At 63.8% G+C, this 57671-nt stretch carries 58 protein-coding genes (2 of these 58 cut by a window edge); 46 read left to right on the top strand and 12 right to left on the bottom strand.

What is annotated here, in order from left to right:
* From mltG to aroQ, 8 genes are all read left to right on the top strand, one after another.
* Positions 1-1214 carry the 3' portion of an endolytic transglycosylase MltG gene (gene mltG / locus ACWF6P_RS10320; protein ID WP_452620944.1) on the top strand. 97 nt of this gene lie to the left of the window's left edge, so the window shows 1214 of its 1311 coding nt (coding positions 98-1311); the start codon falls outside the window, past its left edge; it ends in the stop codon at positions 1212-1214.
* Positions 1204-2043, top strand: a complete 840-nt coding sequence (locus ACWF6P_RS10315) for a shikimate dehydrogenase (RefSeq protein WP_452620943.1) — start codon at positions 1204-1206, stop codon at positions 2041-2043. Before mltG ends, ACWF6P_RS10315 begins: the two co-directional genes overlap by 11 nt.
* A 257-nt stretch (positions 2044-2300) precedes the next feature.
* Complete coding sequence (locus ACWF6P_RS10310; protein WP_452620942.1) at positions 2301-2765, top strand: prepilin peptidase; 465 nt, start codon at positions 2301-2303, stop codon at positions 2763-2765.
* A 225-nt stretch (positions 2766-2990) separates the two neighbouring features.
* Complete coding sequence (locus ACWF6P_RS10305; protein ID WP_452620941.1) at positions 2991-3689, top strand: S1 family peptidase; 699 nt, start codon at positions 2991-2993, stop codon at positions 3687-3689.
* 111 nt (positions 3690-3800) lie between these two features.
* Positions 3801-4988, top strand: a complete 1188-nt coding sequence (gene aroC / locus ACWF6P_RS10300; RefSeq protein ID WP_003944974.1) for a chorismate synthase — start codon at positions 3801-3803, stop codon at positions 4986-4988.
* A 13-nt stretch (positions 4989-5001) separates the two neighbouring features.
* Positions 5002-5511: a shikimate kinase gene (locus ACWF6P_RS10295; RefSeq protein WP_230815531.1), complete on the top strand. Its 510-nt coding sequence runs from the start codon at positions 5002-5004 to the stop codon at positions 5509-5511.
* Between the two features lie 25 nt (positions 5512-5536).
* The gene (aroB, locus tag ACWF6P_RS10290; protein WP_452620940.1) at positions 5537-6646 is read left to right on the top strand and encodes a 3-dehydroquinate synthase; all 1110 of its coding nucleotides are present in this window, start codon (positions 5537-5539) and stop codon (positions 6644-6646) included.
* Positions 6643-7071, top strand: coding sequence for a type II 3-dehydroquinate dehydratase (aroQ, locus tag ACWF6P_RS10285; protein ID WP_452620939.1), 429 nt, complete (start codon positions 6643-6645; stop codon positions 7069-7071). The genes aroB and aroQ overlap by 4 nt, the downstream gene beginning before the upstream one ends.
* An 87-nt stretch (positions 7072-7158) precedes the next feature.
* Here the strand turns inward: aroQ and ACWF6P_RS10280 are convergent, their stop codons facing one another.
* Entirely contained in the window at positions 7159-7767 is a 609-nt protein-coding gene (locus ACWF6P_RS10280; RefSeq protein WP_230815534.1) for a B-4DMT family transporter, read from the bottom strand.
* 111 nt (positions 7768-7878) lie between these two features.
* Between ACWF6P_RS10280 and ACWF6P_RS10275 the strand changes: the two genes are divergently transcribed.
* The 19 genes from ACWF6P_RS10275 (at position 7879) to ACWF6P_RS10185 (ending at position 28743) form a co-directional block, all read left to right on the top strand.
* A complete protein-coding gene (locus tag ACWF6P_RS10275; protein ID WP_452620938.1) occupies positions 7879-8961 on the top strand; it encodes a M24 family metallopeptidase in 1083 nt (360 codons plus the stop codon).
* A gap of 34 nt (positions 8962-8995) precedes the next feature.
* Positions 8996-9559 carry an elongation factor P gene (efp, locus tag ACWF6P_RS10270; protein WP_230815536.1) on the top strand — a complete coding sequence of 188 codons (564 nt, stop codon included), beginning with the start codon at positions 8996-8998 and terminating at the stop codon, positions 9557-9559.
* On the top strand, positions 9560-10057 hold the full coding sequence (nusB, locus tag ACWF6P_RS10265; protein ID WP_214886555.1) for a transcription antitermination factor NusB: 498 nt from the start codon (positions 9560-9562) through the stop codon (positions 10055-10057).
* Positions 10058-10217: 160 nt separating this feature from the next.
* Positions 10218-10856: a bifunctional pyr operon transcriptional regulator/uracil phosphoribosyltransferase PyrR gene (gene pyrR / locus ACWF6P_RS10260; RefSeq protein ID WP_378445940.1), complete on the top strand. Its 639-nt coding sequence runs from the start codon at positions 10218-10220 to the stop codon at positions 10854-10856.
* Positions 10853-11797 (top strand): aspartate carbamoyltransferase catalytic subunit, encoded by a 945-nt coding sequence (locus tag ACWF6P_RS10255; RefSeq protein ID WP_230815538.1) that lies wholly within the window; start codon positions 10853-10855, stop codon positions 11795-11797. The genes pyrR and ACWF6P_RS10255 overlap by 4 nt, the downstream gene beginning before the upstream one ends.
* A gap of 26 nt (positions 11798-11823) precedes the next feature.
* Positions 11824-13131, top strand: coding sequence for a dihydroorotase (locus ACWF6P_RS10250; protein WP_452620937.1), 1308 nt, complete (start codon positions 11824-11826; stop codon positions 13129-13131).
* A gap of 6 nt (positions 13132-13137) precedes the next feature.
* Positions 13138-13704, top strand: coding sequence for a PH-like domain-containing protein (locus ACWF6P_RS10245; protein ID WP_003944773.1), 567 nt, complete (start codon positions 13138-13140; stop codon positions 13702-13704).
* Complete coding sequence (carA, locus tag ACWF6P_RS10240) at positions 13701-14876, top strand: glutamine-hydrolyzing carbamoyl-phosphate synthase small subunit (RefSeq protein WP_378544355.1); 1176 nt, start codon at positions 13701-13703, stop codon at positions 14874-14876. Before ACWF6P_RS10245 ends, carA begins: the two co-directional genes overlap by 4 nt.
* Positions 14876-18232 carry a carbamoyl-phosphate synthase large subunit gene (gene carB, locus ACWF6P_RS10235; RefSeq protein ID WP_452620936.1) on the top strand — a complete coding sequence of 1119 codons (3357 nt, stop codon included), beginning with the start codon at positions 14876-14878 and terminating at the stop codon, positions 18230-18232. Before carA ends, carB begins: the two co-directional genes overlap by 1 nt.
* Positions 18229-19050 (top strand): orotidine-5'-phosphate decarboxylase, encoded by an 822-nt coding sequence (pyrF, locus tag ACWF6P_RS10230; protein WP_378445944.1) that lies wholly within the window; start codon positions 18229-18231, stop codon positions 19048-19050. The genes carB and pyrF overlap by 4 nt, the downstream gene beginning before the upstream one ends.
* 57 nt (positions 19051-19107) lie before the next feature.
* A complete protein-coding gene (locus ACWF6P_RS10225) occupies positions 19108-20307 on the top strand; it encodes a glycosyltransferase 87 family protein (protein WP_452620935.1) in 1200 nt (399 codons plus the stop codon).
* Between the two features lie 369 nt (positions 20308-20676).
* Complete coding sequence (mihF, locus tag ACWF6P_RS10220; RefSeq protein WP_003944825.1) at positions 20677-20997, top strand: integration host factor, actinobacterial type; 321 nt, start codon at positions 20677-20679, stop codon at positions 20995-20997.
* A gap of 33 nt (positions 20998-21030) precedes the next feature.
* A complete protein-coding gene (gene gmk, locus ACWF6P_RS10215) occupies positions 21031-21630 on the top strand; it encodes a guanylate kinase (RefSeq protein ID WP_230815545.1) in 600 nt (199 codons plus the stop codon).
* A gap of 98 nt (positions 21631-21728) precedes the next feature.
* Positions 21729-22028: a DNA-directed RNA polymerase subunit omega gene (rpoZ, locus tag ACWF6P_RS10210; protein ID WP_003944996.1), complete on the top strand. Its 300-nt coding sequence runs from the start codon at positions 21729-21731 to the stop codon at positions 22026-22028.
* Entirely contained in the window at positions 22025-23323 is a 1299-nt protein-coding gene (gene coaBC, locus ACWF6P_RS10205; protein WP_452620934.1) for a bifunctional phosphopantothenoylcysteine decarboxylase/phosphopantothenate--cysteine ligase CoaBC, read from the top strand. Before rpoZ ends, coaBC begins: the two co-directional genes overlap by 4 nt.
* 188 nt (positions 23324-23511) lie before the next feature.
* On the top strand, positions 23512-24726 hold the full coding sequence (gene metK / locus ACWF6P_RS10200; protein WP_230815546.1) for a methionine adenosyltransferase: 1215 nt from the start codon (positions 23512-23514) through the stop codon (positions 24724-24726).
* A gap of 25 nt (positions 24727-24751) precedes the next feature.
* On the top strand, positions 24752-26770 hold the full coding sequence (locus ACWF6P_RS10195; protein ID WP_378445946.1) for a primosomal protein N': 2019 nt from the start codon (positions 24752-24754) through the stop codon (positions 26768-26770).
* 190 nt (positions 26771-26960) lie between these two features.
* Complete coding sequence (locus ACWF6P_RS10190) at positions 26961-27629, top strand: PadR family transcriptional regulator (RefSeq protein ID WP_452621009.1); 669 nt, start codon at positions 26961-26963, stop codon at positions 27627-27629.
* A 94-nt stretch (positions 27630-27723) separates the two neighbouring features.
* A complete protein-coding gene (locus ACWF6P_RS10185; RefSeq protein WP_452620933.1) occupies positions 27724-28743 on the top strand; it encodes an esterase/lipase family protein in 1020 nt (339 codons plus the stop codon).
* Between the two features lie 27 nt (positions 28744-28770).
* Here ACWF6P_RS10185 and ACWF6P_RS10180 read toward each other — a convergent pair whose 3' ends face one another.
* Positions 28771-28977, bottom strand: a complete 207-nt coding sequence (locus ACWF6P_RS10180; protein ID WP_003944900.1) for a hypothetical protein — start codon at positions 28975-28977, stop codon at positions 28771-28773.
* A gap of 288 nt (positions 28978-29265) precedes the next feature.
* Here ACWF6P_RS10180 and fmt point away from each other — a divergent pair, with 288 nt between their 5' ends.
* From fmt to tpiA, 16 genes are all read left to right on the top strand, one after another.
* Entirely contained in the window at positions 29266-30189 is a 924-nt protein-coding gene (fmt, locus tag ACWF6P_RS10175; protein WP_452620932.1) for a methionyl-tRNA formyltransferase, read from the top strand.
* Complete coding sequence (locus ACWF6P_RS10170) at positions 30186-31634, top strand: RsmB/NOP family class I SAM-dependent RNA methyltransferase (RefSeq protein WP_283304634.1); 1449 nt, start codon at positions 30186-30188, stop codon at positions 31632-31634. The genes fmt and ACWF6P_RS10170 overlap by 4 nt, the downstream gene beginning before the upstream one ends.
* Positions 31635-31674: 40 nt before the next feature.
* Positions 31675-32022, top strand: a complete 348-nt coding sequence (locus ACWF6P_RS10165) for an MmcQ/YjbR family DNA-binding protein (RefSeq protein WP_283304635.1) — start codon at positions 31675-31677, stop codon at positions 32020-32022.
* A gap of 85 nt (positions 32023-32107) precedes the next feature.
* On the top strand, positions 32108-32791 hold the full coding sequence (gene rpe / locus ACWF6P_RS10160) for a ribulose-phosphate 3-epimerase (RefSeq protein WP_230815552.1): 684 nt from the start codon (positions 32108-32110) through the stop codon (positions 32789-32791).
* Positions 32792-32799: 8 nt separating this feature from the next.
* Positions 32800-33852 (top strand): bifunctional diaminohydroxyphosphoribosylaminopyrimidine deaminase/5-amino-6-(5-phosphoribosylamino)uracil reductase RibD, encoded by a 1053-nt coding sequence (gene ribD, locus ACWF6P_RS10155; protein ID WP_452620931.1) that lies wholly within the window; start codon positions 32800-32802, stop codon positions 33850-33852.
* Between the two features lie 5 nt (positions 33853-33857).
* On the top strand, positions 33858-34466 hold the full coding sequence (locus ACWF6P_RS10150) for a riboflavin synthase (protein WP_003944892.1): 609 nt from the start codon (positions 33858-33860) through the stop codon (positions 34464-34466).
* A gap of 110 nt (positions 34467-34576) precedes the next feature.
* Positions 34577-35851, top strand: a complete 1275-nt coding sequence (locus ACWF6P_RS10145) for a bifunctional 3,4-dihydroxy-2-butanone-4-phosphate synthase/GTP cyclohydrolase II (protein ID WP_378544332.1) — start codon at positions 34577-34579, stop codon at positions 35849-35851.
* Positions 35848-36345 carry a 6,7-dimethyl-8-ribityllumazine synthase gene (ribH, locus tag ACWF6P_RS10140; RefSeq protein WP_230815555.1) on the top strand — a complete coding sequence of 166 codons (498 nt, stop codon included), beginning with the start codon at positions 35848-35850 and terminating at the stop codon, positions 36343-36345. Before ACWF6P_RS10145 ends, ribH begins: the two co-directional genes overlap by 4 nt.
* Positions 36342-36815, top strand: coding sequence for a PH domain-containing protein (locus ACWF6P_RS10135; RefSeq protein ID WP_452620930.1), 474 nt, complete (start codon positions 36342-36344; stop codon positions 36813-36815). Before ribH ends, ACWF6P_RS10135 begins: the two co-directional genes overlap by 4 nt.
* Positions 36816-36889: 74 nt before the next feature.
* Positions 36890-39082: an excinuclease ABC subunit UvrC gene (uvrC, locus tag ACWF6P_RS10130; RefSeq protein ID WP_452620929.1), complete on the top strand. Its 2193-nt coding sequence runs from the start codon at positions 36890-36892 to the stop codon at positions 39080-39082.
* Complete coding sequence (gene rapZ, locus ACWF6P_RS10125; RefSeq protein ID WP_172436543.1) at positions 39079-39978, top strand: RNase adapter RapZ; 900 nt, start codon at positions 39079-39081, stop codon at positions 39976-39978. The genes uvrC and rapZ overlap by 4 nt, the downstream gene beginning before the upstream one ends.
* Complete coding sequence (locus tag ACWF6P_RS10120) at positions 39975-41057, top strand: gluconeogenesis factor YvcK family protein (RefSeq protein WP_452620928.1); 1083 nt, start codon at positions 39975-39977, stop codon at positions 41055-41057. Before rapZ ends, ACWF6P_RS10120 begins: the two co-directional genes overlap by 4 nt.
* Positions 41048-42031, top strand: coding sequence for a DNA-binding protein WhiA (whiA, locus tag ACWF6P_RS10115; RefSeq protein ID WP_230815559.1), 984 nt, complete (start codon positions 41048-41050; stop codon positions 42029-42031). The genes ACWF6P_RS10120 and whiA overlap by 10 nt, the downstream gene beginning before the upstream one ends.
* A 158-nt stretch (positions 42032-42189) precedes the next feature.
* On the top strand, positions 42190-43209 hold the full coding sequence (gene gap / locus ACWF6P_RS10110) for a type I glyceraldehyde-3-phosphate dehydrogenase (protein ID WP_003944851.1): 1020 nt from the start codon (positions 42190-42192) through the stop codon (positions 43207-43209).
* Between the two features lie 17 nt (positions 43210-43226).
* Positions 43227-44438 carry a phosphoglycerate kinase gene (locus tag ACWF6P_RS10105; RefSeq protein WP_283304640.1) on the top strand — a complete coding sequence of 404 codons (1212 nt, stop codon included), beginning with the start codon at positions 43227-43229 and terminating at the stop codon, positions 44436-44438.
* Positions 44439-44444: 6 nt separating this feature from the next.
* On the top strand, positions 44445-45230 hold the full coding sequence (gene tpiA, locus ACWF6P_RS10100) for a triose-phosphate isomerase (RefSeq protein WP_019748390.1): 786 nt from the start codon (positions 44445-44447) through the stop codon (positions 45228-45230).
* An 89-nt stretch (positions 45231-45319) separates the two neighbouring features.
* On the opposite strand, the gene ACWF6P_RS10095 is transcribed toward tpiA, so the two are convergent.
* Positions 45320-46120 carry a tyrosine-protein phosphatase gene (locus ACWF6P_RS10095; RefSeq protein WP_452620927.1) on the bottom strand — a complete coding sequence of 267 codons (801 nt, stop codon included), beginning with the start codon at positions 46118-46120 and terminating at the stop codon, positions 45320-45322.
* 209 nt (positions 46121-46329) lie between these two features.
* Between ACWF6P_RS10095 and secG the strand changes: the two genes are divergently transcribed.
* The 3 genes from secG to ACWF6P_RS10080 all read left to right on the top strand — a co-directional run bounded on the left by secG (position 46330) and on the right by ACWF6P_RS10080 (position 50344).
* Positions 46330-46563 carry a preprotein translocase subunit SecG gene (gene secG / locus ACWF6P_RS10090; protein WP_095970190.1) on the top strand — a complete coding sequence of 78 codons (234 nt, stop codon included), beginning with the start codon at positions 46330-46332 and terminating at the stop codon, positions 46561-46563.
* A 98-nt stretch (positions 46564-46661) separates the two neighbouring features.
* Positions 46662-49436 (top strand): phosphoenolpyruvate carboxylase, encoded by a 2775-nt coding sequence (ppc, locus tag ACWF6P_RS10085; RefSeq protein WP_452620926.1) that lies wholly within the window; start codon positions 46662-46664, stop codon positions 49434-49436.
* A gap of 122 nt (positions 49437-49558) precedes the next feature.
* Positions 49559-50344, top strand: a complete 786-nt coding sequence (locus ACWF6P_RS10080) for an oxidoreductase (protein WP_378533127.1) — start codon at positions 49559-49561, stop codon at positions 50342-50344.
* Positions 50345-50351: 7 nt separating this feature from the next.
* Here ACWF6P_RS10080 and ACWF6P_RS10075 read toward each other — a convergent pair whose 3' ends face one another.
* From ACWF6P_RS10075 to tal, 9 genes are all read right to left on the bottom strand, one after another.
* The gene (locus tag ACWF6P_RS10075) at positions 50352-50864 is read right to left on the bottom strand and encodes a hypothetical protein (RefSeq protein WP_452620925.1); all 513 of its coding nucleotides are present in this window, start codon (positions 50862-50864) and stop codon (positions 50352-50354) included.
* A 121-nt stretch (positions 50865-50985) separates the two neighbouring features.
* Positions 50986-51306: a TfoX/Sxy family protein gene (locus ACWF6P_RS10070; protein ID WP_230815565.1), complete on the bottom strand. Its 321-nt coding sequence runs from the start codon at positions 51304-51306 to the stop codon at positions 50986-50988.
* Between the two features lie 28 nt (positions 51307-51334).
* A complete protein-coding gene (locus ACWF6P_RS10065) occupies positions 51335-52057 on the bottom strand; it encodes an AAA family ATPase (protein WP_452620924.1) in 723 nt (240 codons plus the stop codon).
* 31 nt (positions 52058-52088) lie between these two features.
* Complete coding sequence (locus tag ACWF6P_RS10060) at positions 52089-52433, bottom strand: iron chaperone (RefSeq protein ID WP_452620923.1); 345 nt, start codon at positions 52431-52433, stop codon at positions 52089-52091.
* Positions 52434-52458: 25 nt separating this feature from the next.
* Positions 52459-53379 (bottom strand): SDR family oxidoreductase, encoded by a 921-nt coding sequence (locus ACWF6P_RS10055; protein ID WP_452620922.1) that lies wholly within the window; start codon positions 53377-53379, stop codon positions 52459-52461.
* A 327-nt stretch (positions 53380-53706) separates the two neighbouring features.
* The gene (pgl, locus tag ACWF6P_RS10050; protein ID WP_452620921.1) at positions 53707-54447 is read right to left on the bottom strand and encodes a 6-phosphogluconolactonase; all 741 of its coding nucleotides are present in this window, start codon (positions 54445-54447) and stop codon (positions 53707-53709) included.
* Positions 54440-55348 (bottom strand): glucose-6-phosphate dehydrogenase assembly protein OpcA, encoded by a 909-nt coding sequence (gene opcA, locus ACWF6P_RS10045; RefSeq protein ID WP_095970270.1) that lies wholly within the window; start codon positions 55346-55348, stop codon positions 54440-54442. Before opcA ends, pgl begins: the two co-directional genes overlap by 8 nt.
* Positions 55348-56892 (bottom strand): glucose-6-phosphate dehydrogenase, encoded by a 1545-nt coding sequence (gene zwf / locus ACWF6P_RS10040; protein WP_283304653.1) that lies wholly within the window; start codon positions 56890-56892, stop codon positions 55348-55350. The genes opcA and zwf overlap by 1 nt, the downstream gene beginning before the upstream one ends.
* Before the next feature lie 4 nt (positions 56893-56896).
* Positions 56897-57671, bottom strand: the 3' portion of a protein-coding gene (gene tal / locus ACWF6P_RS10035) for a transaldolase (RefSeq protein ID WP_378445962.1). Its footprint extends 350 nt past the window's final position; the window shows 775 of its 1125 coding nt (coding positions 351-1125); its start codon lies off the right edge, out of view — the gene reads right to left on this strand; its stop codon occupies positions 56897-56899.

Raw genomic sequence — 57671 nt, 5'->3', positions numbered from 1 at the left:
ACATCGATCCGCCGCACATGTCGCGAGCCGAGGCACGCAAGCAACGCGAAGCGCGCAACAAGCGCGCCAAGCGAGGCAAGAAGGTCGGTGTCCTCGCCCTGCTGGTGTTGGTGATCGCAGTCCTCGGTGTCGGTGCATACGGCGCTCTCTGGTACATGGATCGCAACAAGACCGCGGAGGATTTCGCCGGCCCCGGCGGCGCACCCGTGGTCATCCAGATCAACAGTGGAGAAACCGCATCGGAGATCGGTGCGACGCTCGAGGCGAAAAACGTCGTCGCGAGTTCCGCTGCTTTCTACAACGCGGCGATCGCCAATCCGTCTGAGATCCAGAAGGTGCAACCCGGCTTCTACCAGGTGCCGGTGCAGAGTAGCGCCGCGAGCGCTCTCGACACCTTGGTTGCCCCGGACTCCCGAGTCGGCAGTGTTGTCATCGCCGAGGGGCGTCAGCTGCACGACAGTTCGGACGCGCAGACGGGCTCACTCAAGAAGGGCATCTACAACCTCATTTCCGAGGCGAGTTGTGTAGGCCCGGTTTCCGCTCAGAAATGTGTCTCGACAGATGAATTGAACACTGCGGGAGCATCTTCCGATCTGGCTTCGCTCGGCGTCCCGGACTGGGCCGTGTCTTCGGTCAAGAGCGTGCCGGACAAGGATCGTCAGCTTGAAGGTTTGATCGCCGCCAGCAGTTGGGATTTCGACCCGACTGCGACGCCCACCGAGATCTTGCGTGCGTTGGTCGAGGGCAGTGCAGCCAAGTACGAGGCCACCGGGATTCTGACAGCCGGAAGCGGCGTCGGGATGTCGCCGTACCAGTTGTTGGTGGCAGCGTCGTTGGTCGAGCGTGAGGCATTGCCTGGCGACATGGCCAAGGTCGCGCGAGTGATCGTCAACCGACTCGCCGTCGATCAGCCGTTGCAGTTCGACTCCACGGTCAACTACTCACTCGACACCACCGAGGTCGCCACCACGGATGCCGACCGTGAGCGCGTCACTCCCTGGAACACGTACGCGATGCCCGGCCTGCCCGCGACGCCCATCGCTTCGCCGAGCATCGACGCTCTCAAGGCCGTGGAATCCCCGGCAGACGGTGACTGGTTGTACTTCGTCACGATCAACAAGGAAGGCCAGACGCTCTTCACCAAGAGTTACGAAGAGCATCTCGCCAACATCGAACTGGCACAGCAAAGTGGGATTCTCGACAGTGGACGGTAGTACCGCGGCAACATTCGAGACGCCGCGTAAGGCAGCTGTTCTCGGAAGTCCGATCGCTCACTCGAAGTCGCCGTTGCTGCACCTTGCGGCGTACGAGGCTTTGGGCCTGAGCGATTGGACCTACGAGAGGATCGAGTGCACCGGCGAGCAGTTGCCTGCCCTCGTAGATTCACTCGGCCCCGAATGGGTCGGACTCTCCGTGACGATGCCCGGCAAGATCGCGGCACTCGAGTACGCCACCGAACGCACACCGAGGGCGGTGACCATCGGCTCGGCCAACACCTTGGTTCGCATCGACGGCGGTTGGCGTGCCGACTGCACGGACGTCGACGGAGTCAGCGGTGCCCTGATCGCCGGCGGTGTCGGCGATCTGAGCGGGAGTTCGGCGGTAGTTGTCGGCGCGGGCGGCACCGCGCGGCCGGCACTGGTCGCGTTGGCCGACATGGGAGTTCGGGCAGTCACCGTGGTCGCACGTGATCCGGGACGCGCATCCGGTGCCATCGAATGCGGTGGTGCTGTCGGGTTGGACATTGATCTGGTTGCGTTCGACGACGCACGGCTCGGTGGGATCTGCGCCGAATCCTCGGTCTTGGTCAGTACTGTTCCCGCAGATGCGGCAACGCCCTTCGCCCAGCAATTGGGGAAGGCGCGGTTTGTCCTCGACGCGATCTACAACCCCTGGCCGACGCCACTCGCTTCGGCCGTCGAGGCGGCTGGTGGCACGGTGATCGGTGGCCTCGAGATGTTGCTCAATCAGGCCTTCGGACAGGTCGAGCAGTTCACGGGCAAGCCCGCTCCGCGAGAGGCGATGGCAGCCGCTATCGCCTAGCTCTGTTCACAGGGCCCAGGTAGTCCACAAGACGATTCGTAGTCTGGCTCTGGTGAACGCCAGACCCCAAGCTCGAAACTATGTGGACGTTGGTGGTCTTGGCAGGCGCTGGGGTCGTCGCAGGTGCCTGTGCTCGGGCGATCGCCGACAGTTGGTTGCGGCGACACGGTTATCGACCAGTCACGACTCGCTGGTGTGCGCCGCAGTGCGCCGTCGCAACAGGTTGGGTTGTCGTCGGTGCGCTGAATAACTCAGTGGTGCAGCTAATTTCAGGTCTCGCTGTGGTGTGGTGGTGCGTTGCGATCTCGACTGTCGACCTGGCTGTGCGCCGGCTACCCAACAGTTTCACCTTGCCGGGCTACGTAGTCGTGATGGTCTACGCGACGGTGTCGGGAACGGTGTGGGCAGCCGCGATGGGATCGGTACTGCTCGCCGGAATCCACCTCCTGGCGCACGTGATGTCGCCCCGTTCCATGGGTCTCGGCGATGTGAAGCTCTCGCTTCCGCTGGGTGCACTGACCGGATTGGTGGGAGCGGACGCCTGGCTGTGGTCGTTGACCTCCGCGTCGGTACTCACCGCAGCCCTGGGTATCGTGCTCGAACTTCGTCGAAGACTCGACCGTCGAAATTCCGGCCCGGTAGCCCACAATTCGCCCATCGCGCACGGACCCTCGATGTGCCTGGCAGCATGCGGTTCGATTGCGTTTGCCTGGTGGACGTGACGAGCGCAACGTTCACGACGAAAGCTCCGTCATTGAGGATTCAACGACGGATCGTGATCTGCAGGAAAGACGTAACCGTCGGTTTCATTTGTTCGGGCATCGTAAGCGCGCAGTCCCAGTATGCGGCGCGTCGGACTTGCCGAATGTCCACACACTGTCGTTCACTGTGGTTTCGGAAATGGGACAAAACGAATCTCGTTTCGCACTCGATTATCGGGGGAACCTATGCGCACAAGGCTTTTCGTCGCTGCGGCAGCCTGTTTGGCGGCTGTGGCTGCAGGGGCAGGCGTCGCCGGCGCCGCGCCTGCACCATCTTCGGTGGCACTGGGCGGGGGCTCAGGAATCCTGCTGCCGGACGTGGATCACTCCGATCCCGACCGAGTTGCGGCGTGCACGTTGACCGCGGTCGGCTATGACAACGCCGGTTCGCTCGTGGCACTCACCGCCGGACACTGCGGAGTTGTCGGGGACCGGGTGTTCGCCGAATACCTGCCCGAAGCTGGTCCTATCGGCCGATTCACCTACTCGAGTCCGGTCTCGGACATCGCCGTAATCGATCTCGACGACGCAAAGGTCGCTCCGCTGCGCACCGTCGGCGGCACGACGATCAACGGTATCGGCGCCCCGCCGGCACCGGGCACGATCGTGTGCAAGGAAGGCCGTTCGACCGGCAACACGTGCGGCATTACATGGGGCTACGACTCCGTCTACGGAGAGATCGTCGAGCACACGTGCTCGATTCCCGGTGACTCCGGTGGACCACTCGTCGTCGGCGATCGCCTGGTGGGCTTGATCAGCAACGGCTTCCCGCCGTACTGCTTCGAGCCGCTCCCGCCGCCGTTCCATGCTCCCGACAACTCGGCGGACATCAACATCGGTTTGGCTGACATCAACGCCAACGGTGGAGGATTCCGCCTTCTCTAGACCCACAGGTACCGCTGAGATGGCCCACACGCATCGTGCGTGTGGGCCATCTGCGTTCGCCTGGAGGGCCACTGTGACAACTGAGGTCTGCGACGTGGAAAGATGGTCGGCGTGCTGCGTTGGATAACTGCCGGAGAATCCCATGGTCCCGCCCTCGTCGCGATGCTCGAGGGCATGGTCGCGGGGGTCGAAGTGACCTCTGAGGCCATCTCGTCCGAACTTGCCCGTCGTCGACTCGGTTACGGCCGTGGCGCGCGGATGAAGTTCGAGGCCGACAAGGTCACCATCATCGGCGGTGTCCGCCACGGATTTACGCTCGGTGGCCCCGTGGCTATCGAAATCGGCAACACCGAGTGGCCCAAGTGGGAAACCATCATGTCCGCCGACCCGGTCGACCCGGACCTGCTTGCCGATCAGGCTCGCAATGCCCCGCTGACGCGTCCGCGTCCCGGTCACGCCGATTACAGCGGCATGCTCAAGTACGGCTTCAATGACGCGCGTCCCGTCCTCGAGCGCGCCAGCGCTCGCGAGACCGCAGCTCGGGTAGCCGCCGGAACCGTCGCACGGTCGTTCCTGCGTCAAGTATTCGGTGCCGAGGTCGTCTCACACGTCATTTCCATCGGTGCTTCCGAGCCTTACGTCGGTCCCGTGCCGGAGGGCAAGGATCTGGACGCGATCGACGCGAGCCCGGTCCGCGCATTCGACAAGGCCGCCGAAGAGTCGATGATCGCCGAAATCGAATCGGCAAAGAAGGACGGCGACACCCTCGGTGGCGTCGTCGAGGTCGTCATCCACGGCCTGCCGGTCGGACTCGGCACCTTCGTCAGCGGCGCCGAGCGTCTCGATTCACGACTTGCCGCTGCCCTCATGGGAATTCAGGCCATCAAAGGCGTCGAGGTCGGTGACGGCTTCGAAACCGCGCGTCGTCGTGGCAGTGAGGCTCACGACGAAATCCGTCCGGGCCCGGACGGCATCGTGCGCTCCACCAACCGCGCAGGCGGTATCGAAGGTGGCATGACCAATGGCGAGGCTCTGCGAGTTCGCGCCGCGATGAAGCCGATCTCGACGGTTCCGCGCGCTCTGGCGACGGTCGACATGGAGAGCGGCGAAGAGGCCGTGGCCATCCACCAGCGCAGTGACGTGTGCGCGGTTCCGGCCGCCGGCGTCGTCGCCGAGTCGATGGTTGCACTTGTCGTCGCTCAGGCCGCACTCGAAAAGTTCGGTGGTGATTCCATTGCTGAAACCACTGCCAACTACCGTCGTTACGCCGAGGGCATCGCAGCCCGACCGCCTCGATAGGACTCACGTATCGATGAAGCCGAAGGCTGTACTCATCGGTCCGCCCGGCGCCGGCAAATCGACCATCGGTCGACGCCTTGCGCAGGCCCTCGAACTCGAATTGGTCGATACCGACGCCGAGATCGAACGGACCACGGGTAGGACCATTCCGGAGATCTTCACCCACGACGGAGAGCCTCGGTTTCGTGAGATCGAGGAAGCGGTGGTCCGCGACGCGTTGCAGGCGACCGACGGAATCGTCTCGCTCGGCGGTGGTGCGATCCTCTCCGATCGCACCCGCGAGTTGCTTCAGGGTCACACGGTCATCTACCTGGAGATCAGTGTCGCCGAAGGGCTTCGCCGCACGGGGGCGAACAATCATCGTCCGCTGCTGGCCGGTGGAGATCCCAAGGTCAAGTACCAGGAGCTGATGAGGCGCCGTCGTCCGCTGTACCGGCGTTCGGCCACGATTCGGATTCGGACCGACGGCCGCAGTCCGGCGCGTGTCGTCGGGCAATTGGTGTCGAAACTTCAAGACAAATGAACAACCGGAGCGGAGTAGTGGAGCAGTGACCGAACCCGTACGTGTAGAGGTGAAGACCGCAAGTCCCTACCCGGTCGTGATCGGCCGCGGCCTACTCGGCGATCTTGTTGCCGAGTTCGACGGCGCGCGCACTGTCGCGATCTTCCATCAGCCGCCGCTCGCAGAGACCGCGGAGGCAGTACGGGCTGCGTTGGCGGAGAAGGGAATCGACGCTCACCGTATCGAAATTCCCGACGCCGAAGACGGTAAAGATCTTGCCGTCGCCGGCTTCTGCTGGGACGTACTCGGCCGGATCGGTCTGACTCGCAGCGACGCGATCATGAGCTTGGGTGGGGGAGCGGCGACCGACCTCACCGGCTTCGTGGCTGCCACCTGGATGCGCGGCGTCAAGGTTGTTCACGTGCCGACCACGTTGCTCGCGATGGTCGACGCAGCGGTGGGCGGCAAAACCGGTATCAACACCGAAGCGGGCAAGAACCTCGTCGGTTCGTTCCACGAACCCGGAGCGGTGTTCATCGATCTCGCGACGCTCGAGACGGTGCCGCACAACGAGATCGTTGCCGGCATGGCCGAGGTCATCAAGACCGGATTCATCGCCGACCCGGCGATCTTGGATCTGATCGAAGCAGATCCCAAGGCGGCTCTCGATCCGTCGGGAACTGTTCTGCCCGAGCTGATTCGGCGCTCCGTCGAGGTCAAGGCCAAGGTCGTGGCCGCGGATCTGCGCGAGTCGGATCTGCGCGAAATCCTGAACTACGGCCACACGCTCGGCCACGCGATCGAACGTCGTGAGCGGTACAAGTGGCGCCACGGTGCCGCTGTTTCCGTCGGCCTGGTCTTCGCAGCCGAACTCGGACGGCTCGCCGGTCGACTCGACGACGCCACCGCGGATCGTCACAAGTCGATCCTCGACCTCGTCGGCCTGCCGACGTCGTACGACGGTGACGCGTTCGGTGATCTGCTGAAGGGAATGCAGACCGACAAGAAGAACCGTGCCGGGCTGCTTCGTTTCGTGGTCCTCGACGGACTGGCCAAACCGGGCCGCCTCGAAGGGCCGGATCCGAGCTTGTTGGTCGCGGCGTACTCCGCGATTGCCCGCGACCCGAGGCCCGCCGGCGGAACGGTCCTGTTGTGAGGATCAACGTCGTCAACGGACCCAATCTGGGGCGTCTGGGTAAGCGTCAGCCCGAGGTCTACGGGGCGACCACACACGATGATCTGATCGAATTGTGTGTCGCGGCGGGCAAGGATCTCGGCGTCGAGGTGGTCGTTCGTCAGAGCGATCACGAAGGTGATCTGCTCGGCTGGATCCACGACGCAGCCGACGCGGGGGAACCGGTGATTCTCAACGCCGGTGGCTTGACCCACACATCGGTGGTCCTGCGCGATGCGTGTGCCGAACTGACCGCCGGACTGGTCGAGGTGCACATTTCGAACGTTCATGCGCGAGAAGAGTTTCGGCACCATTCCTACCTGAGCCCGATCGCGACCGGTGTGATCGTCGGACTCGGCGTCGCCGCGTATCCGCTGGCGATCAGGTTCCTCGCCGAGCGGGGCTGACCGAAGCGAAGTCGAAAGTACAGCCACACGAATGCGGCCCCGAGGAAAATTTCCTCGGGGCCGCAGTCGGTTGTGTAGACGGTGGCGTTACTGCTCGCGCTTGCCCAGATCGATCGCCGGGAAGACCGCGGTATCGGCGTCGGATTCCTCGACGGACATGGCGGCTCCGCTGTATGCGTGCTGCTCGGTGGGGGAGTCGTAGCCCTCGCTGACAGGCACTGGTTCGCGATGACGCTCGTGGGTCGGGGTCTGCGGAGCTGTTCCGTTCTTGCGCTGTTCACGGCTGACGAAGAAGCGTCCGACGGTGATGGCGACCATGGCGGGGACGAAGATGAGAAGGATCGTGAACGCCGCACCAGAGGTCACCTCGAAGAACAAGCCCTGCTGGGTCAGCTCGAGGGAGGGGACCAGGCTGAGTGCCCAGCTGGCAGCGCCGGCGACGAATCCGCCGACCAGTGCAGCCTTGAGCCACAGCATGGTCAGATCGGCGCCGTCTTCGGGTTCGGGGAAGTCTCGGCGGTCACGAATGCCGTCGATACCACCCCAGATTGCAGCGAAGACGATGACGATCAACAGGGAGAGCCAGCGCAGGGTGGACCCCTGAAGTGGCCACTGTGCGATTGCTGCACCGAGCAACGCACGAAACACAACATGTATCAGGGCCATGCCGAGGCCACGTACCAACCACGCGTTCATGGGTACAGCCTAACTAGAACCCATTACACCTTGTGGCCTAACCCACACTTATTGCTGTAACCGTGAGTTTCGAGTTGATCGGCAGGTCTGCGCGGGCGGTAGGTTCGAGGGATGCCGGTCGACTTCAGAACACGCCGTGAATCCCTCAGACGCCTCCTCTCGGAGCGCGAACTCGACGCGATTCTCGTCACAGATCTCCTCAACATCAGATACCTCACCGGATTCACCGGTTCGAATGCGGCGCTCGTCGTCAGTGTGTCCGACGAACGCGAGACGGTGATCTGCACCGACGGTCGTTACGTGACGCAGGTGGCGGAGCAGGTGCCGGACCTTCGTGCCGAAATCGCCCGTTCGAGTGCTGCGCACTTGATCGAGACGTCCACGGTGCCCGTTCTCGCGTTCGAGTCACATGTGGCGACATTCGCCGAACATCGGGCATGGACCGAGGCAGCGCCGAAGATCAGGTTCGAACCGGTGAGCGGACTTGTCGAACAATTGCGCATGGTCAAGGACGAGCACGAGGTGGAGTTGTTGCGCGCGGCGTGCACCGCAGCCGATGTCGCGTTGGCGCAGTTGATCGCTCGCGGTGGCCTGCGACCTGGCCGAACGGAACGAGAGGTCGGCCGCGAGCTGGAAAACCTGATGCTCGACAACGGTGCAGACGGTATTTCCTTCGAGACGATCGTGGCGGCCGGTGCCAACTCGGCAATTCCCCATCACCGGCCGACCGGCGCGATTCTTGCGTCGGGAGACTTCGTCAAACTCGACTTCGGAGCTCAGGTCGGCGGGTATCACTCCGACATGACCCGGACCTACGTGCTCGAGTCCGTTTCCGATTGGCAACGGGAGATTTACGAGCTCGTCGCGCGTTCGCAAGCTGCCGGTTGCGACGCCCTCGCTCCGGGTGTCGAATGTGCGGCAGTCGACGCCGCTGCCCGTGCGGTGATCGACGATGCAGGCTACGGCGAGTTGTTCCTGCACGGCCTCGGCCACGGTGTGGGCCTCGAAATCCACGAAGCACCGGGGATCGGCAAGCTCGGCACCGGTACACTTCTTTCCGGCGCGGCGGTGACCGTCGAGCCGGGCGTGTACTTCTCCGGGCGCGGAGGTGTACGGATCGAGGACACGCTCGTTGTTCGTGAGCAGGGGCCAGAGCTGCTCACACTGACCGCAAAAGACCTTACCGTCGTCTGAGACGGTTTCCCGACCCCTAGGAGACGCGAAGCAAGTGGCTTCCACCAGTGATTTCAAGAATGGTCTGGTTCTGCAGATCGAAGGCCAGCTGTGGACGATCATCGAGTTCCAGCACGTCAAGCCCGGCAAGGGCCCTGCCTTCGTGCGCACCAAGCTCAAGAACGTGCTCTCGGGCAAGGTAGTGGACAAGACGTTCAACGCCGGTGTGAAGGTCGAGACCGCCACGGTCGACCGTCGTGACATGACCTACCTGTACCACGACGGCAGCGACTACATCTTCATGGACGGCGACACCTACGACCAGGTGTCGATCAGCGAAGCCACCGTCGGCGACCAGTCGCGTTTCCTGCTCGAGAACATGGCAGTCCAGGTCGCTACCCACGAAGACGTTCCCCTCTTCGTCGAGCTTCCGGTCACCGTCGAGCTCGTCGTCAAGCACACCGATCCCGGCCTGCAGGGCGACCGCTCCACCGGCGGCACCAAGCCTGCCACCCTCGAGACCGGTGCCGAGATCAACGTCCCGCTCTTCATCAACACCGGTGACAAGCTCAAGGTCGATTCCCGTGACGGCAACTACCTCGGGCGTGTGAATTCCTGAGTGTCCGGCACACATAAGAAACTCGGTGCACGCCACAAGGCGCGCAAGCGTGCTGTCGACTTCCTCTTCGAAGCCGAAGCACGTGACCTCGATCCGGTCGCACTCGCATCGGAGCGTTCAGACCTGGCCGTCAAGGACGATGCGGTAGCGCCCGTCGCGGCCTACACCGTCACGTTGGTCTCCGGAGTTGCGGAGAACCTGGATCGCATCGATCAGGTCATCTCCTCGCATCTGCAGGATTGGACGCTCGAGCGTCTGCCTGCGGTGGACCGCGCGATTCTGCGTATCGCAGTGTGGGAGCTCTTCCACGCGACGGACGTTCCGCCGGTTGTCGCCGTGGACGAGGCTGTCGAACTCGCGAAGCAGCTTTCGACGGACGACTCTCCGGGATTCGTCAACGGAATCCTCGGGCAGGTCGTTCTCGTTGCGCCGCAGGTCCGATCAGCTGCAGCTGCGACATCTCAGCGCGCGCAGGAATCGGATTCGGGTACCGAGTAGCAAGTTTTGTTCCACCACCCGCCGTGCGAGTTGTGTGTCTGCACACAACCGGTTCGAGTGACTGCTCGCACGGCGGGATCAGGTCTGTCGGCTGATAGGGTGGGGACCGTCAGACATCCTTTAACGATCCGTCCAGTGAGGCGGAGAAGGAGGTCGCTGCATGAGCGTGCCCGAAGGGTCTCGCCCATCCGATCTTGCAGGTCCAGATAACGCGAAGGCACCCGGTGCCGAGGCAAGTAGCGAGACCCGCGAATTGTTGTCCGCCCAGGATGTGGGCCGGACCATCGCGCGGATCGCTCACGAGATCATCGAGAAAACCGCACTCGACGGACCAGAGGGAACAGCCCCGCGTGTAGTCCTGATCGGTATTCCGACGCGCGGCACTACTCTCGCCACGCGACTGCGGGCCAAGATCGAAGAATTCTCCGGTGTGCGTCTTCCCATCGGATCTCTCGACATCACGCTTTACCGTGATGATCTCCGGAACAAACCGCACCGCCCGCTCGAGCGAACGTCCGTCCCTGAAGGCGGCGTCGACAATGCGCTGGTCGTTCTCGTGGACGACGTCCTCTTCTCCGGTCGCACCGTGCGTTCCGCCCTCGATGCGTTGCGTGATCTCGGCCGCCCACGTGCGGTGCAACTCGCGGTGTTGGTCGATCGTGGTCACCGTGAACTGCCGCTGCGCGCCGACTACGTCGGCAAGAACGTCCCGACCGCGAGGTCCGAGGACGTCAAGGTTCTCCTCCAGGAGCACGACGGCAGGGAAGCGGTAGTCATCTCCGGAGGTAAGAGCGCGTGAAGCACCTTCTTTCCATCGCGGACCTCAATCGTGAGTCCGCGGTTGAACTTCTCGACGAGGCAGAACGGTTCGAGCAGGCGCTTCTGGGACGCGAGGTACGCAAACTCCCGACGCTGCGCGGACGCACGGTCATGACGGTGTTCTTCGAGAACTCGACGCGCACCCGGGTGTCTTTCGAGGTGGCGGGCAAGTGGATGAGTGCCGACGTCATCAACGTCAGCGCGTCCAGTTCCTCGGTGTCCAAGGGTGAATCCCTGCGCGATACGGCGATGACCTTGCGCGCGGCCGGTGCCGACGCACTCATCGTGCGCCACCCGGCGTCGGGCGCCGCCCATCAGATCGCCAAGTGGACCGGAGCGGCCGACGACGGTGGCCCGGCAGTCATCAACGCAGGTGACGGCACCCATGAGCATCCCACCCAGGCGCTTCTCGACGCTCTGACCCTCCGCCAGCGTCTCGGCGACATCGAGGGCAAGCGGATCGCCATCGTCGGCGACATTCTGCACAGCCGTGTGGCGCGCTCCAATGCGCTGCTGCTCTCGATGCTCGGCGCCGAGGTTGTTCTTGTCGCCCCGCCGACACTGCTCCCGGTCGGTGCGCACACGTGGCCGGTCACGGTCTCGCATTCACTCGACGCCGAACTGCCCGGCCTCGACGCGGTGCTGATGCTCCGTGTTCAGGCCGAGCGAATGAACGGCGGCTTCTTCCCGTCGCAGCGCGAGTACTCGATCAACTACGGCCTGTCCGAGAAGCGACTGGCGATGCTGGCCGATCATGCGGTGGTCTTGCACCCCGGACCGATGCTGCGCGGCATGGAGATCGCATCCGCCGTCGCCGATTCCTCGAAAACTGCTGTACTGCAACAGGTTACCAACGGTGTGCACATGCGCATGGCTGTCTTGTTCCGGCTTCTGGTCGGTTCAGAAGACGGTGCGCTGTGACGAGAAACGAGAACGGAGAATCACCCGTGAGTGTCCTGCTCCGCGGAGTCCTGATCTACGGAGAAGGGGAGCCCACCGACGTACTCGTCGGCGAGGGCACCATCCTCGAGATCGGCGTGAACCTCGATCCGGCCACGGCGTCCGAGGTGATCGACGCCGGCGGGCAGGTCCTGCTTCCCGGCTTCGTGGACCTGCACACACATCTGCGTGAGCCCGGTCGTGAGGATACCGAGACCATCGAAACCGGCAGCTCGGCAGCCGCTCTGGGTGGATACACCGCGGTCTTCGCGATGGCCAACACGAGCCCTGTCGCCGATTCGGTGGTCATCACCGACCATGTGTGGCGACGTGGGCAGGAAGTCGGCCTCGTCGACGTCCACCCCGTCGGCGCAGTCACTGCGGGCCTGGAGGGCAAGCAACTCGCCGAGATGGCGACGATGGCGGCCGGCGTCGGCAAGGTCAAGATGTTCTCCGACGACGGTCACTGCGTCTACGACCCACTGATCATGCGTCGCGCGCTCGAATACTCCAGCTCGCTGGGCGTTCTGATCGCGCAGCACGCCGAAGAGCCGCGCCTGACGGTCGGTGCGGTTGCGCACGAGGGTCCCACCGCTGCACGTCTCGGCCTGGCCGGGTGGCCGCGAGCAGCCGAAGAATCGATCGTCGCACGCGACGCACTGCTCGCGCGTGACGCCGGTGCCCGCGTTCACATCTGCCACGCATCCACCGCCGGAACGGTCGAGCTCGTGAAGTGGGCTCGCAGCCAAGGGATTTCGATCACCGCCGAGGTCACGCCGCATCACCTGCTCCTCGACGATTCACGCCTCGAGACGTACGACGCGATCAACAAGGTCAACCCTCCTTTGCGTGAGGCCAGCGATGTTGCTGCCCTGCGCAAGGGACTGGCCGAGGGCATCATCGACTGCGTCGCGACCGACCATGCTCCGCACGCCGAGCAGGACAAGTGCTGCGAATTCGCAGCAGCTCGCCCCGGAATGCTCGGCCTCGAGACAGCGCTCTCGATCATCGTCGAGACGATGGTTCAGCCTGGCCTGCTGGACTGGCGCGGTGTTGCCCGGGTCATGAGTGAGCGCCCCGCGGCAATTGTGGGCCTCGATGATCAGGGCCGCCCGATCGAGGTGGGGGAGCCCGCCAACCTGACATTGGTCGATCCTTCGGCCGAGTGGACGGTCCACGGCCCCGACCTGGCGAGTGTCGCGCATAACACTCCGTACGAGTCGATGACATTGCCCGCTCGGGTCACGACCACACTGTTACGTGGCCGCATCACCGCACACGACGGGAATGTGCGGCTGCGGAGTAGCGAGGAGTAGCGCGTCATGGACAGAGCACTGTGGATCATCGGTCTGGCGATCTTCTGGGTCGCGATGATCGGCCTGATGTACGTCGGCTGGCGTGGACGCGCTCGACGCCAGAAAGACAAGATCGGCGAGTTGCCGACGGTACCGGCAACCCTGGGTGAACTGCTCGTCCTGCCGACCACCGGCCTGTACGTCGGCAGCACCATTGCGCCCAGCTGGCAGGACCGCATCGCCGTCGGCGACCTCGGTTTCCGCGCCACCTGCGAGATCAGCCGCTACAGCGGCGGAATTCTCGTCGAGCGTGACGGTGCGTCGGCGATCTGGATCCCGGAGAAGTCGATCCGCGCGATCCGCACGGAGAACGGTCTTGCCGGCAAGGTCATGAGCAAGGACGGCGTCCTGGTGATTCGCTGGGAATTGCCGAGTGGAACCGAGATCGACACGGGCGTGCGCGGTGACGACAAGACGGTTTATCCGGACTGGGTCAAGCCGGTAACTGCTTCGAACAAGACCGCTTCGAACAAGACGAATGACAATGAAGACGCAAGCTCTGGCGACATCGAGCAGAACGGAAAGAACGCATGAGCGGCTTTGACAACAGCCCCGCAGTACTGGTCCTCGAAGACGGACGGGTGTTCCGCGGAACCACCTTCGGTGCGGTTGGACAGACCCTGGGCGAAGCGGTGTTCAGCACCGGCATGACCGGCTACCAGGAAACGCTCACCGATCCCAGCTACCACCGCCAGATCGTGGTTTCCACAGCGCCGCAGATCGGCAACACCGGCTGGAACGACGAAGACGACGAGTCGGTCGGACCGACAGGCGAGCGTGCCGGCGCCAAGATCTGGGTCGCCGGCTACGTGGTCCGCGATCCTTCTCGGGTTACTTCGAGCTGGCGTGCAACGGGCTCGCTGCAGGCCAAGCTCGAAGAGCAGGGAATTGTCGGAATCGCCGGTATCGACACCCGCGCCCTCGTTCGCCATCTGCGCACCCGCGGCTCGATGAAGGCCGGTGTCTTCTCGGGTGAGGCAATCGCCGCCGATGACGAACTGGTCCGACGGGTTCAGGATCAGCCGACCATGCTCGGCGCCGATCTTGCCGGTGAGGTCAGCACCACCAGCGGCTACGTCGTCGAGCCGAAGGGCGGGGAGGCGCTCTACACCGTTGCCGCCATCGACCTCGGTATCAAGACCAACACCCCGCGCATGTTCGCCGAGCGTGGCATCCGCGTGCACGTGTTGCCGTCGAACGCGAGCCTCGAGCAGATCCTCGACCTGAAGGCCGACGGAGTGTTCCTCTCCAACGGTCCGGGCGACCCGGCCACCGCGGACGGCGCCGTCCACCTCACCAAAGAGGTCATCGGGCAGGGCTTGCCGCTGTTCGGTATCTGCTTCGGCAACCAGATCCTGGGCCGCGCCCTCGGCCTGAGCACGTACAAGATGAAGTTCGGCCACCGCGGCATCAACATCCCGGTGATCGAGCATCAGACGGGTCGCATCGCGATCACCGCGCAGAACCACGGCTTCGCGCTCGAAGGCGAAGCCGGTCAGGAATTCGACACACCGTTCGGCCGCGCCGTGGTCAGCCACACCTGCGCCAACGACGGAGCTGTCGAAGGTGTTCGCCTGCTCGACGATTCGGCCTTCTCGGTGCAGTACCACCCGGAAGCCGCAGCAGGACCGCACGACGCTGCGTACCTCTTCGACCGCTTCACCAGCCTGCTCTCCGCACGGAAAGAAACCGGAGTCAAGAACTAATGCCACGCCGTACAGATCTCAAGCACATCCTGGTAATCGGCTCCGGTCCGATCGTCATCGGTCAGGCCTGCGAGTTCGACTACTCGGGGACCCAGGCCTGCCGCGTCCTCCAGGAGGAGGGCCTGCGCGTCAGCCTGGTCAACTCCAACCCCGCCACCATCATGACGGACCCCGAGTTCGCCGACGCCACGTACGTCGAGCCGATCACGGCCGAGTTCCTCGAGAAGGTCATCGCCAAGGAAGCCTTGCAGGGCAACAAGATCGACGCCGTCCTCGCGACGCTCGGCGGTCAGACTGCTCTCAACGCCGCCGTGGCGCTTCACGAGCAGGGAATCCTCGAGAAGTACGACGTCGAACTGATCGGCGCCGATTTCGACGCCATCCAGCGCGGCGAGGATCGCCAGAAGTTCAAGGACATCGTCGCCAAGGTCGGTGGCGAATCCGCGAAGTCCGCAGTGTGCTACACGATGGACGAAGTACACGCCACGGTCGCCGAACTCGGTTACCCGGTTGTCGTGCGCCCGTCCTTCACCATGGGCGGCCTCGGTTCCGGCATGGCGTACGACGTCGACGATCTCAACCGGATCGCCGGTGGCGGTCTGGCTGCCTCGCCGACGGCGAACGTCCTGATCGAGGAATCCATCCTCGGTTGGAAGGAATACGAACTCGAACTCATGCGTGACAGTCGCGACAACGTCGTGATCGTCTGCTCCATCGAGAACGTCGACCCCGTCGGTGTCCACACCGGTGACAGCGTGACGGTCGCCCCGGCGATGACGCTGACCGACCGCGAGTACCAGGCGATGCGCGACCTCTCCATCGACATCCTGCGTGAGGTGGGCGTCGACACCGGCGGCTGCAACATCCAGTTCGCGATGGACCCGGCCGACGGCCGCCTGGTTGTCATCGAGATGAACCCGCGCGTGTCCCGCTCGTCGGCTCTGGCGTCCAAGGCGACCGGCTACCCGATCGCGAAGATGGCCGCCAAGCTGGCCATCGGCTACACGCTCGACGAGATCGTCAACGACATCACCAAGGAAACCCCGGCCTGCTTCGAGCCGACACTCGACTACGTCGTCGTCAAGGCTCCGCGGTTCGCTTTCGAGAAGTTCCCGGGAGCCGACGGAACACTGACCACCACGATGAAGTCGGTGGGCGAGGCCATGAGCATCGGCCGCAACTTCACCGAGGCATTCGGCAAGGTCATGCGCTCGCTCGAGACCAAGCGTGCGGGGTATTGGACCGGGGCCGACGTCGAGGCGGAGAGCCTGGACGCACTGCTCGTCGATCTGAGCGTTCCGCAGGACGGCCGCATGTACGGCATCGAGAAGGCATTCGCCCTCGGCGCAACTGTCGAGCAGCTCTTCGACGCCACCAAGATCGATCCGTGGTTCCTCGACCAATTCCAGCAGATTCACGAGCTCGGCGAAAAGCTGCGCGCTGCAGAGGCTTTCGACGAGGCTGCCCTCCGTCAGGCCAAGTACCACGGCATCTCGGACCGCCAGATCGCGGCTCTGCGCCCCGAACTCGGTGGTGACACGCACGCAGGTGAGGACGCCGTTCGCGCTCTGCGTGATCAGCTGGGCGTGCGCCCCGTCTACAAGACCGTCGACACCTGCGCCGCAGAGTTCGAGGCCAAGACGCCGTACCACTACTCGACCTACGAGCTCGACCCCAACGCCGAGTCCGAAGTTGCTCCGCAGACCGAGCGACCCAAGGTTCTGATCCTCGGATCGGGCCCCAACCGCATCGGTCAGGGCATCGAGTTCGACTACTCGTGTGTCCACGCGGCGCAGACGCTGTCCGAAGCCGGGTACGAGACCGTCATGGTCAACTGCAACCCCGAGACCGTCTCGACGGACTACGACACCGCTGATCGCCTGTACTTCGAGCCGCTCACGTTCGAGGACGTCTTCGAGGTCTACCGCGCGGAGGCGCAGTCGGGCACCGTTGCCGGCGTCATCGTCCAGCTCGGCGGCCAGACCCCGCTCGGATTGGCGAAGCGTCTCGAAGCTGCCGGTGTCCCCATCGTGGGAACCAGCCCCGCAGCCATCGACCTGGCCGAGGACCGCGGCGAATTCGGCCGAGTGCTGACCGAAGCCGGTCTGCCCGCACCGAAGTTCGGCACCGCCACCACGTTCGACGGCGCCCGCGAGATCGCAGCCGGTATCGGCTACCCGGTGCTGGTGCGCCCGTCGTACGTGCTCGGTGGACGCGGCATGGAGATCGTGTACGACGAGGCGTCCCTCGCCGACTACATCTCGCGTGCCACGGAGATCTCCGACGACCGCCCGGTTCTGGTCGACCGCTTCCTCGAAGACGCAGTCGAGATCGACGTCGACGCTCTGTGCGACGGCACCGAGGTGTATCTCGGCGGCGTCATGGAACACATCGAGGAAGCCGGTATTCACTCCGGTGACTCGGCGTGCGCGCTCCCGCCCATCACCCTGGGCCGGGCGGATCTCGAAAACGTTCGCCGTTCCACCGAGGCTCTCGCGAAGGGCATCGGCGTCAAGGGTCTGCTCAACGTCCAGTACGCCCTCAAGGACGACATCCTCTACGTGCTGGAAGCGAACCCCCGCGCCAGCCGCACGGTTCCGTTCGTGTCCAAGGCGACCGCCGTGCAGCTGGCCAAGGCATGTGCCCGCGTGATGCTCGGCGAATCCATCGCCGATCTGCGCGCAAGCGGCATCCTGCCGGCGACCGGCGACGGTGGAAACACCCCGGCCGGTGCACCGATCGCGGTCAAGGAAGCTGTGTTGCCGTTCAACCGCTTCCGTCGCGCCGACGGTACCGGCGTGGATACCTTGCTCAGCCCGGAGATGAAGTCCACCGGTGAGGTCATGGGAATCGACTTCGACTTCGGTACGGCTTTTGCCAAGTCGCAGACCGCTGCCTACGGATCGTTGCCCACCACGGGCGCGGTGTTCGTCTCGGTCGCCAACAAGGACAAGCGTTCGCTGATCTTCCCGGTCAAGCGCCTGGCGGATCTCGGATTCACCATCCTTGCTACCGAAGGAACCGCAGATGTCTTGCGGCGCAACGGTATCGAGTGCAAGCAGGTCTACAAGCAGTCGGGTGAAGATGTTCCGGCCGGTGCCGAGACCATCGTCGACCAGATCCGCAGCGGTGAGGTCGCCATGGTCATCAACACGCCGTACGGCAACAACGGCCCGCGCGTCGACGGCTACGAGATCCGAAGCGCAGCAGTCGCGTCGAACATCCCGTGCATCACGACGGTCCAGGGCGCCTCGGCGGCTGTGCAGGGCATCGAAGCGGCCATCCGCGGCGACATCGGAGTTCACTCCCTGCAGGAACTGCACGCAGGTCTTCGTCAGCCGGCACAGCAGTCGTGAGTCACAGTTGGGGGCATCGTCTCCGGTCCGCGATCGCGGACCGGGGGCGGCTGTGCGTCGGTATCGACCCGCATCCCGCGCTTCTCGACGCGTGGGGACTGCCACGTACGGCTGAAGGCCTCGAGACTTTCGCCGAGATCTGCGTCGAGGCGTTCACCGGTGAGGTGGGGCTCGTCAAACCTCAGGTTGCGTTCTTCGAGGCGTACGGCAGCGCCGGATTCGCCGTCTTGGAGCGGACCATTTCGGTCCTTCGCGATGCGGGAACGCTTGTCGTCGCGGACGCCAAGCGTGGTGACATCGGGTCGACCATGGACGCGTACGCGCAAGCCTGGTTGGGCGATTCGCCGTTGACCTCCGACTCGGTCACCGTCTCGCCGTACCTGGGGTTCGGGGCGCTGGCTCCCACACTCGAACTGGCAAGACAGAACGCACGCGGGATCTTCGTGCTGGCACGAACGTCCAATCCCGAAGGTGGCGTACTTCAACAGTCGTCGGCCGACGGTGTGAGTGTGGCTCAGTCGATCGTCAACGCTGCGGTCGACGCGAACGCAGACGGCCGCGACACCGTCGGACTCGTGGTCGGTGCCACTCGGGACCACGGACTTGACCTGTCCGACTTCAACGGCCCGATTCTCGCTCCGGGGCTCGGCGCGCAGGGCGCGACGGCAGCGGATCTCGCAGACATCTTCGCGGGATCGACGGAACTCCTGCTGCCGAACACTTCCCGTGGAGTGCTCCAGCATGGTCCTTCGGTATCGGCACTTCGGGAGGCAGCAATGCGTGACCGGGACGAGATCGAAGCCGCATTGGCGAACTGATCCGTGAGTGACCTCGAGGCTCGTTCGAGCGGTGGAACCCGGTGGTACCGTCCGTCGGTGAATCGTTGGTGGCGGATCGGACTTCTCATCGCGGCGTGTGCGCTGCTGGCCACCGGGTTCCAATCCGTCACCGGCGTACACGGCGACGATCTCGCCGTGTACCGGACGGCGGGCCAAGCCGTCCTCGACGGCTCGAACCTGTACGACGAGTCGTTCAACGCGAGATTGCCGTTCACGTATCCGCCTTTCGCTGCGCTCGTCGCCGTTCCGGTCGCCTTGGGTTCCTGGGGTGCGGTCCAGTGGGGATGGAGTTTTGTCAGCCTCCTGATGCTGGCCGCGATCATCGTGCTCAGCTATCGCGAAGTCCCGTTCACACGTCGGCGGCCCGTCGTCGTCTACGTGGGTTTCCTGGTCCTGTGGACGGTGGCATCGCCGATCTCCGATCACCTCGGGTACGGGCAGGTCGGATTGTTCCTGACGCTCCTGTGCCTGGTCGACGTGCTGGCTCGGCCACGGTGGATTCCCGAAGGTGTGCTGGTGGGGATCGCCGGGGCAGTCAAACTGGTGCCACTCGTCTACATCGGCTACTACGTGATCACCGGGCGTTGGAAAGCAGTTGCGGGCGGCCTCGCCGGCTTCCTGGGCGCCACGGCGCTCGGCTTTGCCGTTCTCCCGCGCCAGACGATCGACTACTTCGGTGACATCGCCTCACTCTCGGGGCGCGTCGCGGTCGGTGACCCGTCCGTGTTCGGCAACCAGTCCGTGCGTGGGATGGCCTTGCGGCTACTTCCCGAGGGCCTGGTGGGTCCCGCATGGCTCTTCGCCTGTGCAGTGTTGGGTGTCCTCGGAATCGTCGCAACGCGGCGTGCTCAGCGCCTGCGGGGTGATCTTGCCGGTTTCACGGTGGTGGCTCTGCTGGCGGCGATCGTGACGCCCATTGCCTGGACCCACCATTTCGTGTGGTTGGTGCCTGCGGTGGGCGTGCTGCTGGTGCCGATCAAGTCGGGCATGGGGGAGGGCACTCGATCGGTGCCCGTGTGGTCCTGGATAGCGATCGCCCTCACCGCTGCCGTCGTGCTGTTTCGGCTTCCTCGCGTCGGCGCGGACATGGATGTCCGGGTCTTCGGCTTCGTTCTGGAGAATTCATTGCTCTGGGCGAGTCTCGCGGTGGTTCTCGCTCTGGCTGCCCCCGGCGTGAGCCGCACCGAACCCGAGACGGTCGACGCCGACGATCCGAAATCGTCGCTGCAGACCTGAAAACAGGCCGCGACACGCGCATAGGCGCCGAAAATGCTCGAAAATTTTGAATGTGTCAGCGACCACGTTCATTCCCGCAGGTAACGATTTCGCACACATACACGGGGCCGTCGTGCCGCAATTGTCGAAATACTTTGTGTTACAGTCTATTTCGGTACTGTACGCACGTTCATGTTGCGCCGAATCCGTCTCGATCTCGCTGAAAATGGCGACGATCCGTGACATCGATTCGTCGCGCATAACCCACCGCGATCCGCATCGGACCGCGGGGGGTGGGTTAGCAATTCGCGCCAGGCGTGAGTACGGTCGCTATCGCTGCTGGTTATCAGCGGAATAGACAAAATTTGCACACGACGAGACGGAGGAACCGTGGCCCTTCCCCAGTTGACTGATGAGCAGCGCGCTGCTGCTTTGGAGAAGGCAGCTGCTGCCCGCAAGGCCAGGGCTGAGCTCAAGGAGCGCCTGAAGCGTGGCGGCACCGACCTCAAGCAGGTCCTCAAGGACGCCGAAGACAACGAAATCTTGGGCAAGATGAAGGTTTCGGCACTGCTCGAGGCACTGCCCAAGGTGGGCAAGGTCAAGGCTCAGGAGATCATGACCGAGCTGGAGATTGCACCGACCCGTCGCCTTCGTGGCCTCGGTGATCGGCAGCGCAAGGCTCTGCTCACCAAGTTCGACTTCGAGGCCTGAGCCGACAAGTGATTGCTGACGCAACAGTGTCTGATGATTGCTGACGCAACAGTGTCAGAGAGCAAGACCGCAGTGCGGAGGGGTCGGCTGGTTGTACTGGCCGGCCCTTCGGCTGTCGGTAAGTCCAGCGTCGTTCGCGAGCTGAGAACTCGGTTGCCCGAACTTGTCTTCAGTGTTTCGGCGACCACTCGCGATCCCCGTCCGGGTGAAGTGGACGGCAAGGACTACCGATTTACCTCCCGCGAAGAATTTCAACGGATGATCGACTCCGGTGAACTTCTCGAATGGGCGGAAATCCACGGCGGCCTGCAGCGCTCAGGCACTCCCGCAGTTCCGATCGAAGAAGCACTCGAAGCTGGAAAGCCCGTTCTCGTCGAGGTCGATCTCGCCGGAGCACGAGCTGTCCGGAAAGCGATGCCCGAAGCTTTGTTGGTGTTCATGGCACCGCCGAGTTGGGACGTTCTGGTTCAACGGCTGACCGGACGGGGCACCGAAACGGAAGACGTCGTGGCGCGCCGACTCGAGACGGCTCGAGTGGAATTGGCCGCACAGGACGAGTTCGACACGGTCATCGTGAACGAGGATGTAAGCCGTGCTTGCGATGAGTTGGTATCCTTGTTGGTCGGGAACTGATTCCGCAACCTTCGGAAACCGATTTCCGCCCCGTTTCTCAGATATCCGGAACGATAAATCTAGTTCTTCAACGAAGATCTAATTCAGGAGACACAAGAGTGAGCAGCACTTCAGCCGCGTCCGCAGCAGGTCAGGGCGCTCTGCCTGCCTACGACACCCCGCTCGGCATCACCAACCCGCCGATCGACGAGTTGCTCGAACGCACCTCTTCCAAGTACGCCCTGGTCATCTACTCGGCCAAGCGTGCGCGCCAGATCAACGACTACTACAACCAGCTCGGTGACGGCATCCTCGAATACGTCGGACCCCTGGTCGAGCCCGGTCTGCAGGAAAAGCCGCTGTCCATCGCGTTGCGTGAAATCCACGCTGATCTCCTCGAGCACACCGAAGGCGAGTGAGCGCCACGTCTGCCGCACCCGAACCTCGTTCGGGTGTCGGGGGAGTGTCCGACGCACCCACATCGATACGTAAGCGCATCGTCGTCGGTGTCGGTGGGGGTATCGCCGCGTACAAAGCGTGCTCGATCATCCGCAGCTTCACCGAGAGTGGTCATCACGTCCGCGTGATTCCGACCGAATCCGCTCTGGAGTTCGTCGGCCGCGCCACGTTCGAAGCACTCTCCGGCAACCCGGTTCACACCGGCGTCTTCAACGACGTCCCGCAGGTTCCGCATGTCCGTCTCGGGCAGGAAGCCGACCTCGTCGTCATCGCGCCGGCTACAGCTGATCTGATGGCGCGAGCCGTCATGGGCCGCGCAGACGACCTGTTGACGGCCACTTTGCTGACTGCTCGCTGTCCGGTCGTCTTCGCCCCCGCAATGCACACCGAGATGTGGGAACACCCCGCAACGGTGTCCAATGTCGCGACACTGCGCTCGCGCGGCGTCCACGTGATCGAACCTGCCTCCGGGCGTTTGACCGGTAAAGACACCGGAGCGGGGCGACTTCCCGAGCCTGACGAAATCGTCGGTTTGGCGTCGTTGCTCCTCGAGCGCTCGGATGCATTGCCGCGAGACCTGGAAGGTCGCCGCATTCTGGTCACCGCCGGCGGTACTCGCGAGCCCCTTGATCCCGTGCGTTTTCTCGGTAATCGCAGCTCGGGCAAACAGGGGTACGCACTCGCCCGTCTGGCCGCACAACGCGGCGCGCACGTCACACTGATCGCCGGCTACACGGCCGATCTCGCCGACCCTGCTGCCGTCGACGTCGTGCACATCAAGACGGCCGAAGATCTCCGACTGGCAGTGGAGAAGCACGCGCCCGGACACGACGGAGTCGTCATGGCTGCGGCTGTCGCGGACTTCCGCCCCACCACCGTCGAAGGCAGCAAGATCAAGAAGGGCGCAAACGAACCCGACTCGATCAGCCTCACTCGGAATGCCGACATACTTGCCGGCCTCGTCGAAGCGCGTCGTGACGGCGATCTGGATGCTCGAACGGTCATCGTCGGATTCGCCGCAGAGACCGGTGACGCTCACGGTGACGTCCTCAGTTACGCCCGTTCCAAGCTTGCCCGCAAAGGCTGCGACCTTCTCGTCGTCAATGCTGTCGGCGAGGGCAAGGCATTCGAGGTCGATCACAACGACGGTTGGCTGCTCGGTTCGGACGGTTCGGAGTCCGCTCTCGAGCACGGATCCAAGGCCTTGATGGCCAGCCGAGTGCTCGACGCCCTGGTCAAGCTCTTCCCCGAGTAGCGACACGCGCCCGGTGGTGAGAGTTACCCCACGATAATCGGGTGAGTGCAAGGGTGTTGCGCAGGCGGTCCAACCGTTATCGTCGGCTCAGCCCCCAGCTAACAAAGCATGACAAAACGGTCACCGAACGGTGATTCGGATACTTCAATAAGCTGTAGTCAAGAACTCAGTCGTCGAGAGGGAGATCTGTGAGCAAGTCCGGCAGTCGGCTATTCACCAGCGAGTCCGTCACCGAGGGGCACCCGGACAAGATCTGTGACGCGATCAGCGACTCGATCCTCGACGCGCTGCTCACCCAGGACCCGCGCGCTCGCGTGGCCGTCGAGACGCTGGTCACCACCGGCCAGGTTCACGTAGCCGGCGAGGTCACCACCACTGCGTACGCGGATATCCCGAAGATCGTGCGCGACACGGTCCTCGAGATCGGCTACGACAGCTCCGCGAAGGGTTTCGACGGAAACTCGTGCGGCGTGAACGTCGCGATCGGCGCCCAGTCGCCCGAGATCGCGCAGGGTGTCGATCACTCGCACGAGGCTCGCGTCGACGGAATCAGCGACGACGAGATCGACCGTCAGGGTGCAGGCGACCAGGGCCTGATGTTCGGCTACGCCACCACCGACACCCCGGAACTGATGCCGCTGCCCATCGCGCTGGCGCATCGTCTTTCTCGCCGGTTGACCGAGGTCCGCAAGTCCGGCGTGCTGCCGTACCTGCGCCCGGACGGCAAGACCCAGGTCACCATCGAGTACGACGGCGACAAGGCCGTTCGTCTCGACACCGTGGTCATCTCCACCCAGCATGCAGCGGACATCGATCTCGACAACCTGCTGACGCCGGACCTTCGCGAGAAGGTACTCCACTCGGTGCTGACCGACGTGAACCTCACCGACCTGGACACCTCCGACGTTCGTCTGTTGGTCAACCCGACGGGCAAGTTCGTCCTCGGTGGGCCGATGGGTGACGCCGGTTTGACCGGTCGCAAGATCATCGTCGACACGTACGGCGGAATGGCTCGTCACGGCGGCGGCGCGTTCTCCGGCAAGGATCCGTCAAAGGTCGACCGCAGTGCTGCCTACGCCATGCGCTGGGTAGCCAAGAATGCGGTTGCCGCAGGTCTGGCCGATCGCATCGAGGTGCAGGTCGCCTACGCCATCGGCAAGGCAGCTCCGGTCGGCCTCTTCGTCGAAACCTTCGGCACCGAGAAGACCGATCCGGCACGGATCCAGAAGGCGATCACCGAGATCTTCGACCTGCGTCCGGGAGCGATCATTCGCGACCTCGACCTGCTGCGCCCGATCTACGCGCAGACGGCGGCGTACGGTCACTTCGGTCGCACCGATATCGAGCTTCCGTGGGAGAGCACCGATCGTGCCGACAAGCTGCGTAGCGCAGCTGGTCTCTGATCACTGACGTACAGACGGGGCGCGGGTGGGCGCGGAAAGAGTAGCGGCAGAAGTCGATCCGGTCGCCCGGGTGCTGCCGATGCTCCCGCTCGCTCACCTCGACCGTGAATTCGACTACCTCGTTCCTCGTGAACTCGAAGCGGATGCGCAGCCCGGAGTCCGGGTGCGTATCCGCTTCGCTGGTCGGTTGGTGGACGGCTTCATCGTCTCGCGCGAGGCAACCAGTGACCACCAGGGGAAGTTCGGCTGGCTCGAACGCGTCATCTCGTCCGAGCGGGTCCTGACGGCCGAAATCGCGCAGGTAGTCGACCGCGTGGCCGAACGCTACGCCGGAACCCGTGCCGATGTTCTCCGCTTGGCGGTACCGCCGCGCCACGCGAAGGTCGAAGCCGAAGTGTGGGAGCCTGCCGAGCCGCCGTCCGCTCCGGAACCGATCGAAAATGGTTGGCATCTCTACAGATTCGGTGACGCATTCCTGACCGCGATTCGCGAATCGAAAAGTCCGCGCGCAGTCTGGCAGGCGTTGCCCGGCGAAAACTGGCCCTTGCGTCTGGCCGAACTCGCCGGCGCTGTAGCGGCAAGCGGGAAATCCGCGATTCTGGTTGTGCCCGACCAACGCGACCTGGACCGCGTCGTCGCCGCATGCACCGAACTCTCCGGAGCTGATGCAGTGGTGGGTCTGTCCGCGGGACTGGGACCGGCCATGCGATACCGAAAGTGGCTCGCTGCGCTGCGCGGGACCGCCCGGATCGTCGTCGGCACGCGGAGCGCTGTTTTCGCGCCGACCCCCGAGACCGGTCTGGTTGTCGTCTGGGACGACGGCGACGACAATCTCTCCGAGCCGCGGTCGCCGTATCCGCATGCCCGTGAAGTTGCCGTCCTGCGTGGCTACGTCGCCGGGTGCGCGGTTGTGATCGGCGGGTTCTCACGAACGGCAGAAGCCCAAGTCCTCGTCGATTCGGGGTGGGCGCACGATCTGGTCGCCACGCGGGACGTCGTTCGGGCCCACGCACCCAAGATCACGGCGCTGGCCGACAGCGATCAAGCCTTGGCCCGCGATCCGGGAGCCAGAGCGGCTCGTTTGCCCGCTATTGCATTCGCGGCCGCCCGGCGCGCTCTGGGTGAGGGCAACGGAGTCCTGGTGCAGGTGCCTCGGCGGGGGTACGTACCGACCTTGGCCTGCGGAAAGTGCCGTGCCCCGGCACGGTGCCGTCGGTGCAACGGCCCATTGGCGCTTCCCGCTGCGGCTGGCCCGGACGGCGCCGGGACGCCGGCGTGCCGCTGGTGCGGGGTTGCCGATGCCGCCTACCGTTGTCATGCGTGCGGCGCGAAAGCACTGCGCGCAGTGGTGGTCGGCGCCGGCCGCACTGCAGAAGAGCTCGGGCGCGCGTTTCCCGGAGTGAAAGTCGTGCTGTCCGGGGGCGGTGACGTGGTCAAGGAACTGCCGCACGGGCCCGCGTTGGTGGTTTCGACGGTCGGTGCGGAGCCGGTGATGACGGGCGGCTACGGCGCCGCGCTTCTGCTCGACGGTTGGGCGTTGCTCGGTCGGCCGGACCTTCGCGCCGCCGAGGAAACGCTCAGACGCTGGATGTCGGCTGCTGCCATGGTGATTCCGCTCTCCGAAGGCGGGGAAGTTGTGGTTGTCGCGGACTCGGGTATCCCGACGGTGCAGGCATTGGTCCGGTGGGATCCGGTGGGGCACGCACAGTCTCAATTCGAGGAGCGAGACGAGGTCGGCTTTCCTCCGGCTGTGCACATGGCTGCGATCGACGGTGGATCCGCCGCGATCGCGGAGCTGGTGGAGTCGGCTGAACTACCGGCGAGTGCTGTGCTGCTCGGCCCGGTGGAATTGCCTGCGGGGGAGCGGCTTCCGTATTCCGGCGAGGACGAGAGCGGTGTCGCGCCGGAGCGAATGCTGGTCCGCGTCCCACGCAAGGACGGTCGCGGCCTTGCGGACGCTCTGGCACATGCGAGGGCCGCGCGCAGTGCGCGGAAGTCTTCGGGTCCGGTCCGCATTCAGATCGACCCACGCCGCATCGGCTGATTTTCGAGTTCTCCAAGGCATGCTTGTGTGCAGCAAAAATCTTGCGCAACCCGATATGGCGATATATCGTCGAACTATCAACGATAGTGATGGAGGTTCGACGATGGATGCAAGTTTCCCGAACGAGGGGATGTTCGGCCGGCGCGGTTTCTTCGGCGGTTTCGGCCGTGAGCAACGGCCACCATTTGTGATGTGGGTGCCGACGGACGACGGCGCGTCGGGTGATGGTCCCGGCGATCGAGACGGTGGACGACGCGGTCGACCGCACGAGCGTCCGGGCTTCGGCGACATGCCACGCAGAGGCCACCGACGAGGGCGATTCGGTCCCGACGGCGGACCCGGCCCCGGCTTCGGTCCGGGCGCACAGTTCGGTCGTGGGCGAGGACGTGGTGGCCGCGGTCGTCGCGGAGACGTGCGCGCTGCGATTCTGCTCTTGATCGCCGAAGAGCCGATGCACGGCTACGAATTGATTCAACAGATCGTCGAGCGCAGCGGCGGCGTCTGGAAGCCGAGTCCGGGCTCCATCTATCCCGCCCTGTCCCAGCTCGAGGACGAAGGTCTGGTGATCATCGACAAGGTCGCCGGTCGCAAGACCGCGAAGCTGACCGAAGAAGGGGTCGCGTACGTCGAGGAGCATCGCGCCGATCTCGGAGCGCCGTGGGATGACGTTCGTCTCAGTGTGGGAGAGCCGGAGCAGGACCTTCGTGAGCTGATCGGTCAGCTGATGGGCGCAGCCGGTCAAGTGGCCGCTGTAGGCACGCCCGCGCAGGTCAAGGCCGCAGCTGACGTGCTGGTCGAGGCACGCAAGTCGCTGTACCGAGTGCTTGCCGGTGACGATGCCGGTGAAGGCGGCAATTGAGACGTCAGATACCTACTGTTCGGTAGGGTATGCGCCCCGAACTTTCTGGTGTTACGGTCAGCTCCCTCGTAGGATCAGAGCAGGAGCAGGAACAATGTCTGGCGTCAAACGGTCTGTGGGACTGACATTTTCGGTAGCGGTGGCGCTGCTGATCGGAGCACCGCCCGCGATATCGGCTGCCGCACCGGCGCTCCCGTCCGCGAGTGCCGACGCGATGGACGTTCCCCTCGACATCGGCCCAGGCCAGGTGTCCCGTTCCGTGGCCACCGCATTCGCGCATGCGCATCCCGGATCTGCCCCAGCCGGGTCGAATGATTTCGGATGTGCGCCCTCCGCAGCGCATCCCCGGCCGGTTGTGCTCGCCCACGGGACCGACACCGAGGCGTACGCGGATTGGGCGGCGCTGTCACCCGCACTCGCCGAGGACGGCTATTGCGTCTTCGCCCTCAACTACGGCGGTGCGATCAAAGAAGAACACGGGGACGTCGCACACGAGACCTACGGCGTCGGCGACATCGTCGGTAGTGCCACCGCGTTCGGCTCCTTCGTCGATCAGGTACTGAGTGCGACAGGCGCGGACAAGGTCGACGTGATCGGCTACTCCCAAGGCGCGACGGTGACGCGGTACTACGTCAACAAGTTGGGCGGGAACCAGTACGTCGACCATTGGGTCGGGTTGGCATCGCCGACGTACGGCGGCGTGATGTTCGGGTTGGTTCCGATCGTCCGCGCGATCCCTGGCGGAGAAGACTTCGTCGAAGAAGTCTTCTCCCGAGCTGTCCGCGAGCAGATGCAGGGTTCCGATACGTTGAACGCCCTCAACGACGGCGGCGACACCGTGCCCGGTGTGCGCTACACGACAATCGGGTCGACTGTCGACGAGATGATCCAGCCGTCCTCGAACATCGCACTGCGCGACGCCGGTTCGGAGAACATCGTCCTCCAGGATCTGTGCCCGTCCAACCTGACCGGTCATTTCCGCATGCCGTACGACCCCTACGTGATCGACGTCATCCGGTCGGTCCTCGACCCCGATGCCGAGCGGCACGCTTCGTGCAGCGCGGTGCCGCTCGGCACGGATATTCCGCAAGTGGTCATCGACGCCAATTCGTGAGCGCCGAGTTCACGTGGGTTGGAATCTTTACTCGGCGAGCTTGGCAGTGGCCTGTGCCCAGAGGAAGAACTTGTTGGTTCCGAGATCGCGGACGGTCTTGATGTTGAACGCTGCCTTCAAATGCTCTGCATCCGAATCGCTTACACCGTTGAGTGCCGCGACCGGGGCATCCGCCAATTCTTCGACGGACTTTCCTGCGTAGGCCTTGTCGAACTTACTGTCGATGCCTGCCATCTAAGTTCCTCCGTGTGATCGGTGTATCCCGTATCAGCCTTCGCCGAGTGGCGACGACAGAGACAGTCAATACCGACAACCGGTGAATCTGCAGGGTTCTGATCAAAGAAATTCTCGAGAAAGTGGTTCGGTGTGGCGCGAGGTAGGTCGCAGCTCGTGCAGTCCTTAGACTGAGAGTTCCATCCACCGACACATCCGGGAGCATTTTCGTGAGTTGCAGTCCACCGCGTTCGACAGGCCGATCGGCTGATCAGAGTCCGAAGAGCCCACCGAAACGGGAGAGCTGACATGCGCGTCGTGTTCGCCGGGACGCCGGAACCCGCTGTTCCCTCCTTGCGTCGGCTGATCGAGTCGGCCAACCACGAAGTCGTCGCTGTCGTCACGCGTCCGGACGCCGTTGCCGGTCGAGGCCGAAAAGTCACCCGATCGCCGATCGGATTGCTCGCCGACGAGCACGACATCCCGGTGCTGACACCGGCCAAGGCGTCCGATCCCGACTTCGCGGCCGAACTCGCACGGCTCGAACCGGACTGCGCACCCGTCGTCGCCTACGGAAACTTGTTGCCGCAGAACGTACTCGACATCCCGAAATTCGGCTGGGTCAATCTTCATTTCTCCCTGCTCCCCGCCTGGCGCGGTGCCGCGCCTGTGCAGGCCGCGATCAGTGCCGGTGACGAGGTGACCGGAGCCAGCGCGTTTCGTTTGGAAGCCGGCATGGATACCGGCCCGGTGTACGGAGTGATGACCGAGCGCATTCGTGACACCGACACCGCAGGCGACCTACTAGGGCGTCTGGCGGAAAACGGCGCCGCTCTGCTCGAATCGGTACTCGACGGGCTCGAAGCCGGCGAGATCAACGCCGTTCCACAGTCTGCCGACGGCGTCTCGTACGCCCCCAAGGTGACGGTGGACGCTGCCCGTGTGAAGTGGGAATTGCCCGCGCGCACCATCGACCGTCACATCCGGGCCGTCACCCCCGCGCCCGGGGCGTGGACGATGATCGGTGACCTACGGGTCAAGGTCGGGCCGGTCACCGTCACGGACGAGACCCTGCCAATCGGTGAGATCTCGGTACGCAAGGATGGTCTGTACATCGGTACCGCAACCACCGCGGTACGACTCGGGCAGATTCAGCCCCCGGGCAAGAAATTGATGTCGGCAGGGGACTGGGCACGCGGTGCCCGACTCGACGCGGAGGTACGAGCACAGTGACCGAATCACGACGACCGGCACGACGGACACAGGGTCCCGGAGCCAAGAACGCGGCCGGCGGAAAGAACACCAAGCCGAAGCAGGCCAAGCGCCCGGATCCGGCCACCGCCGGGCTCGATCAGCCGCGCCTGGCTGCGCGCGACGTACTGCGCGCGGTCCGTGAGCGTGACGCGTACGCCAACCTGGTGCTGCCCGGACTGCTTCGCGATCGCAAGCTCGACGCGCGCGACGCTGCGCTGGCAACCGAACTCGCGTACGGCGCCGCACGCGCGCAGGGTCTGTTGGACGCGGTCATCGCGCACGCAGCGGGTCGACCGATCGAGGAGATCGACGGGACCCTGCTCGACGTTCTCCGTCTGGGCTCGTATCAACTGCTGCGGACCCGCGTTGCCCCACACGCCGCTGTTGCCACCTCGGTCGACCTCGTTCGCGCCGAAAACGGTCAGGGCCGAGCAGGATTCGTCAACGCAGTCCTGCGTCGTGTCTCCGAACGCACCCAGGACGAGTGGGTCGAGTTGCTGGCCCCGAAGGACCCGATCGGCCGACTCGCCTTCGAGCACGCTCACCCTCTGTGGATCGCGCAGGTGTTTTCGGATTCGCTCGGCGCCGCAGCCGGAGAGCTCGAAGACGTCCTGATCGCCGACGACGCCCGCCCCGCCGTGCACCTCGTCGCCCGCCCCGGTGAGATCTCCGCCGAGGAGCTCGCGCTGGTGACCGGCGGCGAGATCGGGCCGTACTCGCCGTACGCCGTCCATCTCGACGGCGGTGACCCCGGACAGCTCGAGGCGGTTCGCCAAGGCTTGGCGGGCGTGCAGGACGAGGGCAGTCAGCTGGTTGCCCGCGCCCTCAGCATTGCTCCTCTCGAAGGTGAAGACGCCGGCCGCTGGCTCGACCTCTGCGCAGGTCCAGGAGGTAAGGCGGCGCTTCTGGGCGCTCTGGCCGGCATCGAAGGCGGACGGCTCGACGCCGTCGAGCCCGTCGAACACCGTGCCGAACTGATCCGCAAGACCACTCGCGAGCTTCCCGTGGACGTGCACGTGGCGGACGGCCGCGAATCCGGACTCGAACCCGGATACGACCGCATTCTCGTCGACGCTCCCTGCACCGGCTTGGGCGCCCTGCGTCGGCGCCCGGAAGCTCGTTGGCGTCGCCAGCCGTCCGATGTCGCGCCGCTCGTGAAGTTGCAGCGCGAATTGCTCGCCGCTGCAATCGAACTGGTACGCCCCGGCGGAGTGGTGCTGTACTCGACGTGTTCGCCGCACCTGTCGGAAACGCTGGCAGTCGTCGCCGACGCAGTGCGGCGTCACGGCGTCGTGGAACTCGACACCAAGGAATTGGTGCCCGGTGTTCCGGACGTCGGAGACGGGACTTCGGTTCAGTTGTGGCCGCACCGGCACGGCACGGACGCGATGTTCATGGCCGCTTTGCGCAAGCCGCTGGCCTGATCGGATGACTTCTGAGCATCGGTAGTCGTATGGTGCCTACATGGTTACGTGGGAACAGGTTGTAGTACTGGGTTCGGCTCTTCCCTCCGTGGAGGAGTCGACCTCGTACAACACCCCGGCACTCAAGGTGGCAGGCAAGACTTTTGCGCGACTCCGCACCGAAGCGGAGGGCGCTTTGGTTTTGATGTGCGGTCTGGACGAGAAGGAAGCGCTACTCGCCAGTGGTGAGGCGCCTTTCTTCACGACAGATCACTATCACGGGCACGGCTCCATCCTCGTGCACCTCGAACTGATCGACGAGGTGCAATTGGCGGAGATGCTCGAAGATGCGTGGCGAATCAAGGCTCCGGCCAAGGTGCGCAAGCTTCGCAGTGTCGTGAAGAACTGATCGGAGTGCGCCTGTCCAACGGTGTGGCCGTTCTCTGATGACGGGCATGCACGGTCGGCAATGAAGCACAGCTAAACTCGGCGTCGTGGCTTCCCCGATGATTGCACCGTCCATTCTGTCCGCAGATTTTGCTCGACTCGCCGATGAAGCGACTGCCGTGTCCGGCTCCGACTGGCTTCACGTCGACGTAATGGACGCGCATTTTGTTCCCAATCTCACGCTCGGTCTGCCCGTCGTCGAGAGTCTGCTGAAGGCGACGGATATTCCGCTCGACTGCCACCTCATGATCGAGAACCCGGAGCGCTGGGCACCGCCGTACGCCGAGGCCGGCGCGTACAACGTCACGTTCCACGCCGAGGCCACCGACGATCCGCGTTCGGTTGCCCGCGACATTCGCGCGGCGGGCGCAAAGGCCGGGCTGAGCGTCAAGCCGGGAACCCCGATCGACGACTACCTCGAAATCCTCAAGGACTTCGACACCCTTCTGATCATGAGCGTCGAACCCGGCTTCGGCGGCCAGTCCTTCATGCCGCAGGTGCTCGACAAGGCACGCGCAATTCGCAAGCTCGTCGATTCGGGTGAGCTGACGCTGCTCGTCGAAATCGACGGCGGCATCAACGCTTCCACGATCGAGCAGGCAGCGGAAGCCGGTATCGACTGCTTCGTCGCCGGTTCGGCGGTGTACGGAGCCAGCGATCCCGGTGAGGCGGTGCGCAAGCTCCGTGCGCAGGCTGCCTCGGCGTCGCCGCACCTGACGCTGTCGGTCTGAGCCGCTCGATGGCAAAGGGTGGACAGGCGTCGACGGCTGATCTCGACGCCGCGATGCAGATCGCGCTGGCCGCAGCTGATTCCGCGCGCGGATTCACCAGCCCCAACCCGCCCGTCGGCGCGGTCATCCTGGCGGCCGACGGCACCATCGCGGGCGTCGGTATGACGCAACCGCCCGGCGGACCGCACGCGGAGGTCGTGGCTCTCGACGAGGCCGGCGATGCAGCGCGTGGCGGTACGGCAGTGGTGACACTGGAACCGTGCAATCACCAGGGACGAACCGGACCCTGCTCACAGGCGTTGATCGACGCCGGAGTCTCGGCAGTTGTCTACGCAGTCGGTGATCCCAATCAGGAAGCCTCCGGCGGCGCAGCGACGCTCATGCGAGCCGGCATCAGCGTGACGGCCGGCCTGCGAGCACCCGAGGTGGAAGCTGGTCCACTGCGATCCTGGCTGCACAAACAGCGCACCGGTCGCCCGCACATCACGTGGAAATACGCGGCCAGTCTGGACGGACGCAGCGCCGCCGAGGACGGAACGAGTCAGTGGATCACCGGTCCGCAGGCGAGAGCGCGCGTGCATGCGCAGCGGGCACAGATCGACGCAATTGTGGTCGGCACCGGCACCGTGTTCGCCGACGACCCGTGGCTGACGGCGCGTCAGCCCACGGGTGAGCTCGCGGGGCACCAGCCCGTGCGCGTCGTCGTCGGAAAACGTGAAATACCTTCGACTGCAAGCGTTCTCGATGACACCGCACCGACTCTGGTACTCAACACCGACAACATCGACGAAGTAATCGAGGCGTTGGGGGAGTACACAGATGTACTACTCGAAGGTGGGCCACGTCTGGCCGGAGCATTCCTCGCCGCCGGATATGTCGACGTCATCGAGGCGTACATCGCGCCGATACTTCTCGGCGCGGGCGCTTCGGCGCTCGTCGATGCCGGCGTGCACACCATTACCGACGCCCACCGATTCCGTTTGGAGTCCGCGGTAACGATCGGCCCCGATATTTTGTTGAGTCTGGTTCCGGAGAGTTCTGCTCCGGGGAACGAGGAGTAGGGCGCGTGTTCACAGGAATTGTGGAAGAACTCGGCGAAATTGTCGCCAAGGAAGAACTGGTCGATGCTGCACGGTTCACGGTGCGCGGGCCACTGGTCACCTCCGACGCCGGTCACGGTGATTCGATCGCGGTCAACGGGGTGTGCCTGACGGTCGTCGACGTGCTTGCCGACGGTTCGTTCACCGCAGACGTCATGCAGGAAACGCTGAACCGCTCGAGCCTGGCGAAGTTGGACGTCGGTTCTCGCGTCAACCTCGAGCGTGCCGCGGCGCTGAACAGCCGACTCGGTGGCCACCTGGTTCAAGGGCACGTCGACGGAACGGGCCATGTAATCTCCCGCTCGCCTTCCGAGAACTGGGAGGTAGTGCGGATCGCATTGCCGGACTCCATTTCCCGTTACGTCGTGGAGAAGGGTTCGATCACCGTCGACGGTGTCTCGCTGACGGTTTCCGCGCTGGGCGGCGACCGTGGGTTCGAGTACTTCGAGATCTCACTGATCCCCACGACGTTGGAGTTGACGACGCTCGGTACCGCGGTGGTCGGCACTCCGGTGAACCTCGAGGTGGACGTGATCGCGAAGTACGTCGAGCGGCTTCACTCTGCCGGTCGGTAGGACCAGGCTGATCGGACCCGTCCGATTGGTCGTAGGGTTGTGAGTGCATCCGTCGGATGCACTCGTTGTATTCGATGATGTGAAAAGTCAAGACTTTGGAGTGCGAGCACGTGACCAGGTTCGACAGTATCGAGCGCGCAGTAGCAGATATCGCTGCAGGTAAAGCTGTTGTCGTTGTGGACGACGAGGATCGTGAGAACGAAGGCGATCTCATCTTCGCCGCCGAGAAGGCCACCCCGGAACTGGTGGCGTTCATGGTTCGCTACACCTCCGGCTACCTGTGCGTGCCGCTCGACGGTGACGATTGCGATCGGTTGGGCCTGCCCCCGATGTACGCCACCAACCAGGACAAGCACGGCACGGCCTACACCGTGACCGTCGACGCCCGTGAGGGAATCGGTACCGGCATCTCGGCATCGGACCGCGCTGCGACGATGCGTCTGCTCGCCAACCCCGAAACCGGCGCCAACGATTTCACTCGTCCCGGCCATGTCGTGCCGCTCCGCGCGAAGGAAGGCGGAGTACTGCGTCGTCCGGGCCACACGGAAGCCGCAGTCGACCTCGCCCGCATGGCGGACCTGCGTCCCGCCGGCGTCATCTGCGAAATCGTCAGCCAGAAGGACGAGGGCGCGATGGCTCAGACCGACGAGTTGCGAGTCTTCGCCGACGAACACAACCTCGCTCTGATCTCGATCGCCGACCTCATCGCGTGGCGTCGCAAGCACGAGAAGCACGTGCTCCGTATCGCCGAAGCCCGCATCCCCACCCGTCACGGTGAGTTCACCGCTGTCGGCTACACGAGCATCTACGACGAGGTCGAGCACGTCGCGCTGGTGCGCGGCGATATCGCGGGCCCGGACGGTGACGGTAGCGACGTACTCGTCCGCGTTCACTCCGAGTGCCTCACCGGCGACGTCTTCGGTTCGCTGCGGTGCGACTGCGGCCCGCAACTCGATGCTGCACTGGACATGGTCGCTCAGGAAGGCCGCGGCGTTGTCCTCTACATGCGCGGACACGAGGGTCGCGGCATCGGTCTGATGCACAAGCTGCAGGCTTACCAGCTCCAGGACGCCGGTTCCGACACCGTCGACGCCAATCTCGAACTCGGACTACCGGCCGACGCCCGTGACTACGGCATCGGTGCGCAGATCCTCGTCGATCTGGGTATCTCGTCGATGCGCCTGCTGACCAACAACCCGGCCAAGCGTGTCGGTCTGGACGGCTACGGCCTGCAGATCACCGACCGCGTTCCGATGCCCCTGCGCGCGAATGCCGAAAACCTCACCTACCTGCGCACCAAGCGTGACCGGATGGGCCACGATCTGATCGGACTCGACGAGTACGAGGCGAACCAGAACTCCGCACAGCCCGGAACCGCACTGTGAGCGGCGAAGGTCAGCCGCAGCTCGCGATCGCCGAGGCCAAGGATCTGAAGCTGGCGATCGTTGCCGGGCAGTGGCACGCGACGATTTCCGAGGCCCTGATCGCCGGCGCACAGCGCGTCGCCGAGCAGGCACAGATCAAGGACGTGACACTGGTCCGTGTCGCCGGTGCGATCGAACTGCCGGTCGTTGCGCAGGCGTTGGCTCGCACCCACGACGCCGTTGTTGCACTCGGCGTCGTCATCCGCGGTGGTACTCCGCACTTCGAGTACGTGTGCGACGCGGTCACCGCCGGCCTCACACGCGTCTCGCTCGACGAAAGTACTCCCGTGGGGAACGGTGTCCTGACCACCGACACCGAGCAGCAGGCTCTTGACCGTTCGGGTCTGCCGGGTAGCGTCGAGGACAAGGGCGCACAGGCCTGCGCCGCCGCACTGGACACCGCAGTGACCCTGCGTCATCTCCGAGCACCATGGACCGAGGATTCGTTTCGATGAGCACACCCGGCGACAACGAGAACTGGGAACTGATCGCCTCACCGCGTAAGTCGACGCGGTACGCGATCGGCGTCGCTGTCCTTCTGGTGATCGTTCACGTCACACTTGCGCTCCTGCTCCGCCAGGGGTCCACTGGCGTGTACTTCCGCGCCGCGGACCAAATTGCGATGGCCGGCATCGGCACCGTTCTTGCTCTCGGTGTACTGATGTTGACCCGGCCTCGGGTCAAGGTGGGAAAACAGGGAATCGCCGTACGAAACATCCTGGGCGAGAAGATCGTCGACTGGGATCTGTTCGAGGGGCTCTCGTTCCCCGACGGCGCCGCCTGGGCACGCATCGAATTGCCCGACGACGAGTACCTGGCAGTGATGGCGATCCAGTCCAACGACCGCGAGTACGCCGTCGACACGGTCGGTAAGTTCCGCGAACTCGCCGACCGCTACGCACCGGTCGCGCCCAAGAGCAACTGACGTCTTCCGGCCGGTTCGGTGCCCGCATCCTGCGCGTTTCCGAGTCGGTCGGTGGCGGCGACTAACCTGAAACCGTGCCGGATCCCTCGACTTACCGCCCCGCTACCGGAACCATTCCGGCCGCGCCGGGCGTCTACAAATTTCGTGATCCGCATGGTCGGGTCATTTACGTCGGTAAGGCAAAAAGCCTCCGTTCACGTTTGAACTCGTACTTCGCGGACGTCACGACGCTTCATCCCCGTACGCGGCAGATGGTGACCACTGCCGGCAGCGTCGAGTGGACCGTCGTCAGTACCGAAGTCGAAGCGCTTCAGCTCGAGTACAACTGGATCAAGGAATTCGATCCGCGGTTCAACGTGCGGTACCGCGACGACAAGACGTATCCGGTTCTCGCTGTGACGCTCAACGAAGAGTTCCCGCGGTTGTTCGTCTACCGCGGTCCGCGGCGCAAGGGCGTCCGGTACTTCGGTCCCTACTCCCATGCCTGGGCGATCCGCGAAACTCTCGATCTGCTGCTACGAGTCTTTCCCGCACGAACGTGCTCGTCCGGAGTCTTCAAACGGCACAACCAGATCGGCCGTCCGTGTCTGCTCGGCTACATCGACAAGTGCTCGGCGCCTTGCGTCGGCCGCGTCAGTGCCATGGAGCATCGTCAGATCGTCGAAGATTTCTGCGACTTCCTCGCCGGCCGCACCGACAAGCTGGTCAAAGACCTCGAGAAGCGCATGCAGCAGGCTTCCGAGGATCTCGACTTCGAGACCGCAGCTCGTCTGCGCGACGACATCGGAGCCTTGCGTAAGGCACTCGAGAAGCAGGCAGTGGTGCTCGGTGACGGCACCGACGCCGATCTCGTCGCCTTTGCCACCGATGATCTCGAGGCCGCTGTCCAGGTGTTCCATGTGCGCGGCGGACGTGTGCGCGGTCAGCGTGGATGGGTCGTGGAGAAGGCAGGCGACGCCATCGACTGGGCTGCGCTCGACGCCGAGTCGGACTTGCCGATTCTGGTCGAACAGTTCCTCACGCAGTTCTACGGCGAGCAGGCGGCCCTCGACCCGGGAGCGGGCTCCGGGGCCGGGATCAGTGCCGTACCCAAGGAAGTTCTCGTGCCGGTTCTGCCGGCAAACGCGACCGAGATCCAGGCGTGGTTGAGCGAGCTTCGGGGATCGCAAGTGCAACTGCGGGTTCCGCAACGCGGCGACAAGAAGGACCTCGCCGAAACAGTCCAGCGAAACGCGAAAGAGGCTCTGGCGCAGCACAAGCTGAAGCGTGCCGGGGATTTCACTTCACGATCTGCGGCGCTGCAGGGCATCCAGGAAGCGCTGGATCTGGATTCGGCTCCGCTACGAATCGAATGTATCGACATCAGTCACGTCCAGGGAACCGACGTCGTGGCGTCACTGGTCGTGTTCGAGGACGGGCTCCCGCGCAAGTCGGACTACCGGCACTACGCGATCAAGGAAGCTGCCGGCGACGGTCATTCCGACGACGTGGCGAGTATCGCCGAGATCACGCGCAGGCGGTTCCTGCGCCACAACCGCGACCTAGGCGTTCTGGCGGCCTCGGCGTCGACCATGGACGCGGACGGCGGGGATCTCGCTCCCGAAGCGGCGATCGACCCGGCCACCGGTCGGCCTCGGCGCTTCGCGTATCCACCCAATCTGTTCGTCGTGGACGGCGGCGCCCCTCAGGTCACGGCGGCAGCTGCTGTCCTCGATGAGTTGGGGGTCACCGACGTCGCGGTGGTCGGGTTGGCCAAGCGCCTCGAAGAGGTATGGGTGCCGGGCGAGGAAGATCCGGTGATCCTTCCCCGAACGAGTGAGTCGCTGTACCTACTGCAGCGCATCCGCGACGAAGCTCACCGCTTCGCGATCACCTTCCATCGCAGCAAGCGCTCGAGGCGCATGACGGCTTCGGCGTTGGACTCGGTCAAGGGGCTCGGTGAAACCCGTCGTACCGCTCTGGTGGCTCACTTCGGTTCCGTGGCGAAGCTGAAAACGGCAACGGTCGAGGAGATCATGCAGGTCCCTGGTATCGGTGAGACCACCGCCACAGCAGTTCTGGCCGCACTGGGAACGGATTCGGCTGCGGCCGATGCGGGTGCTGAAGCTCGCGCGTTGCCCGCCGCGGTAGGGGATGATGAGCTGGACACGGAATCCGAATCGTCTGTTACGTCTGCTGACGCGCCCAGCGCTGACTCCGGTAGCGGTGACGAGGTCTCCGAGTCGCGAGAATTGTCCATGCCGACGACGGGGCCGAGTGCACAGTGACTACCGACAGCGCCAAAGACAGTCGAACGATGGATTTCCTGCTGGTGACGGGATTGTCCGGAGCAGGTTTGAGTACCGCGGCCAAGGTGCTCGAAGACCTCGGCTGGTATGTCGCGGACAATTTGCCACCTGAGCTGATTTCCCGGATGGTCGGTCTGAGTTTGACCTCCGATCCGCCGGTCGATCGTCTCGCCGTCGTCATCGACGTGCGGAGTCGACTCTTCACCGGAGACCTCGGCTGGGTGCTCACCGAACTCGAGGCGGAACCGATCCACACCCGGGTGCTCTACCTCGAAGCATCGGACGACGTGTTGATACGGCGGTTCGAACAGGTGCGCCGCAGCCATCCCTTGCAGAACGACGGCATCGACGGCACGTTGTCCGAGGGGATCGCCGCCGAGCGTCGGCAGTTGGCAGTGGTGAAGGCGGCCGCCGATCTGGTCATCGACACGTCGGCGCTGAAGGCTCATCAGCTGCGTCAGAAGATCGAAACGGCGTTCGGGAACGATGCAAACCGCACGATGAAGGTGACGGTTCAGTCGTTCGGATTCAAGTACGGCCTGCCAATGGATGCCGATCTCGTCTGTGACGTTCGATTCCTGCCCAATCCCCACTGGATCCCCGAACTTCGTCCGCACACCGGTCAGGATGCCGACGTCCGCGACTACGTGTTGTCCCGAGAGGGTGCCGAAGACTATCTCGACACCTACCGTCATCTGGTGGATTTGACGATCGCCGGATATCGACGAGAAGGAAAGCGCTACATGACAATTGCGGTCGGGTGCACCGGCGGTAAGCACCGCAGCGTGGCCATGTCCGAAGCTCTCGCGAGGCGTTTGGGCTCCGAGGAAGACATCTCGGTCAGCATCGTGCACCGGGATCTGGGGCGCGAATGAGTGAACCGATACAGCGCTCGCAGGAAGCACTCGAGGGGCCGGCCATCGTCGCTCTGGGCGGCGGGCACGGATTGTTCGCCACCCTCCAAGCCGTCAGACGCCTGACGGTCGACGTCACCGCGGTGGTCACGGTCGCCGACGACGGTGGTTCCTCGGGCCGGCTGCGCGCCGAGCTCGGCGTCATCCCGCCCGGCGACCTACGAATGGCGCTGGCGGCTCTGGCGTCCGACGAACCCGAGATAGTCGACTGGACGCGGACCATCCAGCATCGCTTCGGCGGTGTCGGCGCGCTCGCCGGGCACTCGGTGGGCAATCTCATCCTGGCCGGCCTCACCGAGGTGCTCGGTGATCCAGTGGTCGCGCTCGACGAGATGGCGCGACTGCTGCGAATCCGTGGCCGTGTGTTGCCGATGTCGCCGATCGCGCTCGAGATCGAAGCCGACGTTCAAGGACTCGAAGAGGACCCCCGCGTCAGCCGTTGCATTCGTGGACAGGTTGCCGTCGCGACGACGCCGGGCAAGGTCCGGCGCGTGAGACTGCTCCCGTCCAATCCACCCGCGTGCCCCGACGCCGTGACCGCGATCGATCGTGCCGATCTCGTGGTCCTCGGACCCGGATCGTGGTTCTCGAGCGTGATCCCGCATGTCCTGGTACCCGAACTCGTCGAATCACTCTCGTCGACGAAGGCTCGAAAAGTGCTGGTGCTCAATCTCGCCCCCGAGCCGGGGGAGACCGCCGGATTCTCCGCAGAGCGTCACCTGCACGTACTCTCCCAACACGTGCCCGATTTCCGGGTCGACTACGTGGTGGTCGACTCGGCGTCGGTACCGGCCGGGCGCGAACGTGAACATCTGCAGCGTGCGGCGGATCAATTTTCGGCCGAAGTGAGGTACGCGGAAGTCGCGGACACCTCACCGGGCGCAGCGCATGTACACGATCCGGCAAAACTGGCCGACGTGTTGGCCGAACTATCGAGCAGTGCGGCAGTGGGGGATTCGACACAGCGTTCCCGGCAGGACCAGCCTTCCCGGCAAGAACAGTATTCCGAAGAACAGAGGGAGAACGCTTCGTGGCAATGACAGCGGAGGTCAAGGACGAACTGAGCCGGTTAGTGGTGACTCAGGTCAGCTGCCGCAAGGCAGAGGTCTCCGCGTTGCTGCGCTTTGCCGGTGGACTCCACATAGTCGGCGGCCGGGTGGTCGTCGAAGCGGAGGTCGATCTGGGCTCCACGGCGCGACGTCTGCGCCGGGAGATCTTCGACCTGTTCACTTACAGCGCCGACGTTCACGTACTCAGTGCAGGCGGACTTCGTAAGTCCGCTCGCTACATCGTGCGTGTGGCGAAGGAAGGTGAGGCGCTCGCCCGCCAGACGGGTCTACTCGATCTTCGCGGACGCCCGGTTCGCGGCTTGCCTGCGCAGGTGGTCGGCGGAAGTGTCGGCGACGCCGAAGCAGCTTGGCGCGGAGCATTCCTCGCGCACGGATCCCTGACCGAACCCGGCCGTTCGTCGGCGCTCGAAGTGAGCTGCCCGGGCCCGGAAGCCGCACTGGCATTGGTCGGAGCTGCGCGGCGTCTCGGCATCTCGGCGAAGGCACGTGAGGTGCGCGGAACGGATCGTGTGGTGATCCGCGACGGCGAGGCCATCGGCGATCTCCTGACCCGCATGGGAGCCCAGGACACGCGTCTGGTGTGGGAGGAGCGACGGATGCGACGCGAAGTCCGCGCCACCGCCAATCGTCTCGCCAATTTCGACGACGCGAACCTGCGACGCTCGGCTCGCGCTGCCGTTGCCGCTGCTGCACGCGTCGAGCGTGCGTTGGAGATCCTCGGCGAGGACGTGCCCGACCACCTGGCCGCGGCGGGCGCACTGCGCGTCGAGCATCGACAGGCGTCCCTCGAGGAGCTGGGCCAGTTGGCGGACCCGCCGATGACCAAAGACGCCGTTGCCGGACGTATCCGTCGCCTGCTGTCCATGGCTGATCGCAAGGCAAAGGAAACGGGCATACCCGACACCGAATCGGCAGTGAATGCGGAGCTACTCGAAGAGGGGTGACCTGCCCTCCGTCAGGGTGGGCTGCGCACGTTCGGGCCACGCGCATTAGGGTATGAGTCACATCGACCGATGAACCCCACGTCCGCGTCGTGCACACACGGATTCGGAGTATGCGTGGGTCAAGTTGCACACCAGAATCATGGTCAAAGGAGCGAATTGTGACTGTCCGGGTTGGCGTAAACGGTTTCGGCCGTATCGGACGTAACTTCTTCAGGGCGGTGGATGCGCAGAAGGCGCTCGGAACCACCGATATCGAGATCGTGGCAGTCAACGACCTGACTGACAATGCGACGCTCGCTCACCTGCTGAAGTACGACTCCATCCTCGGCCGTTTGCCGTACGACGTGTCGCTCGACGGTGACGACACGATCGTTGTCGGCGATCAGCGCATCAAGGCCCTCGCACACCGCGGCCCGTTGAACGAACTTCCCTGGGGCGAGTTGGGCGTCGACGTCGTCGTCGAGTCCACCGGCATCTTCACCGACGCCGCAAAGGCCAAGGGACACCTCGAAGCCGGCGCCAAGAAGGTCATCATCTCGGCTCCGGCCAAGGGTGAAGACATCACCATCGTCATGGGCGTCAACGACGACAAGTACGACGGCAGCCAGAACATCATCTCCAACGCGTCGTGCACCACTAACTGCCTCGGCCCCATCGCCAAGGTTCTCGACGACGAGTTCGGCATCGTCAAGGGTCTGATGACCACGATCCACGCGTACACCCAGGATCAGAACCTGCAGGACGCTCCGCACGCAGACCTCCGTCGCGCCCGCGCAGCCGCCCTCAACATCGTTCCCACCGGCACCGGTGCAGCCAAGGCAATCGGCCTGGTTCTCCCGCAGCTGCTCGGCAAGCTCGACGGCTACGCACTGCGCGTGCCGATCCCCACGGGCTCGGTCACCGACCTCACCGCGAACCTGAAGAAGTCGGCCACCGCTGACGAGATCAACGCCGCGATGAAGGCTGCTGCCGAAGGACCCCTCAAGGGCATCCTGAAGTACACCGACGCACCGATCGTCTCCTCGGACATCGTCACCGACCCGCACTCGTCGATCTTCGACTCGGGTCTGACGAAGGTCATCGACGACCAGGTCAAGATCGTTTCCTGGTACGACAACGAGTGGGGCTACTCCAACCGCCTCGCCGACCTCATCGGCCTCGTCGCCAAGTCTCTCTGAGCGGAGTTTCGATAACAGTGGCAGTTCAGACGCTGAAGGATCTGCTGGACGCTGGGGTCGAGGGGCGCACCGTACTGGTGCGTTCCGACCTCAACGTCCCGTTGGATGGCGGAGAAATCACGGACCCGGGCCGCATCGTCGCGTCCGCTCCCACCCTGCGGGCACTTGCCGAGGGTGGAGCGAAGGTCATCGTGACCGCGCACCTCGGGCGCCCCGACGGTCAGCCCGATCCCAAGTTCTCCCTCGCACCGGTTGCTGCGAAGTTGGCCGAAATCCTCGGTCGCAACGTGCAACTCGCCGGTGACGTCGTGGGACAGGACGCGCTGGCTCGTTCCGAAGGACTCACCGACGGTGACGTCCTGATGCTCGAGAACATCCGTTTCGACCCTCGCGAGACCAGCAAGGACGAAGCCGAGCGGGTCAAGCTCGCCAAGGCTCTCGTCGAGCTGGTCGGTGACGACGGCGCATTCGTCTCCGACGGATTCGGTGTTGTTCACCGCAAGCAGGCGTCGGTCTTCGACGTCGCGAAGCTGCTCCCGCACTACGCGGGTTACCTCGTCGGCGCCGAGGTCGAGGTGCTCGCCAAGCTCACGCAGGACGCAGCGCGTCCCTACGCGGTGGTGCTCGGCGGCTCCAAGGTCTCGGACAAGCTGGCCGTCATCGAGGCACTGGCACCGAAGGTCGACACTCTGGTGATCGGCGGCGGAATGTTCTACACGTTCCTCGCGGCTCAGGGTGTGTCCGTGGGCAATTCGCTGTGCGAAGAGTCCATGATCGGGACCTGCAAGGATCTCCTAGACCGGTACGCGGACGTCATCCACATCCCTCAGGATGTTGTTGTCGCGGACTCCTTCTCGGCCGATGCCGAGTCGAAGATCGTTCCGTTCGACGAGATTCCCGACGGTTGGATGGGTCTGGACATCGGACCGGAGTCGGTCAAGCGCTTCGCCGCGATCCTGACCGGCGCCAAGACCGTGTTCTGGAACGGCCCGATGGGCGTGTTCGAGTTCCCGAAGTTCGAGGCAGGCACCCGCGGTGTCGCCGAGGCAATCGTGGAGGCAACCGAGAAGGGTGCCTTCAGCGTCGTCGGCGGCGGCGACTCCGCAGCAGCCGTTCGTCAGCTCGGTATCCCGGACGAGGGCTTCTCGCACATTTCCACCGGTGGTGGCGCTTCCCTCGAGTACCTCGAGGGTAAAGAGCTGCCCGGCATCGCAGTACTGGAAGGCTGATCCGACATGGCACGTAAGCCGTTGATCGCCGGCAACTGGAAGATGAATCTGAACCACCTCGAGGCTATCGCCCTGGTGCAGAAGATCGCTTTCTCCTTGCCTGCGAAGTACTTCGACAAAGTGGACGTCACGGTTATCCCGCCGTTCACCGACATCCGAAGCGTCCAGACGCTGATCGAGGGCGACAAGCTCCTCCTCACCTACGGCGCGCAGGATGTCTCGGCTCAGGACTCGGGCGCGTTCACGGGTGAGATCAGCGGCTCCATGCTGGCCAAGCTCGGATGCACCTTCGTCGTGGTCGGTCACTCGGAGCGTCGCACCCTTCACGGTGAGACCAACGAGACCGTCCTCGCGAAGACCAAGGCCGCTCTCAAGAACGGCCTCACGCCGATCGTGTGCATCGGCGAAGGCCTCGAAATCCGCGAAGCGGGCGATCACGTCGCCTACAACGTCGACCAGCTCAAGGGTTCGTTGGCGGGCCTGAGCGCGGAGGAGATCTCCAAGATCGTCATCGCGTACGAGCCTGTCTGGGCCATCGGCACCGGCCGTGTCGCTTCTGCCGCAGATGCACAGGAAGTGTGCGCTGCGGTGCGAGCAACAGTCGCCGAACTTGCCGACGCCGAGGTCGCAGCCGGCGTTCGCGTCCTGTACGGCGGTAGCGTCAGCTCCAAGAACGTCGGAGAGATCGTCGGCCAGACCGACGTCGACGGTGCTCTTGTCGGCGGCGCGTCACTCAAGGCTGACGAGTTCGCGACACTGTCTGCGATCGCTGCAGGCGGTCCACTCCCGTGATGATCGGGTAGTGAGCTGAAACTGCTCGAGACCAAGACTGCGGGCGTGCGACCGAATAGGTCACACGCCCGCAGTTTTTTGTTCGCAAGTCAGCTCACGAGTTTGATTTCCAAAGCGCCGACGAGTTCGGGAGCAAGCTCCAACCCGGCGGTCAGATAGTTCTCGACGGTCCCGTAGTGGTGGTCCACCTCTTCGAAGGCGGCGCCCAGGTAACTCGCGTCGACGGAAAGCAGCAGTCGGATGACCTCGCCCTTGTCTGCATCTGTGGCAGCGGCGATCTTCGCGACTGTTGTATCGATGTACTCGGCCGAGTACGTGTTCGTGAGCAGGTAGTCCGCCGTGATCGTTTCGCGCGGTACACCAGCGAGTGTCTGCAGTAGTGCTGCTGCCCAACCTGTACGGTCCTTGCCCGCCGTGCAGTGGAAGAGTTGCGGTCCGTCGGTGGTCGCCAGGGCGGCGAACAACTGTGAAAATCCGTTCCGAGTGACGGGGTCCGCGACAAAACTACGATTGATGTTCTGCATGAAAGCTGTTGCAGCGTCAGCCGTTCGGAGAGCCATTGCCTCGGCGTGGATGTTGCCGGACAGGATGGGAATGTGGGCGTACATCGCCGGAGTCGGCACGATGTCGGGAGTTTCGTTCGCTTCGGTTTCGGATCGCACGTCGTAGACGGCGGTCAGCCCCAACGATTCCACGATTGCGAGATCCTCGGGCGAGGGCGTCAGAACATTTGCGCGGTAGAAGACTCCGCGGCTCATCGCCTGTCCACCGGTCGTGACGTACCCGGGGCCGGCCACATCGCGGAAGTTGTGAATCGAAGCCAGGCGTGGAGTGTCGGGCAGGGCAGTGTCAGGCAGGGCAGTGTCAGGCAGGGCAGTGTCGGAAAGCATGGAGCGGGCCTTTCGGAGGTAGAGTCGCGTCAACTGAAAAACTACTGAATCGGTATCTCGACAGTGTGATCGATGCCACTGACCAAGAGTCGTGCCTGGCCGGGCGCAGAGGTGTGTGCAAGGCGGGTATGTGGTCAGGCTATCTGTGCGCGCCTGTATGGTGTTATCGGTTGTAGTTGTCCCTATTGGATTGGTGGACGTAGACAGACATGAAACTGTTCCTGGATATCCTGCTGGTCGTCACCAGCTTGCTCCTCATCGCCTTGGTGCTCTTGCACCGCGGTAAGGGCGGCGGTTTGTCGAGTCTGTTCGGTGGCGGTGTCCAGTCCAGCCTGTCCGGATCGACTGTTGTCGAGAAGAACCTCGACCGGTTGACGGTCTTCACCGCATTGATCTGGCTCATCTCGATCGTCGGCATTGGCCTGGAGATCAAGTTCGCCTGATTGTCGGCTCGTGCAGTCGGTAATTCTTCACCCACGAATTTCAGACACGGAACCCCGCCTATCGAGCGGGGTTCTTTGTTTCGGTCGATAATTGTGTGATGACTGAAACCGCGTCGCATCGAGAAACACCGCGAGAGGCCACCGAGCCGCTGCGCGAAGACATCCGGCTTCTCGGCGGAATACTCGGACAAATAGTGCGAGAGCAAGCCGGCGACAATGTTTTCGATCTTGTCGAGCGAGCCCGTGTCGAGTCGTTCCGAGTCCGTCGGTCGGAGATCGACCGCGCAGAACTGGTGTCACTGTTCGCTGAAATCAGTACGGACGACGCCATTCCCGTCATCCGTGCGTTCAGTCACTTCGCGCTGCTCGCCAACCTGGCCGAGGACATCCACCGCGAGCGTCGGCGGGCCATCCACGTCAACGCGGGTGAACCGCCCCGAGACAGCACTCTCGCGGCCACGTACACCAAACTCGATGCGGCCGATATCGACTCGGCCACCGTCGAAGAAGCGTTGCGGGGCGCCTTGGTCTCGCCCGTCATCACCGCTCACCCGACGGAGACTCGTCGCCGCACTGTGTTCGAGACGCAGAGTCGGATCACCGAGTTGATGCGATACCGCGAGCGCACGGCGCTGAGCGCCGCCGAAACCGATGACGTCGATCTGCAATTGCGCCGTCAGATCCTGACCCTGTGGCAGACGGCTCTGATCCGGCTCAGCCGCCTCCGCATCCAGGACGAAATCGAGGTGGGCCTTCGCTACTACGACGCGGCGTTGTTCGAGGTGATTCCGAAGATCAATGCGGAGGTTCGCAAAGCTCTGCGCGCGCGTTGGCCGGAAGCCGGCCTGCTGCCGGAACCGATCCTGAGGCCGGGTTCGTGGATCGGCGGTGACCGGGACGGCAATCCGTATGTGACCGGTGAAATCGTCCAGCGCGCGACTTCGCGCGCTGCGGCAACTGCTCTCGAGCATCATCTGGGGGAACTCGAACATCTCGAGCGTGAACTGTCGATGTCGGCGCGGCTGGTGTCCGTCACGCCCGAACTCGATCTGCTGGCGTCCACTTCCGGCGACGATTCGGCATTCCGGGCCGACGAGCCGTACCGTCGCGCGATTCGTGGTATCCGTGGGCGATTGAGCGCCACCGCACTGTCGGTGCTGGGGGAGTTGCCGGCTCACGGTTCCGATGACGGTCTCGAGGCGTACACCGATCCGGCACAACTACAGCGGGATCTCGGAATCATCGACACCTCGCTGCGTCGTTTCGGCGACGAGACCATTGCCGACGATCGGCTCGATCGGCTCCGAGAAGCGGTGGAGGTGTTCGGCTTTCACCTGTCCGGTCTGGACATGCGGCAGAACTCCGAGGTACACGAAGGCGTCGTCGCAGAACTTCTGGCGTGGGCCGGAGTTCACCCGGACTACGCGTCGTTGCCGGAAGCCGAGCGTGTGGAATTGTTGTCGGCCGAGCTGACCACGAGGCGACCGCTGACTTCGCCGGACGCCGAGTTCAGTGAATTGACCACCAAGGAACTGGCCATCATGGCGGCCGGCGCGAAGGCAGTGCGGGTTCTCGGAGCGGGTGCGGTGCCCAACTACATCATCAGCATGTGTACCTCGGTCAGCGACATGCTCGAGGCCGCAGTGCTGCTCAAAGAGGTTGGCGTCCTCGATCCGGGCGTCGGCAGCGAACCCTCCTGCCCGATCGGAATCGTTCCGTTGTTCGAGACGATCGAGGATCTGCAGGGCGGCGCCGACACACTGCTGGCGACGCTCGACATCCCGATCTACCGTGCGATCGTCCGGTCCCGCGGTGACAGTCAGGAAGTGATGCTCGGGTACTCCGATTCCAACAAGGACGGCGGCTATCTTGCTGCCAATTGGGCGCTGTACCGTGCCGAACTCGACCTTGTCGATGCCGCGCGTAAAAGCGGAATCAGATTGAGGCTCTTCCACGGCCGCGGCGGAACGGTCGGACGTGGCGGCGGACCGAGCTACGAAGCGATTCTGGCGCAGCCTCCCGGTGCAGTCGCTGGTTCTTTGCGAATCACCGAGCAGGGTGAGGTGATTGCCGCCAAGTACGCCGAACCGCGCCTGGCGCATCGCAACCTCGAAACACTGATCGCAGCGACTATCGAGTCGACGTTGCTCGACGTCGAAGGTCTCGGCAGCGATGCAGACGCGGCCTATGCGGTATTGGACGAGCTTGCTGCCCTCGCCCGCACCGCGTACAGCGAATTGGTGCACGACACACCAGGATTCGTGCAGTACTTCGAAGCGTCCACACCGGTCGCCGAGATCGGGGCACTCAACATCGGCTCTCGCCCGGCCTCTCGCAAGCAGACCAAGGCGATCTCCGACCTGCGTGCGATTCCCTGGGTGCTCTCGTGGAGTCAGTCTCGCGTGATGCTTCCGGGTTGGTACGGCACCGGCGCCGCGTTCGAACGATGGATCGACGGAGACGACAGTCGGCTTGCCACGTTGACGGCCCTGTACGAGAAGTGGCCGTTCTTCCGAACCGTGCTCTCGAACATGGCCATGGTGATGTCGAAATCGGATCTCGGTTTGGCGGCCCGCTACGCGGACCTCGTACCCGACGCAGAACTACGCGATCGAGTCTTCGGAATGATCACCGACGAGCACGAACGCACAATTCGCATGTACAAGGCAATCACGGGAAACGAGAACCTCTTTGCCGACAACTCGGGCCTCGAGCGTTCGGTCCACAACCGGTTCCCGTACCTCGAACCTCTCAACCATCTACAGGTCGAGCTGATCCGTCGATACCGGTCCGGCGACGAGAGCGATCAGGTGCGTCGGGGCATCCAGCTAACGATGAACGGCCTGGCGACTGCACTTCGCAACAGTGGCTAGGTGTAACAGTGGCTAGGTGTGACAGCGTATAGGCCGGCAGGTTTACCACGGTGTGCGTGCGGCGACTCTAGGGCTGTCGCACGCACACCTCCCGCTGCGCACAGGACCGAACGGGGACCGCAGTGGATCTGCAATTGGACGGGCGAACTGCCGTGGTGACCGGCGCAGGAAAGGGCATCGGACTGGCTGTCACGCGGGCGTTGGTCGCCGAGGGCGTCCATGTTGTCGCCGGCTCTCGGACGCTCTCACCGGAACTCGAATCGCTGCAGTCCGGGGGCTGTATCACGTTTGTTGCGGTCGATTTGGCGAGTGCCGAAGGCTCAACTCGACTGCTCGAAGTCGCAGCAGGCAGGGGCGGCGTGGACATCCTGGTCAACAACGTCGGTGCTGTCACCCCGAGAACCAGTGGTTTCGCAAGTATCACGGATGACGAGTGGGCGTCGTCGTTCAATCTGACGTTCTTGTCGGCTGTGCGCACGGTTCGCGCCGCGTTACCGGAGTTGATCCGCCGAGGCGGCGGGAGCATCGTGACGATCAGTTCGGTCAACGCCTTCCTTCCCGACCCCACGGTGATCGACTACAGCGCCGCCAAAGCAGCGCTGACCAACTTCTCGAAGTCGTTGTCGAAAGAGCTGGGCGGGAAAGGGATCCGCGTCAACACCGTCAGTCCTGGGCCGGTGCAAACGGAGTTGTGGCTCGGCAAGCACGGTGTGGCATCGACGTTGGCGAAGGCGAGTGGATCAGCCGCCGACGACATCGTCGAAAGTGCCGCGGCCGGCGCCGAGACTGGGCGGTTCACCTTCCCCGAAGAGGTTGCCGACCTGGTGTTGTTCCTCGCCAGTGATCGTGCGGGGAACGTGACGGGCGCGGATTTCGTGATCGACGGTGGTCTGATCAAGACCTTGTGACCGCTGATCAAGACCTTGTGATCATTGCCGCCTGGAACCTGATCAGGTGCGCGACGGTCGATGACGTGACGCACAGGATCACTGCAGACGCGATGACCACCCACAGTCCCCACCCGATGGACTGCCCGGTGGTGTGCCCGGAGACCTCGGTACTACGTCCCACGATGGTCGCGGCGTTTCCGACGGCAACGATCAAGACAGCGATTCCCACCAGCGGTCCGGTGCAGTGATTTTTCATCTCGGGGGTGACGTCGCGGATCATGATCGCGATCAGTGCAGTGACCGCGCACATCGCGAGGACGAGAGTGATCGCTCCGCATTCGTCCATACCACTGTGGTCGAGGGCGGAAGACGACGTCCACGGGCCGAGGCTGCCGGCGACGATCCCGGCGCACGCCCACAACGATCCGACGAGATTCGGTCCGAAACTCTCGGGCATGAGGGAGGGAATTGCGCGGGTCGTCGGCGGCTGAAAGCCGAAGGAGCGTTGGTGATCCGGCTGATTGGGTGTGAACGTCACGGGACGGACCACCTTTCCTCCGCGGCGTCGAGGCGCCCAATCCAATGCTTTTCCGGAGTCTAAGGGCCGCCCAGTTCACTTTTGCCGAATCGACCGAAATTGATCGAACCGGCAGTACCAGTCAGTGAACGAAGTCCAGCGCTTCCTTGATCCACGCATTGAACTCGACGTTCGAACTCGTGCCGGTTCGGTCGACGACGATCCATCCCTTGCTCATCGGCTTACCCCGCATCTCGGGCCAACTTGCACCTTTGTGCGTCAGAAGCTCGTCGACACGGTCGGGGGCACAACGAACCATGATGTTGCCGTGTGAGTTCGCGCTGGCGGCCAGCTTCCCGTTGACCATGAAACTCAGGCCACCGAACATCTTTACTTCCTCGACGTCGTCCTCGCCCGAGAGCGCGTCGCGGATACGCTCAGCCAGCGCTTTGTCGTATGCCATGGAGGCCTCCTGGGGGTGGAGTTCCAGGTTAGATCAGGTGGCGCAGGTACGTCTGTGGGTCGTGAAGGAACCGTCGCCAGTTCGAGACGAGATCGAGGTCTTCCCATCCTGCGGCTCTGATTCCCCATTCGCCGATCTCGAGCAGGTTGGCGTTCGGGAGCGCCGCGATGATCGGCGAGTGCGTCGCGATCACTGCCTGTGCGCCGGAGTCCACCAGCTCACCGAGCAACGCGGCGAGCGTCAACGTTCCTTGGAAGGAGAGGGCGGCGTCGGGTTCGTCGATGAGATAGAACCCGCCGTCGGAGGTCCTCGACGACAAGATCTCGAGCAGCGCTTCTCCATGGGAAAGCTGATGATATTGCGGTTCAGGGTGCCGGGGATTGGGGTTGTCCTCCAGGTATGTGTACAACCCGTGCAAGGTTTCGGCCCGAAGGTAGTACGCCCATTTCGACGCGCCGGGGCTCCGCTCGACCAGAAGGTCGAGGCCGCCCGGTTCACTCGATCGGGTCTGATGCCGCGTATTTGTCGACCCGCCTTCCGCATTGAGCCCGAGAACGGCGGCAAGAATTTCGATGACGGTCGACTTCCCGGCTCCGTTTTCGCCGACCAGAATCGTGACACCCGGTGGAAGTTCGAGACCGTCCTCAACGATCTGCGCGACCGCAGGCACGGTCATCGGCCAGCTGCCTACGTCAGCGCCCGACGATGGAGCGGCCTTGACGCGGCGGATGGGTTGTCTCTGCACGGCCATACGTTCTCACAGGCTCCGACGGGAACTGAGGCTAGTGGCGCCGCGCGAGCAATTCGACGATCCGAGCCACGAGATCGAGGGGGATCGGTTTGTTTAGCGGGAACTTCACGGTTGATTTCGCGGATCGGTACGGGTCGACGGACTTCTCGAACTCTGCGCCACCCGCCGGCAGTGGGTACATCGAGATGTGGTGTTTCCAGCCTGCGAAATGAACCAGGTTCTTGCCGTTCACCGTCATGGTCGGCATCTGATAGCTGATGGTTTCATCGAGGCCTGGAACTGTGTTGTGAATCGTTTCGCGGATGCTTTCGAGGGCTGGTTGCACATCGGCGGGAAACGACGCGATGTATTCGTCGATCGTCGCGAATTCGGCCATGCTCGGATCCTAATCGCCGTCGGATTCAGTTGGTCCGCCAAAAATCGGGTTGGCTCCCGTCGGCGTCGGTGAACCCGTAGTCGGTTCCGAGTTCGCCTGAACTGACAGATCGCTGATTCCATCGCTTCCGGTTCGGATCGGCAGCGAGGGCCGCGATCGCACGTCCGATGAATCTCGGTGACTCGGAGCGTGCGAAATCCGGTGGCGCAGTCGGACCATCCCGATTCGGCAACAGAGCGTCACGCCAATTCGATTCGCCGACACCAAAATTGTCGAGCATCATCTCCGATCGCAGGAACCCCGGAGTGATGGCGACGGCAGTACAGCCGAACGGGGCCAATTCGTGGCCTTGCGAAAAGGCGAGCCGGTTCACCGATACTTTCGCCAAGTCGTAGAACACCGAGATGCGATAGTTCGACGCGTTGTATTCAGTAGTGCCGTCGGTTATTTCGGCGACCAGTCCACCAGGTCGATCGATCATCAGCGGCAGGAGGTGATGCGACGTGGTGATGTGGGTGTCGATCGCCAGGCGCAAGATGTGAAAGCCCTTGTCCAGATCGTGTTCCCATACCGGTGTGTTCCACTCCGCTGGCCCACCCTTGAGCAACTCTGCGCCCCAGATGTCGTTGACCAAGATGTCGATGTGTCCGTAGTCGGCGCGCAAGCGTTCGGCGAGATCAGCGACTTGCTTGCTCTTGAGGTGATCGACGGCAATCGGCACTCCGACGCCGCCCAGCGCGGTGACAAGTTCCGCAGTCTCTTCGATGGTCTCACCGCGCGGGTAGTCCGACTGAAGTATCCCGGCAGATGTGCTCCGACCAGTGCAGATGACAGTTGCACCCGCCTCGCCCAAGGCTGCGGCGATTCCGCGTCCGGCGCCCCTCGTCGCCCCGGCAACAACAGCTACTCGTTCGCGAAGAGCGTCCGGATTCGGTGTCCACGACATTGTTCGATTGTTCTCGCCCGGATTGTTTCGTTCAAGAGTGACGGCGATCTGCGGAACCGAACCGTGATCCGCGGCGTCCAAGGTAGTAATTGCTCGGGGGAGCGAAACAGGGGGAGAGATGAATCGTTGTGTCGGGCAGAGTGCCCGTTGGAGAAACGGGATCTCGGGATTGAGTTCCGTTCCGTCAAAAGGAAATTCGCATCTGATCCGGAGTCGGCGGGTAGTCGAAACTCGCCACGGTGAGAAAGTCGTCGACTTTCCACCAGGCCGGGAATCGCCCGAAGACGATTCCCGGCCGGTGTGAAAATCAGATCTGTGAAAATCAGATCACGGAAGCTGCGAGGCAGCGTCTGGATCGAGGAACCAACGCGTCGCAACCAAACCGGTGGCTCCGGCGGACGGCCAGTCCTCGGCCGAGGCACCACCAACCGCTTTGGCAACGGCCTCGGCCTTTGCTGCGCCGGAGACGAGCAACCAGACCTCTTTGGCACGCCGAACAGCGGGCAACGTCAGCGTGATGCGAACCGGTGGCGGCTTGGGGGAGTCCGTTACCGCGACAACGAACCGCGCTTCTTCTCGAACGGCGTCGGTGTGCGGGAACAACGAGTTGACGTGTCCTTCGCCGCCCATGCCGAGCAGGTGCACGTCGAAGGTCGGGACCTGATTGCCGTGTGCCTGAGCGCCCAGCAGTTGTTCGTACGCCGTCGCCGCACCGTGGGGATCACCGTCGTAGATACCGTCGGATGCGGCCATCGCATGTACTCGGTCGGGATCGACCGGCACATGATCGAGGAGCGCCTCTCGAGCCTGCACTTCGTTCCGCTCGGGATCGCCGGACGGCAGGAACCGCTCGTCACCCCAGTACAGGTCGATCTGAGACCAGTCGATGTCGCCGGGAGCATTCCGCAACTTCTCGAGAAGTGCGATCCCGGTTCCGCCACCGGTCAGAACGATTGATGCGACTCCGCGAGCCTTCTGGGCCTCGACGATGGTCGTGACCAGGCGTGCGGCAGCAGCATCGACGAGTTGGCCGGCGTCGGAAAAATTCTCTACGACAACATCACTCATAGGTCACCTTCTCCAATCCAGCCAGAGCTTCCTCGTAGATCTCGTCGGGATCGAGTCGACGCAATTCCTCGGCGAGGCAATCGCGTGTCTCTCGGCGACCCAGAGAAACCAGCGCGTCGGGCTGACCGGTACGGATCAACGTTGCAGTCGTGCCCTCCTGCGGGCGACTGATGGAAATGCTGCGGGTCTCGAGCTTCAACTCGACGGTCAGCTCACCCGTACGCCGAATGACCGGACCGTCGATCTTGGCCGCCAGCCAACCGGCGAGAATATCCAGTGCCGGTTCGGTTTTGAGACCGGAGACCACTGCGGAGGTGATCTTCTCGTGCGGCGGCTGATCGAGAGCCGACGCAAGCAGCGCGCGCCAGTAGGTGACGCGACTCCAAGCGAGATCGGTGTCACCGGCGGTGTACGACGCGAGTCGCCCCTTGATGGTGGCCGTCGGATCGGGGGCACCGGTGGCATCGGTGATGCGCCGTATCGCGAGCCTCCCGACAGGGTCCTTCGCCGGAATCTCGGGTGCCTCGAGGGGCCACCACGCGACTACCGGGGTGTCGGGGAGCAGGAACGGGATGACGACGCTGCTCTCGTGATCCGCAAGCGGACCGTAGAGACGCAGGACCACGACCTCCGAGGCGCCGGCGTCGCCGCCGACACGGATCTGAGCATCGAGCCGAGGCTCACTCTGCTCGTCGCCACGCAGAAGCACGATGACGCGGCACGGGTGCTCGCGGCTGGCTTCGTTGGCGGCCTCGATGGCTTCCTCGGCGTTCCCGGTGTCCCTGGTGCAGACGACGAGCGTCAACACTCGTCCCAAGGTGACAGCGCCGCCGGTCTTACGTACCTCGACCAGTTTCTTGCTGACCTGGACCGTGGTGGTGGACGGCAAATCGAGAATCACTAGGGTCGCCTCCATTCGCGTCCGGTGCGTTGCATCATTTCGTCCGCAGACGGTGGTCCCCACGTTCCGGCCTCGTAGGGTTCCGGCTTACCGCCGGCAGCCCAGTGCTCGAGGACGGGATCGAGGATCTCCCAAGACAATTCAACTTCGGCATTCACCGGGAAGAGAGACGGCTCGCCGAGCAACACGTCGAGAATGAGCCGCTCGTACGCCTCCGGTGACGACTCGGTGAAAGCCTGACCGTACGAGAAGTCCATGTTGACGTCACGGACCTCCATGCTCGATCCGGGGACCTTCGAACCGAACCGCATGGTGACGCCCTCGTCGGGCTGCACGCGGATGACCAGAGCGTTCTGGCCGAGGTCTTCGGTCATCGTCTTGTCGAACGGTAGGTGCGGTGCACGTTTGAACACCACTGCGATCTCGGTGACACGACGGCCGAGTCGTTTGCCGGTGCGCAGATAGAACGGCACACCCGCCCAGCGGCGGGTGTCGACCTCGAGGGTGATGGCGGCAAAGGTCTCCGTGATGGAGTCCGCTGCGAAGCCGTCTTCTTCGAGGAGCCCGACCACCGGCAGCCCACCCTGCCAGCCGCCCGCGTACTGGCCGCGGGCGGTGGTCTCGTCGAGGGGCTCAGCAAGGCGAGTGGCAGAGAGGACCTTGATCTTCTCCGCCTGCAGATTGAGCGGCTCGAAGCTGATGGGTTCTTCCATCGCCGTGAACGCGAGCAATTGCAGCAGGTGGTTCTGGATCACGTCACGGGCCGCGCCGATGCCGTCGTAGTACCCGGCGCGTCCACCGAGGCCGATGTCCTCGGCCATCGTGATCTGAACGTGGTCGACGTAGTGCGCGTTCCAGATCGGATCGAACAACTGGTTCGCGAAGCGCAGAGCCAGGATGTTCTGGACCGTTTCCTTACCGAGGTAGTGGTCGATACGGAAGACCGTGTCCTCGGGGAACACCTTGTTGACGACGGCGTTCAGTTCGCGAGCGCTCGCGAGGTCGTGACCGAACGGCTTCTCGATGACCACGCGTCGCCACTGACCGTCTTCGGCCTGCGCGAGGCCGGAGGCGGACAGCTGTTCGAGGACCTGAGGGAATGCGTTGGGCGGAATCGCGAGGTAGAAGCCGTGATTGCCGCCGATGCCACGCTCGTTGTCGAGCGTCGCCAACGTGTCGGACAGGTTCTGGAAGGCCTCGGCCTCGTCGAAACTGCCCTCCACGAACCGGATGCCTTCGGCGAGCCGCTCCCACACGTCCTGACGGAACTTGGTGCGAGCACCGTCCTTGACTGCTTCGAGGACGACGTTTGCGAAGTCCTCGTCCGTCCAGTCACGCCGGGCGAACCCGACCAGAGCGAATCCGGGCGGCAACAGTCCACGGTTGGCGAGGTCGTAGATGGCTGGCATGAGCTTGCGCCTGGCAAGGTCGCCGGTAACACCGAAAATCACCAGGGCGCAGGGCCCCGCAATGTGCGGAAGCCGTTTGTCGGTGCTGTCCCGAAGGGGATTCACCCAATCTGATGCCGCCGCGGAATCGCTCACAGGCTCAGCTCTTCTGGGTTGCTGCGCGGAGCTGCTCGGCAGTTGCGTCGAGCAACTCGTTCCAGGACACCTCGAACTTGTCGACGCCCTCGGTTTCGAGGACCGTGAACACGTCCGCAAGATCGATGCCGACAGCAGCGAGCTGATCGAACACCGCCTGTGATTCCTGAGCGGTGCCCGAGATGGTGTCGCCCGTGATCTCACCGTGGTCGGCGAGAGCGTCCAGCGTCTTCTCCGGCATGGTGTTGACGGTGTTGGGTGCAACCAACTCGGTGACGTAGAGCGTGTCCGGGTAATCCGGGTTCTTCACGCCGGTCGACGCCCACAGCGGACGCTGAGCCTTGGCACCGTCTGCCAGGAGAGCCTGGAAGCGGGGCTGGACCTCGAAGATCTGCTGGTAGGCGTTGTACGCCAGGCGAGCGTTTGCGAGTGCAGCCTTGCCGCGAAGCTCGAGAGCTTCCGGCGTGCCGATTGCAGTGAGGCGGTTGTCGATCTCGGAATCCACGCGGGAGACGAAGAACGAGGCGACCGACTCGATGGACGAGATGTCGCGGCCGGCAGCCTTGGCGGTGTCCAGACCTTCGAGGTATGCGCCCATGACTGCTTCGTAGCGCTCGACCGAGAAGATCAAGGTGACGTTGACGCTGATGCCCTCGCCGATCACCTTGGCGATGGCGGGAATGCCTGCCAGCGTCGCGGGGATCTTGATCAGGACGTTCGGGCGATCGACGATCTTGTGCAGCTCGATCGCCTGCGCGACGGTGGCGTCGGTGTCGTGT

Source organism: Rhodococcus sp. NPDC055024, assembly GCF_053608585.1.
The sequence above is the reverse complement of the archived record's forward strand: the minus strand, read 5'-3'. Positions and strand labels throughout refer to the sequence as shown.

What these genes read in the sequence shown, in the direction of transcription:
- pyrR (WP_378445940.1), top strand. Translation starts at nt 10,218, where the DNA reads ATGAGCGTGCCCGAAGGGTCTCGCCCATCCGATCTTGCAGGTCCAGAT.
- carA (WP_378544355.1), top strand. Translation starts at nt 13,701, where the DNA reads ATGAGCGGCTTTGACAACAGCCCCGCAGTACTGGTCCTCGAAGACGGA.
- ACWF6P_RS10190 (WP_452621009.1), top strand. Translation starts at nt 26,961, where the DNA reads ATGTGGGTGCCGACGGACGACGGCGCGTCGGGTGATGGTCCCGGCGAT.
- ACWF6P_RS10095 (WP_452620927.1), bottom strand. Translation starts at nt 46,120, where the DNA reads ATGCTTTCCGACACTGCCCTGCCTGACACTGCCCTGCCTGACACTGCC.
- ribD (WP_452620931.1), top strand. Translation starts at nt 32,800, where the DNA reads ATGGCAAAGGGTGGACAGGCGTCGACGGCTGATCTCGACGCCGCGATG.
- ACWF6P_RS10060 (WP_452620923.1), bottom strand. Translation starts at nt 52,433, where the DNA reads ATGGCCGAATTCGCGACGATCGACGAATACATCGCGTCGTTTCCCGCC.
- ACWF6P_RS10165 (WP_283304635.1), top strand. Translation starts at nt 31,675, where the DNA reads ATGGTTACGTGGGAACAGGTTGTAGTACTGGGTTCGGCTCTTCCCTCC.
- ACWF6P_RS10245 (WP_003944773.1), top strand. Translation starts at nt 13,138, where the DNA reads ATGGACAGAGCACTGTGGATCATCGGTCTGGCGATCTTCTGGGTCGCG.
- ACWF6P_RS10180 (WP_003944900.1), bottom strand. Translation starts at nt 28,977, where the DNA reads ATGGCAGGCATCGACAGTAAGTTCGACAAGGCCTACGCAGGAAAGTCC.
- carB (WP_452620936.1), top strand. Translation starts at nt 14,876, where the DNA reads ATGCCACGCCGTACAGATCTCAAGCACATCCTGGTAATCGGCTCCGGT.
- ACWF6P_RS10070 (WP_230815565.1), bottom strand. Translation starts at nt 51,306, where the DNA reads ATGGCATACGACAAAGCGCTGGCTGAGCGTATCCGCGACGCGCTCTCG.
- ACWF6P_RS10120 (WP_452620928.1), top strand. Translation starts at nt 39,975, where the DNA reads ATGAGTGAACCGATACAGCGCTCGCAGGAAGCACTCGAGGGGCCGGCC.
- ACWF6P_RS10275 (WP_452620938.1), top strand. Translation starts at nt 7,879, where the DNA reads ATGCCGGTCGACTTCAGAACACGCCGTGAATCCCTCAGACGCCTCCTC.
- ACWF6P_RS10305 (WP_452620941.1), top strand. Translation starts at nt 2,991, where the DNA reads ATGCGCACAAGGCTTTTCGTCGCTGCGGCAGCCTGTTTGGCGGCTGTG.
- ACWF6P_RS10280 (WP_230815534.1), bottom strand. Translation starts at nt 7,767, where the DNA reads ATGAACGCGTGGTTGGTACGTGGCCTCGGCATGGCCCTGATACATGTT.
- ACWF6P_RS10185 (WP_452620933.1), top strand. Translation starts at nt 27,724, where the DNA reads ATGTCTGGCGTCAAACGGTCTGTGGGACTGACATTTTCGGTAGCGGTG.
- ACWF6P_RS10135 (WP_452620930.1), top strand. Translation starts at nt 36,342, where the DNA reads ATGAGCACACCCGGCGACAACGAGAACTGGGAACTGATCGCCTCACCG.
- tpiA (WP_019748390.1), top strand. Translation starts at nt 44,445, where the DNA reads ATGGCACGTAAGCCGTTGATCGCCGGCAACTGGAAGATGAATCTGAAC.
- ACWF6P_RS10295 (WP_230815531.1), top strand. Translation starts at nt 5,002, where the DNA reads ATGAAGCCGAAGGCTGTACTCATCGGTCCGCCCGGCGCCGGCAAATCG.
- fmt (WP_452620932.1), top strand. Translation starts at nt 29,266, where the DNA reads ATGCGCGTCGTGTTCGCCGGGACGCCGGAACCCGCTGTTCCCTCCTTG.
- secG (WP_095970190.1), top strand. Translation starts at nt 46,330, where the DNA reads ATGAAACTGTTCCTGGATATCCTGCTGGTCGTCACCAGCTTGCTCCTC.
- ppc (WP_452620926.1), top strand. Translation starts at nt 46,662, where the DNA reads ATGACTGAAACCGCGTCGCATCGAGAAACACCGCGAGAGGCCACCGAG.
- gmk (WP_230815545.1), top strand. Translation starts at nt 21,031, where the DNA reads ATGATTGCTGACGCAACAGTGTCAGAGAGCAAGACCGCAGTGCGGAGG.
- ACWF6P_RS10065 (WP_452620924.1), bottom strand. Translation starts at nt 52,057, where the DNA reads ATGGCCGTGCAGAGACAACCCATCCGCCGCGTCAAGGCCGCTCCATCG.
- ACWF6P_RS10055 (WP_452620922.1), bottom strand. Translation starts at nt 53,379, where the DNA reads ATGTCGTGGACACCGAATCCGGACGCTCTTCGCGAACGAGTAGCTGTT.
- pgl (WP_452620921.1), bottom strand. Translation starts at nt 54,447, where the DNA reads ATGAGTGATGTTGTCGTAGAGAATTTTTCCGACGCCGGCCAACTCGTC.